At 66.8% G+C, this 55,145-nt stretch carries 55 protein-coding genes; 26 read left to right on the forward strand and 29 right to left on the reverse strand.

The genetic code is table 11. The features are described from left to right. Both Q0Q02_RS14500 and tesB read right to left on the reverse strand, forming a co-directional pair. Positions 1-307, reverse strand: a 307-nt coding sequence (locus tag Q0Q02_RS14500) for a P-II family nitrogen regulator (RefSeq protein ID WP_293810453.1), incomplete at its 3' end; no start/stop codon positions are given. A gap of 239 nt (positions 308-546) precedes the next feature. Then, the gene (gene tesB / locus Q0Q02_RS14505) at positions 547-1,413 is read right to left on the reverse strand and encodes an acyl-CoA thioesterase II (RefSeq protein WP_293810454.1); all 867 of its coding nucleotides are present in this window, start codon (positions 1,411-1,413) and stop codon (positions 547-549) included. A gap of 123 nt (positions 1,414-1,536) precedes the next feature. Here tesB and Q0Q02_RS14510 point away from each other — a divergent pair, with 123 nt between their 5' ends. Continuing rightward, the gene (locus Q0Q02_RS14510) at positions 1,537-2,787 is read left to right on the forward strand and encodes a ubiquinone biosynthesis hydroxylase (protein ID WP_293810455.1); all 1,251 of its coding nucleotides are present in this window, start codon (positions 1,537-1,539) and stop codon (positions 2,785-2,787) included. 114 nt (positions 2,788-2,901) lie between these two features. Here Q0Q02_RS14510 and Q0Q02_RS14515 read toward each other — a convergent pair whose 3' ends face one another. After that, a complete protein-coding gene (locus Q0Q02_RS14515; protein WP_293810456.1) occupies positions 2,902-3,099 on the reverse strand; it encodes a Trm112 family protein in 198 nt (65 codons plus the stop codon). Between the two features lie 180 nt (positions 3,100-3,279). After that, positions 3,280-8,034: an NAD-glutamate dehydrogenase gene (locus Q0Q02_RS14520; protein WP_367275037.1), complete on the reverse strand. Its 4,755-nt coding sequence runs from the start codon at positions 8,032-8,034 to the stop codon at positions 3,280-3,282. 260 nt (positions 8,035-8,294) lie between these two features. Between Q0Q02_RS14520 and Q0Q02_RS14525 the strand changes: the two genes are divergently transcribed. After that, positions 8,295-8,843 (forward strand): peroxidase-related enzyme, encoded by a 549-nt coding sequence (locus tag Q0Q02_RS14525; RefSeq protein WP_293810500.1) that lies wholly within the window; start codon positions 8,295-8,297, stop codon positions 8,841-8,843. A gap of 493 nt (positions 8,844-9,336) precedes the next feature. Then, on the forward strand, positions 9,337-9,705 hold the full coding sequence (locus tag Q0Q02_RS14530) for a DUF2794 domain-containing protein (RefSeq protein WP_293810458.1): 369 nt from the start codon (positions 9,337-9,339) through the stop codon (positions 9,703-9,705). Between the two features lie 22 nt (positions 9,706-9,727). On the opposite strand, the gene Q0Q02_RS14535 is transcribed toward Q0Q02_RS14530, so the two are convergent. The 4 genes from Q0Q02_RS14535 to Q0Q02_RS14550 all read right to left on the reverse strand — a co-directional run bounded on the left by Q0Q02_RS14535 (position 9,728) and on the right by Q0Q02_RS14550 (position 14,640). Beyond that, positions 9,728-10,264 carry an N-acetyltransferase family protein gene (locus Q0Q02_RS14535; RefSeq protein ID WP_293810459.1) on the reverse strand — a complete coding sequence of 179 codons (537 nt, stop codon included), beginning with the start codon at positions 10,262-10,264 and terminating at the stop codon, positions 9,728-9,730. Positions 10,265-10,355: 91 nt separating this feature from the next. Continuing rightward, positions 10,356-11,129: a Bax inhibitor-1/YccA family protein gene (locus Q0Q02_RS14540; RefSeq protein WP_293810460.1), complete on the reverse strand. Its 774-nt coding sequence runs from the start codon at positions 11,127-11,129 to the stop codon at positions 10,356-10,358. A 221-nt stretch (positions 11,130-11,350) separates the two neighbouring features. After that, positions 11,351-13,909 carry an FtsX-like permease family protein gene (locus Q0Q02_RS14545; RefSeq protein ID WP_293810461.1) on the reverse strand — a complete coding sequence of 853 codons (2,559 nt, stop codon included), beginning with the start codon at positions 13,907-13,909 and terminating at the stop codon, positions 11,351-11,353. A 29-nt stretch (positions 13,910-13,938) separates the two neighbouring features. After that, positions 13,939-14,640 (reverse strand): ABC transporter ATP-binding protein, encoded by a 702-nt coding sequence (locus Q0Q02_RS14550; protein ID WP_293810462.1) that lies wholly within the window; start codon positions 14,638-14,640, stop codon positions 13,939-13,941. 180 nt (positions 14,641-14,820) lie between these two features. Here Q0Q02_RS14550 and Q0Q02_RS14555 point away from each other — a divergent pair, with 180 nt between their 5' ends. The 4 genes from Q0Q02_RS14555 (at position 14,821) to Q0Q02_RS14570 (ending at position 17,754) form a co-directional block, all read left to right on the forward strand. After that, the gene (locus Q0Q02_RS14555) at positions 14,821-15,429 is read left to right on the forward strand and encodes an arylesterase (RefSeq protein ID WP_293810501.1); all 609 of its coding nucleotides are present in this window, start codon (positions 14,821-14,823) and stop codon (positions 15,427-15,429) included. An 82-nt stretch (positions 15,430-15,511) separates the two neighbouring features. Then, the gene (locus Q0Q02_RS14560) at positions 15,512-16,567 is read left to right on the forward strand and encodes an NADP(H)-dependent aldo-keto reductase (RefSeq protein ID WP_293810463.1); all 1,056 of its coding nucleotides are present in this window, start codon (positions 15,512-15,514) and stop codon (positions 16,565-16,567) included. Between the two features lie 321 nt (positions 16,568-16,888). Beyond that, the gene (gene thpR, locus Q0Q02_RS14565; RefSeq protein ID WP_293810464.1) at positions 16,889-17,461 is read left to right on the forward strand and encodes an RNA 2',3'-cyclic phosphodiesterase; all 573 of its coding nucleotides are present in this window, start codon (positions 16,889-16,891) and stop codon (positions 17,459-17,461) included. After that, entirely contained in the window at positions 17,458-17,754 is a 297-nt protein-coding gene (locus Q0Q02_RS14570) for a 4a-hydroxytetrahydrobiopterin dehydratase (RefSeq protein ID WP_293810465.1), read from the forward strand. Before thpR ends, Q0Q02_RS14570 begins: the two co-directional genes overlap by 4 nt. Positions 17,755-17,902: 148 nt before the next feature. Here Q0Q02_RS14570 and Q0Q02_RS14575 read toward each other — a convergent pair whose 3' ends face one another. Then, the gene (locus Q0Q02_RS14575) at positions 17,903-18,562 is read right to left on the reverse strand and encodes an RNA pseudouridine synthase (protein WP_293810502.1); all 660 of its coding nucleotides are present in this window, start codon (positions 18,560-18,562) and stop codon (positions 17,903-17,905) included. A gap of 274 nt (positions 18,563-18,836) precedes the next feature. Here Q0Q02_RS14575 and ftsY point away from each other — a divergent pair, with 274 nt between their 5' ends. From ftsY to Q0Q02_RS14595, 4 genes are all read left to right on the forward strand, one after another. Beyond that, positions 18,837-20,105, forward strand: a complete 1,269-nt coding sequence (gene ftsY, locus Q0Q02_RS14580; RefSeq protein ID WP_293810466.1) for a signal recognition particle-docking protein FtsY — start codon at positions 18,837-18,839, stop codon at positions 20,103-20,105. A gap of 8 nt (positions 20,106-20,113) precedes the next feature. Next, entirely contained in the window at positions 20,114-20,737 is a 624-nt protein-coding gene (locus Q0Q02_RS14585) for a septation protein A (RefSeq protein ID WP_293810503.1), read from the forward strand. Between the two features lie 203 nt (positions 20,738-20,940). Further along, complete coding sequence (locus Q0Q02_RS14590) at positions 20,941-21,354, forward strand: MbcA/ParS/Xre antitoxin family protein (RefSeq protein WP_293810467.1); 414 nt, start codon at positions 20,941-20,943, stop codon at positions 21,352-21,354. Beyond that, positions 21,351-22,064, forward strand: a complete 714-nt coding sequence (locus Q0Q02_RS14595; RefSeq protein ID WP_293810468.1) for an RES family NAD+ phosphorylase — start codon at positions 21,351-21,353, stop codon at positions 22,062-22,064. Before Q0Q02_RS14590 ends, Q0Q02_RS14595 begins: the two co-directional genes overlap by 4 nt. A 95-nt stretch (positions 22,065-22,159) precedes the next feature. On the opposite strand, the gene Q0Q02_RS14600 is transcribed toward Q0Q02_RS14595, so the two are convergent. After that, a complete protein-coding gene (locus Q0Q02_RS14600) occupies positions 22,160-22,945 on the reverse strand; it encodes an SDR family NAD(P)-dependent oxidoreductase (RefSeq protein WP_293810469.1) in 786 nt (261 codons plus the stop codon). 218 nt (positions 22,946-23,163) lie between these two features. Here Q0Q02_RS14600 and Q0Q02_RS14605 point away from each other — a divergent pair, with 218 nt between their 5' ends. Then, the gene (locus Q0Q02_RS14605) at positions 23,164-23,499 is read left to right on the forward strand and encodes a YkvA family protein (RefSeq protein WP_293810504.1); all 336 of its coding nucleotides are present in this window, start codon (positions 23,164-23,166) and stop codon (positions 23,497-23,499) included. Between the two features lie 167 nt (positions 23,500-23,666). Here Q0Q02_RS14605 and Q0Q02_RS14610 read toward each other — a convergent pair whose 3' ends face one another. After that, positions 23,667-24,641: an NADPH:quinone oxidoreductase family protein gene (locus tag Q0Q02_RS14610; RefSeq protein WP_293810470.1), complete on the reverse strand. Its 975-nt coding sequence runs from the start codon at positions 24,639-24,641 to the stop codon at positions 23,667-23,669. A 185-nt stretch (positions 24,642-24,826) separates the two neighbouring features. On the opposite strand from Q0Q02_RS14610, the gene Q0Q02_RS14615 reads away from it, so the two are divergent. The 3 genes from Q0Q02_RS14615 to Q0Q02_RS14625 all read left to right on the forward strand — a co-directional run bounded on the left by Q0Q02_RS14615 (position 24,827) and on the right by Q0Q02_RS14625 (position 27,377). After that, entirely contained in the window at positions 24,827-25,438 is a 612-nt protein-coding gene (locus Q0Q02_RS14615) for a hypothetical protein (protein ID WP_293810471.1), read from the forward strand. Between the two features lie 229 nt (positions 25,439-25,667). Next, a complete protein-coding gene (gene rlmN, locus Q0Q02_RS14620; RefSeq protein WP_293810472.1) occupies positions 25,668-26,894 on the forward strand; it encodes a 23S rRNA (adenine(2503)-C(2))-methyltransferase RlmN in 1,227 nt (408 codons plus the stop codon). Between the two features lie 3 nt (positions 26,895-26,897). Further along, a complete protein-coding gene (locus tag Q0Q02_RS14625) occupies positions 26,898-27,377 on the forward strand; it encodes a hypothetical protein (protein WP_293810473.1) in 480 nt (159 codons plus the stop codon). A 133-nt stretch (positions 27,378-27,510) separates the two neighbouring features. Here the strand turns inward: Q0Q02_RS14625 and ggt are convergent, their stop codons facing one another. After that, a complete protein-coding gene (gene ggt, locus Q0Q02_RS14630; protein WP_293810474.1) occupies positions 27,511-29,247 on the reverse strand; it encodes a gamma-glutamyltransferase in 1,737 nt (578 codons plus the stop codon). Between the two features lie 174 nt (positions 29,248-29,421). Between ggt and Q0Q02_RS14635 the strand changes: the two genes are divergently transcribed. The 3 genes from Q0Q02_RS14635 (at position 29,422) to Q0Q02_RS14645 (ending at position 31,560) form a co-directional block, all read left to right on the forward strand. Beyond that, positions 29,422-29,973 (forward strand): LemA family protein, encoded by a 552-nt coding sequence (locus tag Q0Q02_RS14635; RefSeq protein WP_293798575.1) that lies wholly within the window; start codon positions 29,422-29,424, stop codon positions 29,971-29,973. Between the two features lie 214 nt (positions 29,974-30,187). Next, on the forward strand, positions 30,188-30,955 hold the full coding sequence (locus Q0Q02_RS14640; protein WP_293810475.1) for a TPM domain-containing protein: 768 nt from the start codon (positions 30,188-30,190) through the stop codon (positions 30,953-30,955). Continuing rightward, positions 30,955-31,560 carry a TPM domain-containing protein gene (locus Q0Q02_RS14645; protein WP_293810476.1) on the forward strand — a complete coding sequence of 202 codons (606 nt, stop codon included), beginning with the start codon at positions 30,955-30,957 and terminating at the stop codon, positions 31,558-31,560. Before Q0Q02_RS14640 ends, Q0Q02_RS14645 begins: the two co-directional genes overlap by 1 nt. A gap of 207 nt (positions 31,561-31,767) precedes the next feature. On the opposite strand, the gene Q0Q02_RS14650 is transcribed toward Q0Q02_RS14645, so the two are convergent. The 10 genes from Q0Q02_RS14650 to acnA all read right to left on the reverse strand — a co-directional run bounded on the left by Q0Q02_RS14650 (position 31,768) and on the right by acnA (position 42,425). Then, entirely contained in the window at positions 31,768-32,535 is a 768-nt protein-coding gene (locus Q0Q02_RS14650) for a DUF1223 domain-containing protein (protein WP_293810477.1), read from the reverse strand. Positions 32,536-32,603: 68 nt separating this feature from the next. Further along, complete coding sequence (locus Q0Q02_RS14655; RefSeq protein ID WP_293810478.1) at positions 32,604-33,584, reverse strand: lipid A biosynthesis lauroyl acyltransferase; 981 nt, start codon at positions 33,582-33,584, stop codon at positions 32,604-32,606. A 212-nt stretch (positions 33,585-33,796) separates the two neighbouring features. Further along, entirely contained in the window at positions 33,797-34,819 is a 1,023-nt protein-coding gene (locus Q0Q02_RS14660; RefSeq protein ID WP_293810479.1) for a zinc-binding dehydrogenase, read from the reverse strand. A 95-nt stretch (positions 34,820-34,914) separates the two neighbouring features. After that, entirely contained in the window at positions 34,915-35,160 is a 246-nt protein-coding gene (locus tag Q0Q02_RS14665; RefSeq protein ID WP_293810480.1) for a hypothetical protein, read from the reverse strand. A 104-nt stretch (positions 35,161-35,264) separates the two neighbouring features. Beyond that, on the reverse strand, positions 35,265-36,011 hold the full coding sequence (locus tag Q0Q02_RS14670) for an SDR family oxidoreductase (RefSeq protein ID WP_293810481.1): 747 nt from the start codon (positions 36,009-36,011) through the stop codon (positions 35,265-35,267). Next, a complete protein-coding gene (locus Q0Q02_RS14675) occupies positions 36,008-37,288 on the reverse strand; it encodes a beta-ketoacyl-ACP synthase (RefSeq protein ID WP_293810482.1) in 1,281 nt (426 codons plus the stop codon). The genes Q0Q02_RS14670 and Q0Q02_RS14675 overlap by 4 nt, the downstream gene beginning before the upstream one ends. 11 nt (positions 37,289-37,299) lie before the next feature. Beyond that, on the reverse strand, positions 37,300-38,433 hold the full coding sequence (locus Q0Q02_RS14680) for a beta-ketoacyl-ACP synthase (RefSeq protein WP_293810483.1): 1,134 nt from the start codon (positions 38,431-38,433) through the stop codon (positions 37,300-37,302). Further along, positions 38,430-38,894, reverse strand: coding sequence for a 3-hydroxyacyl-ACP dehydratase FabZ family protein (locus tag Q0Q02_RS14685; RefSeq protein ID WP_293810484.1), 465 nt, complete (start codon positions 38,892-38,894; stop codon positions 38,430-38,432). Before Q0Q02_RS14685 ends, Q0Q02_RS14680 begins: the two co-directional genes overlap by 4 nt. Positions 38,895-39,138: 244 nt before the next feature. Next, entirely contained in the window at positions 39,139-39,420 is a 282-nt protein-coding gene (locus Q0Q02_RS14690; RefSeq protein ID WP_047580420.1) for an acyl carrier protein, read from the reverse strand. Between the two features lie 305 nt (positions 39,421-39,725). Then, positions 39,726-42,425 (reverse strand): aconitate hydratase AcnA, encoded by a 2,700-nt coding sequence (acnA, locus tag Q0Q02_RS14695; protein WP_293810485.1) that lies wholly within the window; start codon positions 42,423-42,425, stop codon positions 39,726-39,728. Positions 42,426-42,660: 235 nt separating this feature from the next. On the opposite strand from acnA, the gene ccmA reads away from it, so the two are divergent. From ccmA to Q0Q02_RS14720, 5 genes are all read left to right on the forward strand, one after another. Then, the gene (gene ccmA / locus Q0Q02_RS14700; RefSeq protein WP_293810486.1) at positions 42,661-43,284 is read left to right on the forward strand and encodes a heme ABC exporter ATP-binding protein CcmA; all 624 of its coding nucleotides are present in this window, start codon (positions 42,661-42,663) and stop codon (positions 43,282-43,284) included. Next, entirely contained in the window at positions 43,281-43,949 is a 669-nt protein-coding gene (gene ccmB / locus Q0Q02_RS14705) for a heme exporter protein CcmB (protein WP_293810487.1), read from the forward strand. Before ccmA ends, ccmB begins: the two co-directional genes overlap by 4 nt. 119 nt (positions 43,950-44,068) lie before the next feature. Further along, entirely contained in the window at positions 44,069-44,830 is a 762-nt protein-coding gene (locus Q0Q02_RS14710; protein ID WP_293810488.1) for a heme ABC transporter permease, read from the forward strand. After that, on the forward strand, positions 44,827-45,012 hold the full coding sequence (gene ccmD, locus Q0Q02_RS14715; RefSeq protein WP_293810489.1) for a heme exporter protein CcmD: 186 nt from the start codon (positions 44,827-44,829) through the stop codon (positions 45,010-45,012). The genes Q0Q02_RS14710 and ccmD overlap by 4 nt, the downstream gene beginning before the upstream one ends. After that, positions 45,009-45,602, forward strand: a complete 594-nt coding sequence (locus tag Q0Q02_RS14720; protein ID WP_293810490.1) for a DsbE family thiol:disulfide interchange protein — start codon at positions 45,009-45,011, stop codon at positions 45,600-45,602. The genes ccmD and Q0Q02_RS14720 overlap by 4 nt, the downstream gene beginning before the upstream one ends. 154 nt (positions 45,603-45,756) lie before the next feature. Here the strand turns inward: Q0Q02_RS14720 and purQ are convergent, their stop codons facing one another. From purQ to purC, 4 genes are all read right to left on the reverse strand, one after another. After that, the gene (purQ, locus tag Q0Q02_RS14725; RefSeq protein ID WP_293810491.1) at positions 45,757-46,452 is read right to left on the reverse strand and encodes a phosphoribosylformylglycinamidine synthase subunit PurQ; all 696 of its coding nucleotides are present in this window, start codon (positions 46,450-46,452) and stop codon (positions 45,757-45,759) included. 3 nt (positions 46,453-46,455) lie between these two features. Next, positions 46,456-46,698, reverse strand: a complete 243-nt coding sequence (purS, locus tag Q0Q02_RS14730) for a phosphoribosylformylglycinamidine synthase subunit PurS (RefSeq protein WP_061966532.1) — start codon at positions 46,696-46,698, stop codon at positions 46,456-46,458. A gap of 84 nt (positions 46,699-46,782) precedes the next feature. Continuing rightward, entirely contained in the window at positions 46,783-47,370 is a 588-nt protein-coding gene (locus Q0Q02_RS14735) for a hypothetical protein (RefSeq protein WP_293810492.1), read from the reverse strand. 41 nt (positions 47,371-47,411) lie between these two features. After that, positions 47,412-48,206: a phosphoribosylaminoimidazolesuccinocarboxamide synthase gene (purC, locus tag Q0Q02_RS14740; RefSeq protein ID WP_293810493.1), complete on the reverse strand. Its 795-nt coding sequence runs from the start codon at positions 48,204-48,206 to the stop codon at positions 47,412-47,414. Positions 48,207-48,521: 315 nt separating this feature from the next. Between purC and Q0Q02_RS14745 the strand changes: the two genes are divergently transcribed. Further along, positions 48,522-48,845, forward strand: coding sequence for a DUF1476 domain-containing protein (locus Q0Q02_RS14745; RefSeq protein ID WP_293810494.1), 324 nt, complete (start codon positions 48,522-48,524; stop codon positions 48,843-48,845). A 146-nt stretch (positions 48,846-48,991) separates the two neighbouring features. Next, positions 48,992-49,771: an aldolase/citrate lyase family protein gene (locus Q0Q02_RS14750; RefSeq protein WP_293810495.1), complete on the forward strand. Its 780-nt coding sequence runs from the start codon at positions 48,992-48,994 to the stop codon at positions 49,769-49,771. 183 nt (positions 49,772-49,954) lie between these two features. Here Q0Q02_RS14750 and Q0Q02_RS14755 read toward each other — a convergent pair whose 3' ends face one another. Next, entirely contained in the window at positions 49,955-50,599 is a 645-nt protein-coding gene (locus tag Q0Q02_RS14755; RefSeq protein WP_293810496.1) for a DNA-3-methyladenine glycosylase, read from the reverse strand. Between the two features lie 85 nt (positions 50,600-50,684). Between Q0Q02_RS14755 and gluQRS the strand changes: the two genes are divergently transcribed. Further along, positions 50,685-51,581 (forward strand): tRNA glutamyl-Q(34) synthetase GluQRS, encoded by an 897-nt coding sequence (gene gluQRS, locus Q0Q02_RS14760; RefSeq protein ID WP_293810497.1) that lies wholly within the window; start codon positions 50,685-50,687, stop codon positions 51,579-51,581. 5 nt (positions 51,582-51,586) lie between these two features. Here gluQRS and Q0Q02_RS14765 read toward each other — a convergent pair whose 3' ends face one another. Together Q0Q02_RS14765 and Q0Q02_RS14770 are read right to left on the reverse strand one after the other, a co-directional pair. Beyond that, entirely contained in the window at positions 51,587-52,504 is a 918-nt protein-coding gene (locus Q0Q02_RS14765) for an AEC family transporter (RefSeq protein WP_293810498.1), read from the reverse strand. Positions 52,505-52,614: 110 nt separating this feature from the next. Beyond that, a complete protein-coding gene (locus Q0Q02_RS14770) occupies positions 52,615-54,639 on the reverse strand; it encodes a M23 family metallopeptidase (RefSeq protein WP_293810499.1) in 2,025 nt (674 codons plus the stop codon). Positions 54,640-55,145: the final 506 nt, after the last annotated feature.

Genomic DNA, 55,145 nt, shown 5'->3' on the forward strand with positions numbered 1-55,145 from the left:
GGATGCGCACGGCCTTCTCGATCGACGAGACGAAGATCTTGCCGTCGCCGATCTGCCCGGTGCGGGCGGCGGCGGTGATCGTCTCGATCACCCGGTCGACGAGTTCGTCGGAGACCGCGACCTCGATCTTGATCTTCGGCAGGAAGCTCACGGCGTATTCGGCGCCGCGATAGATTTCCGTATGACCCTTCTGACGGCCGTAGCCTTTCACCTCGGTCACGGTCAGGCCGTGCACGCCGACGGCGGTGAGCCCGTCGCGCACCTCCTCCAGCTTGAACGGCTTGATGATCGCCATCACGATTTTCATGTGCTGGGTTTCCCCGTCTGCGCCGCCCGGTCGTCAGCCCCGGCGATCTCGTTGCACCTCTCGCGCCTGCGGGACCGCAGTTGCGTCGCAACATGCAATTCAAGGGACGTGCCAACCCGTTCCGGGCGCGGCCAAGCCGCATCCGGAGACGAATCAAAGGGGGAGAAACGAACAGGGCAGGCTGATTTGCCTAAGAATCAGGCAAGTGGCTGGATTCTATGCAACTGCCCGTAATTCGATCAGTTGTGATCGGAGCGCGGCCGAATCAGTCCTTCCTGCGCGACGGAGGCGACGAGGTGCCCACTCCGATCGAAGATCAGTCCGCGTGAAAACCCCCGCGCGCCGGAGGTCGAGGGGCTGTCCTGCGAATAGAGCAGCCATTCGTCCGCCCGGAACGGGCGATGGAACCACAGGGCATGGTCGAGGCTCGCGGCCTGGATCTTTTGGTCGAAGACCGTAGCGCCATGGGCGATCAGGCTGGAATCGAGCAGCAGCAGGTCGGAGGCGTAGGCGAGCACGCTCTGGTGGAAGGCCGGCTCGTCCGGCAGCGGCTCCATCGCCCGGATCCAGACATTGAATTTCGGCTCCAGGCTGCCGCCGCCGCGATAGCGTTCGAGCTCGACGGGGCGGATCTCGATCGGCCGCTTGCGCTGATAGAAGGTCTGGAGCGGATCGGGGAGATGGGAGAGGAAGGTCCTGGCCATCTCCTCGCGGTCCGGCAGCTCTTCCGGCATCGGCACCTTCGGCATCGGCATCTGGTGCTCATAGCCGGGCTCGTCGACATGGAACGAGGCCGACATCGCGAAGATCGCCTCGCCCTTCTGGATAGCCAGAACGCGGCGCGTGGTGAAGGAGCGGCCGTCGCGCAAGCGGTCGACCTCGTAGACGATCGGGATCTCGGGGTCGCCCGGCAGCAGGAAATAGGCATGCAGCGAATGCGGCTGCCGGCCCTCGACGGTCTTGCAGGCGGCATAGAGCGATTGCGCGATCACCTGCCCGCCGAAGACGCGGGGCCAGGTCGATTTCGGGCTGCGACCGCGGAACAGGTTGCGCTCGAGCGGTTCGAGGTCGAGAATCGCCGTCAGGGAGGCGCTGATCTGGGACATGGTCGGCGGCATCACGGTCAGGTTGACGGAGCGGCCGGCGGCCCGCACAGGGACAGCCGGATCCGCCTGGCATCAGCACCGAGGCATCCCGTGGCGTCAAGTCGACGCGGAGAGAAGGACGATATGGCTATCGAAGAGGGCAGCGGCGCCATGCGCATCGTCATCGCCGGCGGCGGCATTGCCGGGCTGGCGCTCGCGCTCGCGCTGAAGCAGGGGCTGGGCGAGGATTTCGCGGTCATCCTGGCCGACCCTGCGCTGGCGGCCGCGCCCCGCGCCGACAACCGCGCCTATGCGGTCGCGGCCGGCGGCCGGGCGATGCTGAAGACGCTCGGGATCTGGGAGGCAATCGCCCATACCGCCCAGCCGATGCTGGAGATGGTCGTCTCGGACAGCCGCATCGAGGATGCGGTCCGCCCGGTCTTCCTGACTTTCGACGGCGAGGTCGAGCCCGGCGAGCCCTTCGCCCATATGGTCGAAAATGGGGCCCTGATTGCGGCCTTGAAGACCGCCTGCGAGACTGCCGGCGTCGAATTGCACAAAGCCGGCGTGCGGCGCTTCACGGCAGAGGATACCTCGGTCGAGGTCGTTTTCAGCGATGGAGCGCGCTGCGAGGCGGCGTTGCTGGTTGCCGCCGACGGCGCGCGCTCGAAACTGCGAGAACAGGCCGGGATTGGCTGGGTCGGCTGGGATTACGGGCAGTCGGGCATCGTCGCGACGATCGGGCATGAGCGGCCGCATGACGGTCGCGCGGTCGAGCATTTCCTGCCGTCGGGGCCTTTCGCGATCCTGCCGCTGGCCGATGGCGGGGCGCTGCGGCACCGCTCCTCGATCGTCTGGACGGAGCGGGCGGAGAATGTCGAGCCGCTGCTCTCGCTCGATGCCCAGGACATGCTGGCCGAGATCGAGCGGCGCTTCGGGCTCGAACTCGGCGAGATCGCGTTGGAAAGCGCGGTGAGCGCGCATCCGCTCGGCTTCGGCGTGGCGCGTCGCTTCGTCGGCGAGCGGCTGGCCCTGCTGGGCGATGCCGCGCATCTGATCCACCCCATCGCCGGGCAGGGGCTCAATCTGGGCCTCAAGGACGTCGCGGCTTTGGCCGAAGCGATCGTCGATGCGGCGCGGCTGGGGCTCGATCCCGGCTCTGCCGATGTTCTGGAGGATTACGAGAAGGCGCGGCGCTTCGATACGGTGGCGATGGGCGCGGTGACCGATGGGCTGAACCGGTTGTTCTCGAACGACGCGACGCCGCTCAGGCTGGCACGCGATCTCGGCCTCGGCCTCGTCGACCGGCTGCCCGGCCTGAAGCGCTTCTTCATCCGCGAGGCTGCGGGTGTCGCCGGCGCACCGCCGCGGTTGTTGAGGGGTGAGGCACTGTAGCGTCACGCGTCATGCTCGGACCTGACCCGAGCATCTCTCGAAGGAGATGGCGCCTCTGTCGGCACGAGATACTCGGGTCGCCGCTACGCGCCGCCCGAGAATGACGGTTTAGTCTCAGTCTTCCAGCGGGCGTGCCTCTTCCGGCAGCATGATCGGGATGCCGTCGCGGATCGGATAGGCCAGCTTGGCCGGTCGGCTGATCAATTCCTGTTTTGCCGCATCATATTCCAGCGTCGCCTTGGTCAGCGGGCAGACCAGGATTTCAAGCAGCTTGGGGTCGATGCGGGTGGTCGTGTCGGTTTCGCCGGTCATCGGTTTTTCCGTTCCAGAGTAGCAAGCGGGGCTGGTTGGCGTGCTGAAACTCCGTCGTCATTCCGGACAAGCCGCGTTAGCGGCGCCGATCCGGAATCCATCATAGGGCAGGTGCTCTCCGATGGATTCCGGGTCAAGCCCGGAATGACGGTGTGTTTCAGCGCCGGAACACCAAGCTTTCTAATGCTTGCGCGGCAGGTCGGCCAGCATGCCGGCCGCGACCATCAGCTTCGGCAGGGTCAGGCCGGAGCTTGCGATCGCGTTGACGGTGCTGCGGGTTCGCTCCGCGTCCTCGCCGCGCTCGGCGAGCCAGCTCTCCAGCGTGCCCTGCCCCTTGGCGGAGGCCGAGACCTCCTGCGTCAGGTTGGACTGGGCGTCGTCAAGGGTCTCGATTGCCCGTTCGCGGGCGAGGCGCTCGTAATCGTCCGTTGCCGGCACGGCCGCGGCCGCGGCCTTCAGGCTCGACAGGCCGAACAGCGCGTCGACGCCGAAATGGATGCGGGCGACCTCGCCGATCTTACGCTTGCTGCGCTCGGCGATGTCGACGATGTCCGTTGCTTCGGCGAGTGCCGGCAAGCTGGCAATGCGGGCAGCCAGCGCCTCCGGCACGCCTTCCGAGGTCAGCACGGCGATGCGCGCCAACCTCGCTTGGGAGGCAGCTTCGGGCAGCAGGTTGCCGAGCTCGCCGGCCAGTTCCGTCACGCCCTTGGCGTAGCGGGCGATGGTCTGCTCGATCGTGCCGGGCTCGGCGACGCGGCGCCGCAGGAACCAGCCCATGCGGTTGGTGACGAGCTCCTGCGCGGCGCCGTAGAGGCCGAGCTGGGTCTTGCCGGGAATCTTCGCATCGAGCGCGTCGATCTCGCCGTTGAGGGCAATGAGATCGAAGGAATCGCGGGCGATGGCGTAAGCCGCGGCGATGGCCGGCGCGTCCGAACGGGTCAGCGCCGCCAGGACCGGCACCAGCGCCGGGCCGCCGCGGTTGACGATGGCGTTGGCGAGCTGCGTCGCCACGATCTCGCGGCGCAGCTTGTGGCTGGCGATCGCGTCCGGATAGGCCTCGCGCAGCGCCTTCGGGAAATAGCGGACGAGTTCGGTGGCGAGGTAGGGATCGTCCGGCACCGAGGATTCGAGCAGGGCGTCGTGCAGCGAGAGCTTGGCATAGGCCAGCAACACCGCGAGTTCCGGCCGGGTCAGGCCTTCGCTGCGCTTCTCGCGCTCGGCGAGCTGGGCGTCGCTCGGCAGATACTCGACCGAGCGGTCGAGCCTTCCGTCCTGCTCCAGCGTCTGCATCAGGAAGCGCAGGCCGGGCGTCGCGGCCGATCCTTGCGCCTCGGTCAGCGAGAGCGCCAGTGTCTGCAGGTAGTTGTTGCGCAGCACGAGATCGCCGACCTCGTCGGTCATCGCGGCGAGCAGTTCGTTGCGCTTGTCTTCCTTCAGGCGCCCGTCCTTCACCGGGTCTGCGAGCGCGATCTTGATGTTGACCTCGACGTCGGAGGTGTTGACGCCGGCCGAGTTGTCGATTGCGTCGGTGTTGAGCTTGACGCCCTTGCGCGCCGCCTCGATGCGGCCGCGCTGGGTCATGCCGAGATTGGCGCCTTCGCCGATGACGCGGGCCCGGACGTCGTTGCCGGTGATGCGGATCGCGTCATTGGCGCGGTCGCCGACCTGCGCGTCGGTCTCTTCGGAGGCACGGATATAGGTGCCGATGCCGCCGAACCAGAGCAGGTCGATACGCGCCTTCAGGATGGCCGTCATCAGTTCGGGCGGCGAGACCTCCTTCTTGTCGAGGTCGAGCAAGGCGCGGACCTCGGCCGAGAGCGGGATGCTCTTGGCCGAACGCGAGAAGATGCCGCCGCCCTTCGAGATCAGGCTCTTGTCATAGTCAGCCCAGGACGAGCGCGGCAGGGCAAAAAGGCGCTGGCGTTCGGCCAGGGACTTCGCCGTGTCCGGATCGGGATCGAGGAAGATGTCGCGGTGGTCGAAGGCCGCGACCAGCTTGATCGCCGGCGAGAGCAGCATGCCGTTGCCGAAGACGTCGCCCGACATGTCGCCGACGCCGGCGACGGTGAAGGGCGTCGTCTGGATGTCGATATCGACCTCGCGGAAATGGCGCTTCACCGCTTCCCAGGCGCCGCGCGCCGTGATGCCCATGCCCTTGTGGTCATACCCTTGAGAGCCGCCGGAGGCGAAGGCGTCGCCGAGCCAGTGATGCTTCTCCAGCGAGATCGCGTTGGCGGTGTCGGAGAAGGTCGCGGTGCCCTTGTCGGCGGCGACGACGAGATAAGGATCGTCGCCGTCATGGCGCACCGTGTCCGGCGGCGGCACGATGGTCTCGCCGTCGAGATTGTCGGTGAGCTCGAGCAGGTTGCGGATGAAGATGCGATAGCTCTCGGTGCCCTCGGCCAGCCAGGCGGCGCGGTCGGAGGCCGGCGGGAGCTGCTTCGGGAAGAAGCCGCCCTTGGCGCCGACCGGCACGATCACCGCGTTCTTGACCTGCTGCGCCTTGACGAGACCCAGCACCTCGGTGCGGAAATCCTGCGGCCGGTCGGACCAGCGCAGGCCGCCGCGGGCGACCTTGCCGAAGCGCATATGCACGCCTTCGACGCGCGGCGAATAGACGAAGATCTCGTAGAGCGGTCGCGGCAGCGGCAGCCCGTCGACCCTGGCGCAGTCGAACTTGAAGGTGATGGTCTGGCGCGGCTGGCCGTCCGGGCCGATCTGGAAGAAGTTCGTGCGGAGCGCAGCATCGACCAGATTGACGAGGCGGCGCAGGATGCGGTCGTCGTCGAGGCTGGTGACGGCGTCGAGCGCTTCCTCGATCTCGGCGTGCTTCTGGGCCATGCGCTGCTCGCGCTCACCGGCGGGGATGCGCGGGTCGAACTTCGCGGCGAAATAGGCGACGAGCCCGGCGGCGATGTCGGAATGGCGGGTCAGGGCGTCGGCGATATAGCCCTGGGCATAGGGCGCGCCGGCCTGGCGCAGATAGCGACCGAAGGCGCGCAGCAGCGCAGCTTCCCGCCAGGCGAGGCCGGCGACCAGCACGAGTTGGTCGAAGCGATCGGATTCCGCGAGGCCGCGGAATTGCGCCATCAGCGCCGCCTCGATGGTCGGATCGAGATGTTCGATGTCGATCTCGCCGTCGTCGGCGCGCTCCAGCGTCATGTCGTGCAGCCAGATGCGGACCGCGTCGCCATTGCCTTGCGGCATGACATTGTAGGTCCGCTCGTTGACGACGCGGAAGCCCATGTTCTCCAGCACCGGGACGCGGGCCGAGAGCGAGATCGGCGTACCGCGCGAGAACACCTTGAGATTGGCGCGCTTGGCGTCGTCGCCCTCGCGCCGGTAGAGATTGACGGCGCGGCTCCGCTCCGGCGTGAGCTGCTGGAGCATCTCGATATCGACGAGCGCATCGGCGGCCGAGAAGCGCTCGCGATAGGCGGCGCCGAAGGCCTCGGCATAGCGCTCGGCCAGCGCGCGGGCGGCGGGGCCAGCCTTCTCCTGGTCGAGTACGTCCTTCAATCCATCGCCCCAGGTGCGGACGATGGCGCTGATGCCGGCTTCCAGCGTCGAGCGCTCGACGCGCGGGGTTTTGCCCTCGTCGCGGCCGATGATGTAGTGGGTGCGCGAGAGCGGCCCCTCGGGATAGGCGGGATAGGCGGCCGAGAGGCGCCCGCCATAGACCCGCGCCAGGAAATCGCCGACGCGCAGGCGCACGGTGGTGTCGTAGCGGTCCTTCGGGATGAAGACGAGGATCGAGACGAAGCGGTCGAACTCGTCGACGCGGGCGAGCGCGCGGATGCGCGGTCGCTCGGTGAGCTGGAGGATGTCGAGCGCGAACTGCTCCAGCGTCGGGGTGTCGATCTGGAAGAGCTCGTCGCGCGGATAGGCGTCGAGCACGTTCATCAGGGCGCGGCCGGAATAGCTCGCAGGGTCGAAGCCGATATTCTTGGCGACGCGCGCGACCTTGAGTCTGAGATAGGGGATGGCACGGGCCGAGCCGGTATAGGCGTTCGAGGTCAGGAGGCCGACGATACGCAATTCGCCGTCGAGCCTTCCGTCCGGCGTGAACAGCTTGACGCCGACATAGTCGAGATGGACGCGGCGATGGACCAGGCTCTTGACGTTGGCCTTGGTGATGATGAGCGCCTGGGGCTTGGCCAGGAAGGAGCGCAGCTCCGGCGTGACCGTGACCAGTTCCCGGCCCTTGCGCAGGACCTTCACCGTCGGGTCGCGCAGGATGCCGAGGCCGGAGCCCTCGATCGGGTCGGCCGCGACGTCACCGCCGGGGAAGCGATAGGCGCGGATGCCGAGCAGGGTAAAATTGTCGCCGGCGATCCATTCGAGGAATTGCAGCGCTTCGTTGATCTCGTCTTCCGGCAGTGGCGGCGGGTTGGCGCGATAGGCCTGGATCACCTCGGTGATTCGGCCACGCATCGCGGCCCAATCGTCCACGGCAAGCGCGACATCGTTATAGACGCGCTCCAGCCCGGCCCGCAGCTTCTCGCGCGCTTCCGGCGTATCGATGCGCGGGACATGGATATGGAGCAGGCTCTCGCGGCGCGTGCCCTCGGGCGCGCGGCCGGTCGCCTCGCCGGCGAGCGAGGCGAACTTGCCCTTGGCGTCGCGGGCGACCGCCAGGATCGGATGAGCGACGAGGCGCGGCTCGTGGCCCTGCTCCTGCAATTCGGCCAGCGTCGAATCGAGCAGGAACGGCTTGTTGTCGTTGACGACCTCAAGGACGGTGAGCTGGTTCTTGCGCTCGCCCTCGCCGAATTCCTCGTCACGGAAGCGCAGGTTGATCGTGTCGGGCTTGCGCGGCTGGGCGAGGTGCTCGAAGGCAGCGGCGGCGGTGCGGGCCAGCATCTCGGCCGGAAGGGCCTCGAGATCCTCGGCAACGGAACGGCCAAAAAGCAGGCGGGGGAATTCGGCGGGCATCGAACTCTTCAGTCCGGTGGCTGCGGCCTCGATCGCTGCGATTGCACCCGCAGTCGCGTTCGTCACCCGTTTGCCCATGTCTCAACCCCAGTTGTTTTGCCGCAGCGATGACATAGGCTGCGTAGCCTTTCAACTTGCCGTGCCTGAAAAAGCGGCAAACTGACGCGCCCCCCGACTCGACAGGACACACCATGGCAACAAAGCATGACAAACCCAAGGTCGGAGAAGAGCCCGCGCGCCAGGATTCGCCCCCGGCCGTGATGGCGCTGGACTTGAAGCCGGGTGCGCTCTCAGCCGGAAACCAGGCCTATTTCGCGAAATGCGAGGAGAAGCTCGGCTTCGTGCCGAACGTCCTGACCTCCTGTGCGCATGACGATGCCAAGCTTTCGGCCTTCGCCGCCTTCTACAACGACCTGATGCTGGCGCCGTCAGGCCTGTCGAAGCTGGAGCGGGAGATGATCGCGGTCGCGGTCTCCAGCGTGAATCGCTGCTATTACTGCCTCACCGCCCATGGCGCGGCCGTGCGCCAGCTCTCGGGCGATCCCGTGCTGGGCGAGCTCCTGGTGATGAACTATCGGGCAGCAGAGCTTTCGGTCCGGCATCGCACCATGCTCGACTTCTCGGTCAAGCTGACCGAAACGCCGCATCTGATCGGCGAGGAGGATCGGCAGGCCCTGCGCAAGGCCGGCTTTGGCGAGCGCGACATCTGGGATATCGGCGCGGTGGCGTCCTTCTACAACATGTCGAACCGGATGGCCTCGGCCGTCGATATGCGGCCCAATGCCGAGTATCATGGGCAGGCGCGATAGAAGCGCGGTTCGCTTCCGTCATTTCGGGGCTTCGCGCAGCGATGAGCCCCGGGGTCCGTGAAACGGCGTTCGTCGTCATGGTCGGGCTTGTCCCGACCATCCATGTCTTTGCTGGTCGAGTCCGGTGTTCAAGACGTGGATGCTCGCCACAAGGGCGAGCATGACGGGACCGGAACGAGGGCGGTGGTTCGGAAACCCCAAAAGAAAAACGGCCGGCGCAATGCCAGCCGCTAGTTGGCCCCGACTCGGTGGCCCGGCTCCGCCCGAACTCCGGGGGGCTGGGGGGCTGACAAACCGGCGATCAGCGAAACCGGGCCGTCGAGGCAACAAGGAGAGTTGACCGCCGCAACTTGGCGCTCGCTTGGCGTGTTAGCGGCAAAAATGGGGCATTTGCGGAGAGGCCGATCGGAGCGCGTGGGGGTCCCTTGCCAGCACAGGATCGCGGGCGCATCATCTCCGGAATGATTTGGTGAGACCCGGACAGGGAGGCGCCATGAGCGAAAGCGAAACGCCGCAATCGCAAGCCGCCGGAGCGGTCGTCCATTTTCCGGCGCCCGCCCGGCCGGTCGCCGTGACCTTCGACCGCCGCGAACTGAGCGAATTGCTGAACCTCTATGGCCGCATGGTCGCGGCCGGCGAATGGCGCGACTACGCCATCGATTTCCTGAAGGACAAGGCGCAGTTCTCGGTGTTCCGGCGCTCGTCGGAAATGCCGCTCTACCGCATCGTCAAGGATCCGGCGCTGGCACGCCGGCAGGGGGCCTACTCGGTCGTGGCGGCGACGGGGCTGATCCTGAAGCGCGGCTCGGAGCTCTCGCGCGTCCTCAAGGTGCTCGACAACAAGCTCAGCGTGGTGAGCTAGCGCATCAGCCCGGTATCGGATTTCAGACGCCCGGCGGCGTGCGGTCACCTTCGCCCAGTTCCTTCTGCATCAGCATCTGGTCGAGCCAGCGGCCGTGCTTGAAGCCGACCTTTTCGGCGACCCCGATCAGGCGGAACCCGGCGCGCTCATGCAGGCGGCGCGAGCCGACCGAGGCGCCGGTGCCATCCCCGATCACCGCGATCATCTGACGGAAACCCCGTTCGGTGCAGGCGCTCATCAGGGCGTCGAGCAGCAGGCTGCCGATGCCGAGCCCCTGCGCGGCAGGCGCGATATAGATCGAGTTCTCGACGGTGGCGCGGTAGGCCGGGCGCGGCCGGTAGGCGCCGGCATAGGCATAGCCGAGGATGGCCCCGTCCCGCTCCGCGACGAGATAGGGGTAGCCGCCGGCCAGGATCGCCTCGTAGCGCCGTTGCATCTCCGCTTCGCCCGGCGGCTCCAGCTCCCAGGAGGCGGTGCCGTGCAGCACCGCATGGGCATAGATCGCGGCGATGGCGGGAATGTCGGCCGGAAGGCCCAGGCGGATCGATGGCGTCGTCATGCTCGCAGAATGAGCAACGGTCGTGCCAAAAGAAAAGCCCCGGCCGCAGGGCCGGGGCTCGCTTGGGGCATCATGCCCGCTATCGGTTGGCTCAGCGGCGGTCGCCGAGCAGGCTGATCAGCATCTGGAACATGTTGATGAAGTTCAGGTAGAGCGACAGCGCGCCGTTCACCGAGAGCTTCGCAGCCGATTCCGGATCCAGGTTCGAATAGAGATACATCTCCTTCAGACGCTGGGTATCCCAGGCGGTCAGGCCCGCGAAGATCAGCACGCCCAGCACCGAGATGCCGAAGGAGAGCGCGCTCGACGCCAGGAACAGGTTGACCACCGAGGCGATGATCAGGCCGATCAGGCCCATGATCAGGAAGGAGCCCATGCCCGAGAGCGACTTCTTCGTGGTATAGCCGACGAGGCTCAGCGCGCCGAAGGCGGCGGCCGTGATGAAGAAGACGCGCACGACCGAGGCGCCGGTGAAGACCACGAGGATCGACGACATCGAGACGCCCATCACCGCCGCGAAGACGAAGAACATGGTGCGCGCCGAAGCGGCGCTCATGTTCTCGGCTTTGAACGAGAACAGCATGATGAAGGCGAGCGGAGCCAGCATCACGACCCATTTCAGCGGGCTGAGATAGATCGCCTGGCCGAGCGCGGTCAGTCCGGCGATCTTGCCGTCGGGCGTGTAGCCGGCGATTGCCAGCATCGAAATGGCGAGCGCGGCGAGGCCGGTGATGCCGAGGCCGATCGTCATGTTGTTGTAGACGCCGAGCATGAACGAGCGCAGGCCCTGATCCATCTCGACGGCGCTGGTCTGCTGTGCGCGGCCGGCACCCCAGACTGGAGCATTGCGGTCGAAGTTGCTCATTAAGAGACTTTCCCCTGACGTAGTTTCGGACGACGGCCAAGCGCGCAGGCGCCAGCCATCCTCGCGCACGAAAAGTCGCGATGGAGGGAATATGAGGGGCTTTGCCGGTTCTTACAAGGGCCGGCCATGGTTAGGCCCGGGCCGGCGATAGAAGTTCGGCACTGCACACATGCAGAATTACAGGATTTTAATGTTTACCGAGAGTCGTTCGTAGACAGTCATCACAAATTTCTGAGATGAGAAGCCGGCGCTTTCGTCAGTATTTTTATCGTACCGACGAGCCCAAACAGGACGGTAACCCCTATGGCGGCAGTCGCAGCCAGTACTGCCCCGGTGGGATCACTGACGAACTCGATCCGCATCACTTGCGTGACGATCCCCCAGCCTGCCGCTGTACCCGCGACAACGCCGAACACGGCGGCGACGAAGCCGATGGCGGCGTATTCAAGGGCGTACGACGAAAGTATGAAGCGACGGGTCGCGCCGAGGGTTTTCAGGATCATCGCGTCATAGAGCCGCGCCCGCTGCCCGGCGGCGAGCGCTCCTCCCAGCACCAGAAGGCTCGCGGCGATCGCGAGGCCCGACGCGCCGCGGATCGCCATGGCGAGCTGGGCGACGATGGTGTTAACCGCTTCGAGCGCATCCTTGACCCGCACCGCCGTGACGGCCGGGAAGTCGAGCGCGAGGCGACGCATCAGGGCGGCGTCGGTCGCGCCCTTGCCGTCGGGGCTCGCCGTGATGGTGGCGAGATTGGTGTGTGGGGCGCCGGCGAAGGTGTTGGGCGAGAACACCATGACGAAATTGATGCCGAAGGAGCGCCAGTCGACCGTGCGGAAATTGGCGACGCGGGCGGTGATGTTGCGGCCGAGCACGTTGACGGTGAGTCGGTCGCCGATCTTCAGGCCGATACCGGCAGCGTTCTGGGCGTCGAAGGAGACCAGCGGCTCGCCGCGATAATCGGCTGGCCACCACTCGCCAGTGGCGATGCGCGAGCCTTCCGGCAATGTGGCGGCGTAGGTGATGCCGCGGTCGCCGTCGAGCACCCAGGCGGATTGCTCGCTCGCCTTGATGTCCTCGGCGCGGGTCTCGTTCACCGAGACGATGCGGCCGCGCATCATCGGTACGCGCTCGGTCTTCGCGCCCGGTCGTTCCGTCGCGAGGAAGGCGTCGAAGCGCTCGGAATCGCGGCTGGGCACGTCGAGGAAGAAGAAGCTCGGCGCCTTGTCGGGTAGGGCGCCGGTGAGCTGCCGGGTCAGGCTGACATCGATGAAGGAGAGCGCCGAGAGCAGGGCGACGCCCAGGCCGAGCGACAGCACGAGCGCAGGCGTCAGCGCGCCCGGCCGGTGGCTGTTGGCCAGCGCCATGCGCAGCGCCGGGCGGCGCGGGCGCGGGATGCGGCGGGCCAGCGCCATCAGGCCGAGCGAGACGGCGCGCAGCAGCAGGAAGACGCCGAACATCACGCCGATATAGATCAGCGCAATCCGGCGATCATAGGCGAAGCCGATGGCGACGCCGGCAAGACCTGCCAAAGCCAGCACGCAGAGGACGAGATAGATCGCGCGGGGGCGGCGCGGATCGGGCTCGACCTTGTCGCGGAACAGGGCGGAGACCGGGATATCATGGGCGCGCCCGAGCGGGATGATCGCGAAGACGAACGCGGTCAGCAGGCCGTAGAGCGCGGCGATCGCGAGCTCGCCCGGCGCCAAGGTCGGCTCGAACGGGACCGGCAGGATGCTCTGGACGACGGCGCCGAGACCGAAGGGGGCGGCGGCGCCAAGCACGAGGCCGATGGCAGTGCCGATCGCGGCAACGAGCATCACTTCGGTCAGGTGAATCGCGACGACGCGTCCGCCGGTGGCGCCGACCGCCTTCATCGTGGCGAAATCGAGCTTCTTGGCTTCGACGAAGCGGCGCACCGCGTTGGCGACGCCGACGCCGCCGACGAGCAGGGCGGTGAGCCCGACCAGCGTCAGGAACTGGGTGAAGCGTTCGAGATTGCGCTGGAAGCTCGGCGCGGCATTGGCGCGGGAGCGGATTTCCCAACCGGCTTCGCGCTGCTGCGCGCCGGCATCCGCGATCAGCCTGTCGAGGTCGGCATCGCTCGTCGCGGCCGGCGGGAGCTGGAGGCGATAGGTCCAGCGGATCAGGCTGCCCGGCTGGATCAGGCCGGTCGCCCTCAGCGCCTCCTGCGACATCAGGAGACGCGGACCGAAGCCGACGCCGGCCGCGATCTTGTCGGGCTCGGAGACCAGATTGGCGCGCAACTGGATTTTTGCGCCGCCGACGGTGACGATATCGCCAGGCTTGAGGTCGAGCCGACCGAACAGGACGGGATCGGCGACCGCGCCATAGACGCCGTCGCGCTGGCCGAGGAGGCCGGGCAGCGGCGCCTGCGGATCGGTCTCGACCGTGCCGATGCTCGGATAGGCCGCGTCGACCGCCTTGATCTCGACCAGAGCCGCGCCTTTCTCGCCGGCATTGGCCATGCCGCGCATGGTGGCGATGCTGGAGACCGTGCCGCGCGCGGTCAGGAAGGCGCGTTCGGGCGGGGTCGCCTCGCGGTGGATCAGGCTGAAGGCGGCATCGCCGCCGAGGATGCGCCGGCCTTCACGCGCGAGGCCCTCGGTCAGGCCGCGCGAGGCCGAGGCGACGGCGGCGATGGTCATGACGCCGAGCGCGAGGCAGGCGATGAAGATGCCGAAGCCGCGTAAGCCCGCGCGCAGATCGCGAATGGCGAGGCGTAAGGTGAGGCCGATGCCTGGAGGGCGGTAGGCCGGCATTTGCGGCGGTTTGACGGGGGCGTGCATCGTCAGGCGACCGCCGTCTCGGGTTCGGCCTCGATCACGCCGGAGCGCAGGCGGACCGTGCGCTCGCAGAGCGCGGCCAGCGAGAGATCATGGGTGACGAGCACCAGCGTCGCGCCACGTTCGCGCTTGAGGGCGAAGATCAGGTCGACGATGGCGCGGCCGGTCGATTCGTCGAGATTGCCGGTGGGCTCGTCGGCGACGAGGATCGCGGGGTCCGGCGCGACGGCGCGCGCGATGGCGACGCGCTGCTGCTCGCCGCCGGAAAGCTGGGCGGGATAATGGTCCATGCGATGACCGAGGCCGACATTGCGCAGTTCGGCTTCGGCGCGGGTGAAGGCGTCGGGATGGCCGGCGAGCTCCAGCGGCAGCGCCACGTTCTCGCGGGCCGTCATGGTCGGGACGAGGTGGAAAGACTGGAAGACGATGCCGATATGCCGGCCGCGGAAAATTGCGAGCCCGTCTTCGTCGAGGGCGCCAAGATCCTGGCCGGCGACCTTCACCAGCCCTGAATCGGGGCGCTCCAGCCCGGCCATGGTCATCAGCAGGGTCGACTTGCCGGAGCCGGAGGGGCCGACGAGCCCGGTCGCCTCGCCGTCGGCCAGCGACGCCGAGACGCCCTTGAGGATATGGACGCGGGCAGCGCCACGCCCCAAACTCAGGTGGACATCCTGCAACTCGATTGCCGAAGCGGCCTTCTCGCTCATCACGCCATGATCCCGATTTACGCTTCCATCGCCATCTCCGCTCGCACCGAATCGCGCCTTGAGCGGGGCGGAACCACGGCGCGGCGCGGTCTGCGGCCATATGGGCTCGGGTTTGCGCTTGTCCAATCGGCTGCGACGTTTTTCGTTGCCTTCCTGCTGCTTTTCATCGGGGCCCCTGACATGGCCGGTGCCCAGACTGCTCCTTCCGATCCGCGGGCAGGACGGTCGCTGAAGCTCGTCGCCCTCGGCGATTCGCTGTCCGCCGGGTACAACCTGCCCGGCAGCGCCGCTTTCCCGACCGTGCTGGGGCAGGCCTTGCGCCAGAAGGGCCTCGCTGTCGAAATCGTGAACGCGGGCGTTTCCGGCGACACCACGCAGGGCGGGTTGGAGCGGCTCGACTGGTCGGTGCCCGACGGCACCGACGGCGTCATCCTCGAACTCGGCGCCAACGATGCCTTGCGCGGCGTCGACCCGGCCCTGACGCGGAAAAATCTCGAAGCGATCATTGCCCGTCTGAGCGAGCGGAAGATCCCGGTGCTGCTGGCGGGCATGTATGCGCCGCGCAATCTCGGCGAGGATTTCGCGAAACGCTTCGATGCGATCTATCCCGAGCTTGCGAAAAAGCACGGGCTGGTGCTTTACCCGTTCTTCCTGGAAGGCATCGCGGGCGACCGCGCCCTGAACCAGGCGGATGGGCTTCATCCCACGGCCGAAGGCGTCGCCGTCATCGTCCGGACCATCCTGCCGACGGTCGAGCGCTTCATCGCCACCTTGCAGCCCAGGTCCTGATCCGCCAGCGGGTTCTCCGCGCGGCGTGTCCCCGTTTCTTGCATTGCCGCCTGCCGGCCCCTGCTTCCGGAGTTGCTTCGCCATGGAATACCGCCGCCTCGGACGCACCGATCTCAAGGTCTCGGTGATCTGCCTGGGAACCATGACCTGGGGAGAGCAGAACACCGAAGCCGAAGGCCATGCCCAGATGGATTACGCCGTCGAGCAGGGCATCAATTTCTTCGACACGGCCGAGCTCTATTCGATTCCGCCGAAGCCGGAGACGCAGGGCTCGACCGAACGGATCATCGGCAGCTGGTTCAAGGCGCGGAAGAACCGCGACAAGATCATCCTGGCCTCGAAGGTCTGCGGGCGCGGCGGCAACACCTGGTTCCGCGACGACAAGAGCCCGACGCGGGTGACGCGCAAGCAAATCTTCGAGGCCGTCGACAAGAGCCTGCAGCGTTTGCAGACCGACTATATCGATCTCTACCAGCTGCATTTCCCCGAGCGGCCGATGCCCTGGGGCTCGAATCCGACGCGCTTCGCCAAGGAAGCCTATGCCTCGGCCGCCGACGAGACTCCGATCGCAGAGCAGCTCGATGCCTTTGCCGAGGTGATCAAGGCCGGCAAGATCCGCCATCTCGGCCTCTCCAACGAGAGCGCCTGGGGCACGATGCGCTTCGTGACCGATTCGGAAGCGCGCGGCACGCCGCGGGTGCAGTCGATCCAGAACGCCTACAGCCTGCTCAACCGCACCTTCGAGACGGCCTTGGCCGAGGTCGCTGTTCATGAGGATGTCGGCCTGCTCGCCTATTCGCCGCTGGCGCAGGGCTACCTCACCGGTAAATATCTCGACGGCGCCCGCCCGGCCGGAGCGCGCACGACGCTGTTCGATCGCGGCCAGCGTTACCAGACGGCCGGCGCCGAGGAGGCGATCAAGCGCTATATCGGGCTTGCCCGTGAATCCGGGCTCGATCCGGCGCAGATGGCGCTCGCCTTCGTCAACAGCCGCCCCTTCGTCACCGCCAACATCATCGGCGCGACCTCGATGGAACAGCTCAGGACCGACATCGCCTCGATCGATGTGAAGCTTTCGGCCGAGGTCGAGGCGGGAATCGACGCGATCCATCAGCTCGTCGGCAATCCCTGTCCGTGATCTCCAGAGTCTCGAGTCATTCCGGGCGAAGCGTGGGGCTTCCCTTCTCCCCTTGAGGGAGAAGGTGGATCGGCGAAGCCGAGACGGATGAGGGGTCGCGCCACCTTTCCAATGAAAGCACCCCGCAACGCGAACGATTCCGGATCGCGCGACCCCTCACCCCAACCCTCTCCCGCAGGGGGAGAGGGCGCGCGGGCCGGTTCCGGCGCTGGAGCATGACGGGCCTGTCGCTGGCGAGATCCGCGCAAAAACAATTCCCTTCAGCCGGCTTCCTGCTCTACCGTCTCGCCAGAGTCACAATCGCTTGGCAGGGATTCGCTCATGCCGAGGCTGTTCATCGCTCTGGAAATTCCCGCCGAGGTCGCGACCGGGCTGACATTGCATCGCGGCGGATTGTCGGGCGCGCGCTGGATCGAGCCGGCCGACTATCACATCACCCTGCGCTTCCTGGGCGATGTCGACCGCCGCATGGCGAACGATGTCGACCACATGCTCTCCGACCTCACGGCCTATCCGTTCGAGGTGACGCTCGATGCGCTCGGTAGCTTTGGCGGCGACAAGCCGCGGGCCCTGTTCGCGCGGGTGCAGCCGGGCAAGGCCCTGACCGATCTCCAGGCCGATATCGAGCGGCAGATGCGCCGCCTCGGCCTGCCGGCGGAGGGGCGGAAATTCGTACCGCATGTCACGCTGGCGCGTTTGCGGGACACGACCCCTGTCGAGCTTGCCCATTTCCTCAGCCTGCATCCGATCATCAGGCCGTTCACCTTCACCGCGCGCCGGGTGGCCTTGATGTCCTCGCGCGATTCGGTCGGCGGCGGCCCCTATGTGCTGGAGGCGGCCTATCCGCTTGGCCCCTCCTATCCGAATCGCCTGTCGCGGGAGATGCGCCGATGACCCGGCCGAAGCGATTGAGCCAAGAGGCACAAGCCGAAGCGCTGGCCACCCTGACCGGCTGGAAGCTGGTGCAGGGGCGCGAGGCCATCGCCAAGCGCTTCGTCTTCCGCGATTTTAGCGAGGCCTTCGGCTGGATGACGCGCGTCGCACTGTTGGCCGAGGCGATGAACCATCATCCGGAATGGTCGAATGTCTACCGCACTGTCGATATCACGCTCGCCACCCATGATGCGGGCGGCCTGACCGAACTCGACGTCAAGCTGGCCAAGGCAATCGACGCGCTCGGGCATTGAACCTGTGCCTCTCCGCGAGTGATCCCGGACAAGCAGCGAAGCTGCGCCGAGCCGGGATCCGTTCCGGAGCGCTTCCGATCAAGGTTCAGGCATGGATTCCGGGTCTCCCTTCGGTCGCCAGGGATGACACGCGCGGAGTGGTCACCCTCTACGCGCTCCACCCGCAAGCCCGCAGCGCCGCCAGCATGTGAGCCGGAGGCGGCGCCTCGACCGTGATCGGATCGCGCTTCTTGTAGAGCGGCACGGTGATCGCCCTTGCATGAAGCTGGAGGCCGGGGCCGCCCTCGCGCGGGGCGTCGCCATAGATCTCATCGCCGAGCATCGGCCAGCCCGAGGCCTGGCAGTGGACGCGCAATTGATGCGTGCGCCCGGTCAGCGGTTCCAGCGCGAGCCAGGCGAGCGGGCCATGCTCGCTCTCGCCGCGGCCCAGAACGCGATAGCGGGTCTGCGAGGGCAGGCCGGCGGGATCGACCTTCATCCACCAGCCGCGCTCCGGCGAGCGTTTGGCGAGGGGAAGGTCGATCAATCCTTCGTCCTGCGCGGGGTGGCCCAGCACGATCGCCCAATAGGTCTTGTCGATGCGCCCGTCGCGAAACATCTGGTTGAGCTCGGCCATGGCGCGGGGATGACGGCCGAGCACGAGACAGCCGGAGGTGTCCTTGTCGAGCCGGTGAGCGGCTTCCGGCTTGCGCGGCAGGCCGAAGCGCAGTGCGTCGAGATAATCGGTCAGCACCGGGATGATGCGACGCTTGGCCTGGGGACCGCGATGCGAGGGCAGGCCGGCGGGCTTGTCGATGACGAGCATCATGGCGTCGCGATAGAGCAGCGGCACCGGCAGTTCGGCGTCGCCCTGCTCGTGGGATTGCGAATTTTCTGGTCGGTCCGGCTGCGCCATGGCATTGCGATAGCGCGCTTTCCGTTCGACCGAAACGGTCGAACGATCAGAATTCGCGCAGAGTCAAAAAAGACGCTGGAGCACGTTCTTATCGCAAAGGTGGTACCCACCTTTGCGGAACGGGCTCCGACGAAGCCGGCACGGCGGCGCAACCTGATATGCCCGCCGAACCGAAGACAGGACGACGATGAGCGAGACCGAACCGAAAAAGCGCGGCTTCTTTTCGAGGCTGTTCGGACGCGACGAGGAACCGGCCAAGCCGGTGCCCGCCCCGGAGACGGTGACCGAGCAGGTTGTGGAGCCGGTCGAGGAATCGAAGCCGGAACCCGAAGAGGTTGCTTCTCCGCCAGCTGCGGAGGCGGAAGCGCTTGTCGTCCAGGCGCCGGTCCCTGAGCCCGTCTCACCGCCTGTTCCGGTTGAAGACGTTGCGCCTCCGGCCGAGCCGGAACCGGAATCCGAGGTTACCGTTGCCTCGTTGCCAGCTCCCGAGCCCGCTCCTGCCCCTACGCCGCAGCCGAAGCGGAGCTGGTGGCGGCGGCTGACCGAGGGACTGTCGCGGACCTCATCGGCGCTGACGACGGGGATCACCGACCTCTTCACCAAGCGCAAGCTCGATGCCGGCACGCTCGAGGATCTCGAAGACATCCTGATCCAGGCCGATCTCGGCCTTGCGACCTCGGCGAAGATCGCCAAGGCGGTCGGTGACGGCCGCTACGACAAGCAGATCGAGCCGGCCGAGGTGAAGGCGATCCTGGCGCGGGAGGTCGAGACGATCCTTCTGCCCGTCGCCCAGCCGCTGGCGATCGACGCCACGAAAAAGCCGTTCGTGCTGCTGATGGTCGGGGTCAATGGCTCCGGCAAGACCACGACGATCGGCAAGCTCGCGGCGAAATTCCGCGCCGAGGGCAAATCCGTGATGCTCGCGGCCGGCGACACCTTCCGCGCCGCGGCGATCGAGCAATTGCGGGTCTGGGGCGAGCGCACCGGGGCCGAGGTCGTCTACGGTCAGCAGGGCGCCGATGCGGCGGGCCTCGCCTTCGAGGCGCTGCAGAAGGCCAAGGCAGACAATACCGACGTGCTGCTGGTCGACACGGCCGGTCGCTTGCAGAACAAGCAGGGGCTCATGGACGAGCTTGCGAAGGTCGTGCGCGTCATCCGCAAGCAGGACCCGAGCGCCCCGCATGCGGCCCTGCTCGTGCTCGACGCCACCGTCGGCCAGAACGCGATTTCGCAGGTCGAGGCCTTCCGCGAGACGGCGGGCGTAACCGGGCTCGTCATGACCAAGCTCGACGGCACGGCGCGCGGCGGCATCCTGGTGGCGCTGGCGGCGCAATTCGGCCTGCCCGTGCATTTCATCGGCGTCGGCGAGAGCGTCGACGATCTGGAGCCGTTCTCGGCGCGCGATTTCGCGCGGGCCGTGGCGGGCATGGAATCAGCTTCAGGAGAGGCCGCGTGAGCGAGACGATGCAGCAACCGGCCGAGGTGGCGGGCAAGGGCAAGGCGGTCAATCCGCTCCTGAAGCTCGCGCTGGAATTCGGGCCGCTGGCGATCTTCTTCTTCGCCAATTCCTATGGCGACCGGCTGTTCCATGTTGCCGAGGACCGGCGCATCTTCGTCGCGACCGGCATCTTCATCGCGGCATCGCTGATCGCACTGGCGCTGTCGCGGGCGCTGATGGGCTATCTGCCGCGCATGGCGATCGTGAACGCGATCGTCGTTACCGTCTTCGGCGGTTTGACGCTGGCGCTGGACGACGCCTTCTTCATCAAGGTCAAGCCGACCATCGTGAATTCGCTGTTCGGCTGCGTTCTGCTCGGCGGTTTGTTCTTCGGGCGCTCGCTGCTCTCGCTGGTGCTGGAGACGGTGCTGCAGCTCGACGAGGAGGGCTGGCGCAAGCTGACCTTCCGCTGGGGCCTGTTCTTCTTCGTGCTGGCGGCGCTGAACGAGGTGGTCTGGCGCACGCAGACCCAGGATTTCTGGGTCGCCTTCAAGGTCTGGGGCGTGATGCCGCTGACCATGGCCTTCGCGCTGGCGCAGACGCCGTTGATCCTGAAGCACGAGATCAAGCCGGCAAAAACCGAAGAGTAAGGCCCAGCAATCTCTACGCTGTCATCCCGGGCGGAGCGAAGCGCAGACCCGGGATCCATGCCTGAACCTAGATCGGAAACGCTCCGGCATGGATCCCGGATCGGCGCGACTTCGTCGCTTGTCCGGGATGACGACGGTGCTTTGGGCGTCTCTTGCCATTTGGCAGGATTATCTCCATTTTATGCCAAATGGAGAGCGATGCCATGACGGCCCTGCTGCGCATCGAGACGGCCCAGCGCGATTTCGTCCCTGACCCCATCACGGATGACGAGGCGGCGGCGATGTTCCGCGCCGCCGTCAACCTGTTCCGGCTCTGGCGGATCACCGACGAGGACGCGGCGGTGCTGATCGACCTGCCGGTCAGGAGCTATCGGCGCTGGAAGGCCGGCGAGATCGGCCGCATCTCGCGCGACGGCAAGGCGCGGCTCTCGAATCTGATGGGTATTCACAAGGCGTTGCGCCTGATCTTTACCGAGCCGCAGCGCGGCTATGACTGGATCAAGCTGGCCAATGCCGATTTCGGCGGGAAATCGGCGCTGGATGTCATGCTCGGCGGCGAGCTCACGGATTTGATGCGGGTGCGGCGCCTGCTCGATGCCGAGCGAGGCGCCTGGTGATCGATCCGGCGAGCCTGCCGGTCGCGGAACTTGAGTGGCGCGGCGCGGTCCGGATCATCCGCAGCATCTTTCCGCCGATCGACCTGTTCGAGGACATCGCCGATCCTGCCGACTGGCCGCTTCTGATCGCGGCCGAGCAGAAGACCAATCCGCGCCTGATGGAGACGATCGGCAATCTCGATCTGGTGCCGGCGGAGCGGCGCGTCTCGGGGCCGGGCGCGAGCTGGCTGATGGCGCCCTTCACTCATGTCAGCCCGGACCGGCCGAGCCGCTTCAGCGATGGCAGCTTCGGCGCGCTCTATGTCGGCGACCGCTTCGAGGTGGCGCTGCTGGAGACGATCCACCATCACGCCCGCTTCATGCTGGCGACGTCCCAGCCTCCGGGCTGGACCTCGCAATTCCGCGAGATCGTGCTGGACGTCGATGCGCAGCTTCACGATATCCGGCCGCTCGGGGCCGAAGCTGCGCCGGTGCTCGATCCCGTGGACTATGCTGCGAGCCAGGCGCTTGGCATCGGCTTGCGGGGGCTCGGCTCGGCCGGAATCGCCTATCCCAGCGTGCGCTGCCCCGGCGGCGAATGCGTCGGGCTGTTCTATCCCGACGGCGCCGGCCACCCCGTGCAGGGGCGGCATCTCGACTATCACTGGAATGGCGAGCGCGTGGACCTCTACCGGGACCGCAGCGCCGGCGAGGTTTTTCGGATCGTCTGAGGTCGTCATTGCGAGAAGCGCAGCGACGAAGCAATCCAGGGGCGGCAGAGCTCTACGTCCCCCTGGATTGCTTCGCTACGCTCGCAATGACGGTACTATTTCGGCGCCAAGCGAATCGCGCCGTCGAGGCGGATCGCAGTGCCGTTCAGCATGTCGTTCTCGATGATGCTGCGGGCGAGCGCGGCATATTCCGCTGGGCGGCCGAGGCGCGAGGGATGCGGCACCGAGACCGCGAGCGAGGCCTTGGCCTCGTCGGGGAGGCCGGCGAACATCGGCGTTTCGAACAGGCCGGGCATGATCGTGACGATGCGGATGCCGACACCGGCCAGATCGCGCGCAATCGGCAGGGTCATGCCGACGACGCCGGCCTTGGAGGCGGCATAGGCAGCCTGACCGATCTGGCCGTCCTCGGCCGCGACCGAGGCCGTGCAGATGATGACGCCACGGCTGCCATCCTCGGTGACGGGATCGAGTCCGGCGAGCGCGACCGCCGATTTGGCGATGACGCGGAATGTGCCGTTCAGGTTGATCGCGACCGCCTTCTCGAAGGTGGCGAGGTCATGCGCGACAAGCTCGCCAGTATCGCGCTTCCTCGAGACGACACGGCGGCCGGGCGCGATGCCGGCACAGTTGACGATGACGCGGGCGACGCCATGGGCGGCACGCGCCTTGGCCAGCGCCTCGTCGACGGAAGCTTCGCTGGTGACGTCGCAGAGGGCGAAGACGCCGCCAATGTCCCTGGCGATGGCCTCGCCGCGCTCGGCATTGAGATCGAGCAGCGCGACCTTGACGCCCTGGCCCGCCAGCATGCGCGCGGTCGCCTCGCCGAGGCCGGAGGCGCCACCGGTGACGATGGCGGCGAAGGAGGAATCGAGTTTCATGGCGCGTTTCCCGTCAATCTTGTTCTGACAGCCGGTTTAGAGGGCGCCTCGCGCTGTTCCAAGCGGGTTTTCGGAACCGCCTCTTGTGCAGGATTGCGCCGGGGCCATCTTTCGACATGGCGCGCCAATGACGGCTGCGCGATCATCGGCATCACCGGATGCCAAGGAGTGAGACAGGGATGAGCGAGGGGTTCAGCGCAAGCTTCAGCCGCGAGGAGATGGAGGCGATCCGCAAGAGCCTGCGCGACGAAGCGAAGTTCGGCGCCGATTTCATGGCCCGGCTCAAGCGCGTCGCGAAGCGTATTCCGTTTGCCGAGGATCTGCTGGCGGCGTGGTTCTGCGCGCGCGATCCGGCGACGCCACGGCGGGTGCGGCTGACGCTGCTCGCCGCGCTCGGCTATTTCGTGCTGCCGGTGGATGCCATCCCCGACATCATGCCGCTGATCGGCTTCACCGACGATGCCGCGGTGATCGCAGCGGCCATCGCGGCCGTCGCCGGCTCGATCACGATCGAGCATCGCGAGCGGGCGAAGAAGGCGATGGCGGAGCTTTAGTCAGCTTTCACCGAAACACGCCGTCATCCCGGACAAGCGGCGCAGCCGCGCCGATCCGGGATCCATCGGAGGGTGCCGGTGCTTTACGATGGATCCCGGATCTCCGCTTCGCTACGTCCGGGATGACGGCGGTGGTTTTCATCCGGGCATGAGACAAGCTGGAATCGTCACAGCGTCAGCACGATCTTGCCCTTGGCCTTGCGGTCGGCGATCAGCGCATAGGCCTCGGTCCAGCGCTCCAGCGGTATCGTGGCATGGACATGGGCGCGGATATGGCCGCCCGCCGCCCAGTCCAGCAGGCGTTCCATGTTGCGGCGATGGCTGGCCGGATCGCGCGCGACGAACTGGCCCCAGAAGACGCCGCGCAGGTCGCAGCCCTTCAGCAGCAAGAGGTTGATCGGGATTTTCGGGATCTCGCCGCCAGCGAAGCCGACCACGAGATAGCGCCCCTCCCAGGCCATCGAGCGCAGGGCGGGTTCGGCCAACTCCCCGCCGACCGTATCGTAGAGCACGTCGACGCCGCGGCCCTCGGTGATTTTCCTCAGTTCTGCGCGGATATCGTCGCGCGCATAGTCGATCTCCTCCTGCGCGCCATGCTCGCGGGCGAGCGCGAGCTTGTCGGCCGAAGAGGCGCAGGCGATGACATGGGCGCCGAGAAGAGCGCCGATCTCGACCGCCGCGAGCCCGGCTCCGCCTGAAGCGCCGAGAACCGCGAGCGTCTCGCCGGCCTTGAGTCCGGCGCGCTGGATCAGTCCGTGCATGGCGGTGCCATAGGTGACGAAGAGGCCGGCGGCCTGGGCATCGTCGAGCCGGTCGGGAATGCGGATGATTTGATCGGCGGAGACGGCCACCTTTTCGCGAGCTGCGCCATAGCCCAGCCAGGCCGCGACGCGCTCGCCGACTTGCCAGCCGCTCACGCCCTCGCCGATGGCGGCGATGGTGCCGGCGCATTCGGCCGAGGGCGAGAAGGGGAAGGCCGGCTTGGTCTGGTAGCGGCCCTGGATGATCAGCGTATCGAAGAAATTGAGGGCGGCGGCCTTCACCGCGACGACGACCTCGCCGGGGCCGGGCTCAGGATCGGGCAGGTCGCGGATCACCAGTTCCTCGGCCGGTCCGTGATGGTCGCAGAGCAGGGCCTTCATCGTCGATCCGCCTTCGTCGTCATCGCTTTCGATTCTGGCATGGCTGGAGGCGGCACGAAACCGCCCCGCCGCCATTCGCATTTTCGCCAGGATCGTGACACTCTATGCCGCCGTCCCCGCGTGAGCGCGCCTGATCAACAGGTGGTAAACGCGGTATTAAGATTTTTAGTGACTGATGGCGGTCCATGATCAGCTCGTTCCTCCGCACCCGCGACGCCGCTCTTTCCCGCTCCGCCATCGCGCTCGGCCTGATGGCCGGCGTTCTCGGCGTGGCCACCCTGCCGGCCGAGGCGGCTCCCGCCAAGCCGAAGCCCGCCGCGGCGACCGCGACCGCCGCCGCTCCGGCTCCCGGCCAAGGCCAGGCCATGCTGCTGGAAAGCGCCGGCAAGTGGCAGGCCTTCTCGTCGCAGCAGGGCCGCTCCAAGGTCTGCTATGCCCTGTCCAAGGCCGAGACCCGCATCCCCGCGAATCTCAAGGATGTCGAAGGTCTGCTCTTCGTCTCCAGCCGCCCGGGCGAGGGCGTGCGCAACGAGATCAGCTTCGTGATGAATTTCGACCTCAAGGAAGGGGTCGAGCATCAGGCGATCATCGGCAACGAGCGCTTTGCGCTGGTCGCCAAGGGCCAGAACATGTGGCTGAAGAACCCGGCCGAGGAGCCGCGCATGCTCGACGCGTTGCGCCGCGGCTCCGGGCTGGAGATCAAGGGCACCTCCAAGCGTGGCAACCCGACCAGCGACAAGTACTCGCTCGCGGGCATCAGCCAGATCGTGAAGCGGGCCGAGGACGCCTGCAAGTAAGGCGATCGGCGGCGCTGTGAGGCCGAGTGGGAAGGCTCGTCATGCTCGGGCCTGATCCGAGCATGACGAGCCAAAAGAAACTCACAGCGCCTTCTCGTCCGGAGATTCTCGGGTCTGCGCTGCGCTCCGCCCGAGAATGACGGCGAGGGTCGATTTCCGATTTTCTCTGAATTGTGCTAGGGAGCCGCGAAATCCCGCGCCTTCCCCGATGGGCGACGACAGAGCTCCGATGACCGCATCCGTTCCCGCTACCGCCGCTCCGGCGGCCGAACCCGTTTTGCGACGCCCCTCGCTGGTCGGGCGCACCCGCGCCGGCCTGCTTGAGGCGCTGGCCGAGATCGGCGTGCCCGAGAAGGAGCGGCGCATGCGCGTCGGCCAGCTCTGGAACTGGATCTACCATTACGGCGTGCGCGAATTCGACGCGATGACGACGATCGGCAAGGGCTTGCGCGGACAGCTCGCCGAGCGCTTCTCGCTCGACCTGCCGACCGTGACCGCCGAGCAGGTCTCGACCGACGGCACCCGCAAATGGCTGATGCGCATGCCCTCGACCGGCCCGCATGATCGCGGCGCCGAGATCGAATGCGTCTATATCCCCGAGGTCGACCGCGGCACGCTCTGCGTCTCCAGCCAGGTTGGCTGCACGCTGACCTGCACCTTCTGCCATACCGGCACGCAGCGCCTGGTGCGTAATCTCAAGACCGAGGAGATCGTCGCCCAGGTGATGGTGGCGCGCGACCGGCTCGGCGATTTCCCGAACCGCAAGGCGCCTGACGGCGCGTTCGTGCCGAATGATGGCGGGCGCTTCGTCTCGAACATCGTCTTCATGGGCATGGGCGAGCCGCTTTACAATTTCGACGGCGTGCGCGACGCGATCGGCGTGATCACCGACGATCAGGGTCTGTCGCTCGGGCGCCGGCGGATCACCGTCTCGACCTCGGGCGTGGTGCCGCAGATCGGCCCGCTCGGCGAGGAGATGGGCACGATGCTGGCGATCTCGCTGCATGCGGTGCGCGACGACCTGCGCAACGAGCTGGTGCCGCTCAACAAGAAATACCCGATCAAGGACTTGCTCGACGCCTGCCGGAACTATCCGGGGCTCTCGAATGCGAAACGGATAACGTTTGAGTACGTCATGCTGAAGGGCGTGAACGATTCCGATGCCGAGGCGCGCGAGCTCGTCCGCCTGCTCAAGGGCATTCCGGCCAAGATCAACCTGATCCCGTTCAATCCCTGGCCCGGCACCAAATACGAGTGCTCGGACTGGGATCGGATCGAGCGCTTCTCCGAGATCGTCTTCCGCGCGGGCTATGCCTCGCCGGTGCGCACGCCGCGCGGGCGCGACATTCTCGCCGCCTGCGGCCAGCTCAAGAGTGAAACGGAAAAGCTTTCCGCCCGTGCCCGCCTGATGCTGGATGAGGCGCAGGCTGCTGCCCCTGCTGTCGCGGCGGAATAAGCCTTGCTGCGCTGGATCCTGTTGATCCCCTTCGCCTGCCTCGTCGCGATGGGGGCTGGCGTGTTCTTCCTGGGAATGGCGAGTTTTGCTTCGCCCGCCGTGGCCATGCTGATCGGCGGCGGCATCGAGCGATTGATCGATATCCTGTTTGGGCTCGCCGAGAGCGGCGTCGATCCGGCACCTGCCGCGCAGGCGGCCTTCGCCCTGATCGGCAAGCTCGGGATGGCGATCATCGTCGCGCCGGTCGTGCTGGTCGCGGTCGGCTCGGAGCTGTTCCGCTTGCGCAGCGGCCTGCTCCAGAGTGGCTTCACCGGGCTGCTGGCTGCGCTATTGCCGCTCGCCATGCTGAGATTGTCGCGGGCGCCGAGCACGGCCGAGATCCAGATCATCTCGGGGCTCTTCCTGGTCGGAGCGGCGACGGGCTTCGTCTACTGGCTGATCGCCGGGCGCGGAGCCGGCGGCGAGCGTCCGGCGCAGCCGTGATCCTCACGCGTCATTCTCGGGCGAAGCGAAGCGCAGAGCCCCAAGAATCTCTCGCAGGATAGGGCTCGGCGAAGCGCCTCCTTCGGCATGAGATGCTCGGGCCAAGCCCGAGCATGACGGAGCTTCATGCCGCTCAATCCCCGATCGCGACGCCCTCGCGGCGGCCGTCGGCGCCACCCAGAAAGCCTTCCGGCGTCTTGACGATGGCCTGCGTGCCCGAGGTCATCTCCAGCAGGCGGACCTCGTGTCCCTTCGCTTCGAGCGCGGCCTTCCAGGCCTCGGCCTCGGTGCCCTTTTCCAGTTCGGTCGGGCCGTTGCGGCTGCCGAAATTGCCGAAATCGACGGCCTGTTGCGGGTCCATCTTCCAGTCGAGCAGAGCGATGAGCGTCTTGCCGACATAGCCGATGATCTGGCTGCCGCCGGGCGAGCCGACCACGGCATGGAGCCGGCCGAAAGCATCGAAGACCAATGTCGGCGCCATCGAGGAGCGCGGGCGCTTGCCCGCTTCGACGCGGTTGGCGACGGGCTTGCCGTCCTCCTCCGGCGCGAAATTGAAATCGGTCAGCTCGTTGTTGAGCAGGAAGCCACCCTTGGTCATCAGGCGCGAGCCGAACCCGTCCTCGATCGTCGTGGTCATGGCGACGGCGTTGCCGTCGGCGTCGACGACGGAGATATGGCTGGTGCCGTTCTCGACGCCGTCGGAGGGCGCCAGCAGTTGCGCCCGCTTGTTCGGGGGATTGCCTGCCTTTGCGCGGCCCATCGAGCGTTCGGGGCTGATCAGGCCGGCCCGCGAGCGGACATAGTCGCGGTCGATCAGGCCGCTGACGGGCACGCTGATGAAGGTGGGGTCGGCGAGATAGAGCGCGCGATCGGCGAAGGCGAGCCGGCCGGTCTCGCTGAACCAGTGCGCAGCCTCGGCGCCCGGCCCCATGCGGCGCAGATCCTGGCCTTCGAGCATGCCGAGCATCTGCTGGAGCGCGACGGCGCCCGAGCTTGGCGGGCCCATGCCGCACAGGCGCCAGATGCGATAGGCGCCACAGACCGCCTCGCGCTCCTCGACCTTGTAGGCGGCGAGATCGGCAAGCGTGATGTCGCCGGGATTGGTCGGATGGCCGGTGACCGTCGCGACGATGTCCTCGGCGATCGGGCCCTTGTAGAAGGCTTCCGAGCGCTGTGCCGCCACGGCGCGCAGCGTCGCAGCGAAGGCCGGGTTTTTCAGGACGGTGCCGACCGCCTTGGGCTTGCCGTCAGGCTCGTAGAAATAGGCGGCGGCCAGCGCGTTTTTCGGCAGGTCCTTCTCACCAGCGAGCAAGCCGTTGAGACGCGGCGAGATTGCGAAGCCTTCCTCCGCCAGTTTTAGCGCAGGCGCCACGACATCGGCCCAGGGCAGCTTGCCCCAGCGGCGATGCGCCTCTTCCAGCAGCTTCAGCGTGCCGGGCACGCCGACTGAGCGGCCGCCGACCACGGCCTCCTTGAACGGCATCGGCTTGCCATCCTTCATGAAGCGATCGGGCTTGGCGGCGGCCGGCGCGGTCTCGCGGCCGTCGAGCGTCGTCACCTTGCGGCTGGCCTCGTCCCAATGGACGAAGAAGGCGCCGCCGCCGATGCCGGAGCTCTGCGGCTCGACGAGATTGAGGACGAACTGGATGGCGATGGCGGCGTCCGTCGCGCTGCCGCCCGCGCGCAGGATGTCGCGGCCCGCCGTCGCGGCCAGCGGATTGGCGGCGGCGGCCATGAAGTGCTGGGCCGTGCCGAGCGTCTTGGCGGTGCGCCCGGTCGCGGCCTCGGGAGCGGGTGCTTGCGGCTGGGCGACGGCGATCTGGGTGGCCAGCAAGGCTGGCGACAAGGCGAGTAGGAGAGACAGGCGCATGGCGGAACTCCGATGAGAAACGCAGGATAGGCCATTCGTCGCGGCGTGACAGCTTGGAGGGGCGGGCGCTGGCGAGTAAGGTCCGAATCGATTGTTCTGACGTTGCCAAAAGGGGTTTTCGGCATGTCGTTTTCGACCCATCTTCGCCGGCCGCTCACCTGGCTTGTCCTCGGCATGCTCGGCGTCGTGCTCGCCGGCTGCGGCTACAACAACGTTCCCACGCTGGAGGAAAAGGCGAAAGCCGCCTGGTCCGAGGTGCAGAACCAGTATCAGCGCCGCGCCGACCTGATCCCCAATCTCGTCGAGACGGTGAAGGGCTATGCCGCGCAGGAGCGCGAGGTCCTGACCGCCGTGGTCGAGGCCCGCGCCAAGGCGAGCCAGGTCAAGGTCGATGCCTCCACGATCAACGACCCCGCGAAGTTCAAGGAGTACCAGGACGCGCAGAATCAGCTCACCGGCGCTCTCGGGCGTCTGCTCGTCACGGTCGAGCGCTATCCTGAGCTGAAGTCCAACCAGAATTTCCTCGCCCTGCAGTCGCAGCTCGAGGGCACCGAGAACCGCGTCGCGGTGGCCCGGCGCGACTACATCCAGGCCGTGCAGGCCTTCAACACCGAGATCCGCACCTTCCCGGGCGTGATCTGGGCGAAGCTGTTCTGGGGCGCCAAGCCGATGGAGACGTTCGCGGCGACGGCTGGCGCCGAGCGACCGCCGGCGGTGAAGTTCTGAAGGGCCTATGGTCTCGCCAAAAGAGGCACGGGGAACCCCTCTCCCGAGCGTGAGAGGGGCAGGGGTGAGGGCAGGACGGGAAACGTCTTGGCCGAGCCCTTGCCGCGGCAGCGGTTGGCTCGGAACTCTAATGGTCCAACGGCCTACACCTCACCCCTGCCCCTCTCCTTACAGGAGAGGGATTCTGCGTTGCGTTTCCGTATTCTTCCTTTTTTTGCTTTGCACTTTCTTCGCCCTCGCAGCCGAGCTTTCCTATCCCGCGCTGACCGGGCGGGTCGTCGACGGCGCCAATCTGCTGGCGCCTGATGTCCGGCAGCGGATCGCGGACAAGCTCAAGGCGCATGAGGACAAGACCTCGGATCAGGTCGTCGTCGCGACCGTGCCCTCGCTGCAGGACGTCACGATCGAGGATTTCGCCAACGGGCTCTTTCGGCACTGGAAGCTCGGCGAGAAGGCGAAGAACAACGGCGCCCTGCTGATCGTCGCGCCGAAGGAGCGCAAGGTCCGCATCGAGGTCGGCTATGGCCTGGAAGGGGCGCTGACCGATGCGCTCTCCAAGGTCATCATCACCACGGCGATCGCGCCCAAATTCAAGACCGGTGATTTCGCCGGGGGAATCGAGGCCGGCGTCGATGCGATCCTGACCATCCTCGCCGGCGATGCCGAGGAATGGCAGCGCAAGGCCGAAGTGCGCTCGGACGAAAGCACGCTGGGCGAGGATATCGCGGTCATCATCGCGATGATCTTCATCTTCCTGTTCATCGTCGCCTTCCTGCGCGGCTTGAGCCAGCAGGGCGGGGTGCGCCGACATCGCCTGCGCAACGGCCAATGGGTGACCCTGCCGCAGAGTACGGGCTGGAGCACCGGCTCGGGCTCCAGCTCGGGCTGGAGCGGCGGCGGGGGCGGCTGGAGCTCGGGCGGCGGCGGATTTTCAGGTGGCGGCGGCTCCTCGGGCGGCGGCGGGGCTTCGGGAGACTGGTGATGGATGCAGCCGACAGGGACGCGATCGCGGAAGCCGTGCGCCGGGCCGAGATGCAGACGGCGGGCGAGATCGTCGTGGTGGTTGACCGGGCGGCGTCGAGCTATCGCAACGTGCCGGCGATGATGGCGCTGACGCTCGCGCTGTTCGTGCCCTGGCCGCTGTTGTGGCTGACGGTGATGAGTGCGCCGCGCATCTTCCTGATCCAGTTGATCTGCGCAGCCGGCCTGCTGGCGGCCTTGCTCTGGTACGGCCGCGGCGGGCGCTTCGTGCCGGGCTTCGTCAAGCGCCGGCGCGCGCATGACGCGGCCTTGCGCGAGTTCACGGCACGCGGGCTGACGCGAACGAAGGGGCGCACCGGCGTGCTGCTCTATATCGCCCTGCAGGAGCGCTATGCCGAGATCCTGGCCGATACCGGCATCGACGGGCTGGTCGAGAAGGATACCTGGCGCGGCATCATCGAGCCGCTGCTCGCTGCCGCACGGGAGGATCGCCTGACCGAAGGATTGATCGCCGCCGTCGGTTCGGTCGGGGCGGTGCTGGGACAGCATGTGCCGCCAGTGCCCGGCGATGTCGACGAGCTCTCGAACAAGGTGATCCTGCTGTAGTACAGCTCTCTATCTCTTTGATCTCGCATCGGCTTTTCTCGAAAACCGCGTTCCACTTTTCGGGCCGATGCTCTATCCGGCGGGCCGTCATTGCGAGGAGCGTCAGCGACGAAGCAATCCAGGGGGACTGGGCTGAAGCGTTTGGCCCAGTCCCCCTGGATTGCTTCGCTGCGCTCGCAATGACGGTTCAGGGAGAACGGAAGAAGCTCAGCGCTTAGCCAACCCCTTGGCGGCGCCGAGGATCGCGCCGGGCATCATCAGGCCGTGCTTGCCGGGCCATTCGGCCTGGACGATCACGACATAGCCGTCGGCCTCCGGTGCCTGGGTGGCCGAGAGCGGTGCGGTGACGGTCGTCTCCTTGCCGGTCCAGTCGCCGACGCGGACCATGCCGCGCACGACATTGGCGTAGGTCAGCGTGCGGCCCTGGTTCTCGCCACGCGTCACTGGTACCGCCGCCTGACGCGTGGTCGGCAACACCCAGATGCCGGCCGTGGCCTCGCTTTCGTCGCTCGCCGGAGCGACGTGAATCTGGAGGGAGCCGTTCTCCTCCTTCAGGGCGATCCGGGCGGTGAATCCGGTCGCGGCGACCTGGTTCACTGCCTTCTCGATCTCGGCCCGTTCCGAGCCGATCGCATGGGCGGCGCCGTTGATGACGACCTGAGGGGTGTAGACCTGCCCATCGCCGCGGGCCTTGGCGTAGAATTTCTGGCGCTTGGCGAAGGAATCCTTTCCGAGCGTGTCCTTCCAGCCGAGATAGTCCCAATAGGTCACCGGCAGGGTGAGCGCGATCAGCGTGGGGTCCTTGGCCAGCTCGACGACCAGCGCGTCGGCCGGCGGGCAAGAGGAGCAACCCTGGCTGGTGAAGAGTTCGATTACCGCCTTGGGCGCTTTTGCCGGCGTCTGCGCCTGCGCTGCCGCCATGCCGAGGGCAAAAGCTGCAACGGTCGCTGCGAGGAGGCGCGGGCGCGGGGACATGATCGGGACTCTGCGGATAACTTCTTTTCCGGAGGTTACCAAAGCCCGCAATCGGCTTGCGAGGGAAATCACGTTGCCTTGAAAACCGGCACGGTCGCGCGGGCGTGATCGAATTCGGTCTGCGCCGCGGCCGAGATCATGTTGGGCCGCCAGCGGCGATGCATCCAGAGCCATTGCTCGGGATATTCGCGCACCCAGCCCTCGACGACGGCCGTCATCATCGCCATCGCGCCCTGGACATCGATCTCGCCATTGGTGTCGCGCGGCAGGTCGAGCGGCGGCGTCAGTTCCAGCCGGAAGCGGTGGTTCGGCAGGCGGATGACGCGCACGCCATGGACCGGGCATTCGAAGCGCCTGGCGAATTTGCCCATGATCGGATTGGTCAGCGCCGGGCGGCCGAAGAACGGCACCACGACGCCGCGGGTGAAATGCTGGTCGATCAGCATGCCGAGATGGCCGCCATTCTCCAGCACGCCCTGCATGGCGAAGGCCGCGCCTTGCTTCGCGGCGGCAAGCCCGCCCATCGCGCCGGAGCGGATCTCGTGGACGACGGCGGCGATCGCCGGGTCGTTGGGGGCGCGGAAGACGGCTGTGGTTTCGAGATCGTAGGCCTCGGCGCAGATCGCCGGCAGTTCCCAATTCGCGAGATGGGTCGAGAAGATCAGGCCGGGCTTCTCGTCGTCCTTGAGCGCGATGAAATGCTCGATCCCCCTGACCTCGACGCGCGAGGGCTTGTCGGGGTTGTGGTAATCATAGTCGAACAGCGCCTTGAGGTTGGCGTATTCACCGGCGACGCGGCCGAGATTCTCCCAGGCGCCGCGCGCGATGCGCTTCACCTCGGCCTCGCCCTTCTCGGGGAAGGCGGCGCGGATATTGGCGAGGGCGACGCGGTTGACCGGGATGAGCGGGCTTGCCGTGCGCAACAGCCAGCCGCCGAGATCGCTGGCGCGCTCGGGGCCGAGCAGGCGCAGGAACGCGAACAGGGTGCGGATCACACCGATCATCGCCGCCGCGCCGATGCGCGCGGCGATAGCCTTCAATCGTCTCAAGGTCGGTCCTGCCTCAGAGCAAGTCCGCGTTGCTGCGCAACGCACACCTGCTCTGCCATTTGTTTGGTCGCATTTTCTTCACGCGAACCGGTGCCCACTTCGCTTGAAAATGCTCTAGCTCGCCCGTGCCGAGAGCAAGACCGGGCCTCAAAAAGGCGATCTGGGGCAGGAAGCCGCTTGCGTCAAGCCCGGGCGGGGCAGGCCGCCTCTGCTCAGAAGGCGATGACGACCTTGCCGAAGACCTGGCGGCCCTCGATCCGGGCGAGGCCCTTCTCGAATTCGGCGAGCGGGAAGACCGAATCGATCACCGGCTTCATGCCGCCGGCCATCTTCTCCAGCGATTGCGCGATGTTCTCGATGCGGCAGCCGAAGGAGCCGGTGATGCGGTATTGCTGCTGGAAGAGCTGCATCAGGTTGATCGTCGCCGAGGGGCCGGAGGTCGCGCCGCAGGTGACGAGCCGGCCACCGCGCTTCAGGCAGAGCAGCGAGCCGTTCCAGGTGTCGGCGCCGACATGCTCGAACACGACATCGACGCCCTTACGGCCGGTGAGCTTGCGCACCACGCCCTCGAAGCGATCCTCGCGGTAGTTGATGACGTGGTCGGCGCCGAGCGCTTTGGCCTTGGCACCCTTCTCGTCGTCGCCGACGGTGGTGTAGACGGTGCAGCCGATCGCCTTGGCCATCAGGATCGCGGCGGTGCCGATGCCGGAGCCGCCGGCATGGACGAGCACGGATTCGCCGGGTTCCAGCTTCGCATTGTCGAAGAGCATGTGCTGGACCGTGCCGAAGCCGATCGGCGCGCAGGCTGCATCCTCGAAGGAGACGCCCTTCGGCGCCTTGATGGTGAGGCGGGCCGGGCGGTTGAGCAATTCGCGGGCGAAGCCGTCGATATGGAAGCCCATGATGCCGGCGACGTTCTCGCAGAGATTGTCGCGGCCCTCGCGGCAGGCCTTGCACTGGCCGCAAGTATCGGCGCCATAGGCGGTGACGACATCGCCCGGCGCGAAGCCAGTCACACCTTCGCCGACACAGACGATCTCGCCGGCCGCCTCGACGCCGGCCGCCTGCGGCATCTTGCGCTTGGCGAAGGCCATGCCGCGGAAGCCCCAGAGGTCGAGATAGTTCAGCCCGACCGCCTTGATGCGGATCTGAACCTCGCCCGGAGCGGGCGGCGGCGGCGGCTCGATCTCCTCGAGACGGAGATCACGGTCGCCATGGAGCTGGAGGGAACGCATGAGGGTATCAGGTCTTCCGAGACTGCCCGGTCATGGCCGGGGCGTAAAAGGTAAGGCGCGGGGCCGACGCGGCATCGCGGAATTCATCGTCGGCGTCAACTTTGCCGATCGCGATCGTGCTGCTTTCGGAAAACGGCCTCGACCTCTTCATCCGTTGCAAACTCGCCGCGATCTGCTGCTGCGATGCCTTCGCGAATCCTCGCAACGTCCGAGGCGTTTAGCTGAATGTAGCTCTCGATGGCTCTCGCGATGATCCATTCGGGCGAATGCCGCATATCCGCTGCCAACTTGGTCACCTGGCCCGCAAGGGCGGCTTCAACCTCGATTGTGACATCCACCATCGAACCCCCCGTCATTGCGAGCGTAGCGAAGCAATCCAGGCTCGTAGAACTCTACGCCCTCCTGGATTGCTTCGCTACGCTCGCAATGACGAAGAACAATGAACTCAGCGATGCACGCCGAGCTGCGCCGTCAGCCCGCCGTCGATCGGCAGCACGGTGCCGCTGATATAGGCGGCGGGCTCGCTCATCAGGAAGGCGGCAAGGCCTGCGACCTCCTCGGGCTTGGCGAAGCGGCCGGCCGGGATCTGACCCTGCATCTTGTCGCGGTAGGCGGCGTAGGGCGCCATCATGTCGGTGTCGACGAAGCCGGGCGCGATCACGTTGACGGTGACGCCGCGCTTGCCGGTCTCGACCGCGAGCGTCTTGGCATAGGAAATCAGCGCGCCCTTGGAGGCCGCATAGGCGGCGTTGCCGGGATTGCCGCGCAAGGCCGCGACCGAGCCGATCGCGACGATGCGGCCGGCGCGGGCGCGGATCATGGTGCGCATCAGGCTCTTGGCGAGGCGGGTGAAGGCCCAGAAATTGACCTGCATGGCCGCTTCGGCCTTGTCCTGCGCCATCATCGCGGCGAGCGAATCATAGGGCTGGCCGGCATTGTGGACGAGGCCGAAATAGGTCTCGCCTTCGCGCGCCTCGCAGAAGGCGTCGAGCGCTTCCTTGTCGGAAAGGTCGAGCGGCAGGGCCGTGATCGCCCGGCCGGGATGGCTCGCCGCGATTTCCTCGGCCAGCGCCTTCGCCGGGTCGGCAGAGGAGCGGAAGGTGAAATCGACGTCGTGGCCGGCCGCGGCGAGCGCGCGCACGATCGCGGCGCCGACGCCTTTGGCGCCGCCGGTGACGAGAATCTTGGTCATGCAGCCTCCGGAGGCGCCATCAGCACGAGGCAGGTGTTCTGGCCGCCGAAGCCGAAGGAATTGGAGATCACCGTGCGCACCTTCGCCTTGCGGGCCGTGTTCGGCACGACGTCGAGCGCGATGGCGGGGTCCGGGTTCACGTAGTTGATCGTCGGCGGGATCGTGCCGTTGGCGATGGTCATGAAGGAGATCACCGCCTCGACCGCGCCGGCGGCCGTCAGCGTGTGGCCGATCATCGACTTGTTCGAGGAGATCGGCAGGCTCGCCATGCGTTCGCCGAAGACGGCGGCGCAGCTCATCGCCTCCATCTTGTCGTTCTCGGGCGTCGAGGTGCCGTGGGCGTTGATGTAGTCGACATCGTCGGGCGTCAGCCCGGCATCTGCGAGCGCATCCTGCATGGCGAGAATGGCGGGCTTGCCGTCCGGGCTCGAGCGGGTGCGGTGGAAGCCGTCGCCGCGCTCGCCGCAGCCGGCGACGATGCCCAGAATGGTCGCGCCGCGCGCCAACGCGTGGTCGTAATCCTCCAGCACCAGGGCGCCCGCGCCTTCGCCCATGACGAAACCGTCGCGGTTCTTCGAGAAGGGTTTCGCGGCGCTTTCCGGCAAGTCGTTCTGGGTGGAGAGAGCCGAGAGCAGCGAGAAGCGGATCAGGGCCTCGGCATGGATCGAGCCGTCGGTGCCGATGCAGAGGGCGGCCTGGGTGTCGCCGCGACGGATCGCCTCGACGCCCATCTGGATCGCGGTCGCGCCGGAGGAGCAGGCGGTCGAGAGCGAGATCGGCGAGCCCTTGGTGCCGAAGCGGTCAGCGATATGGTCGGCGACACCGCCGAAGACGAAGAGCTCGTGCATCGCACGGTACTTGCCGGTCGCGGCGGCGCGCAGCAGGCCGTCATAATCGACCTCGCCGGAGACGGCCTGGGCCATCTCCTGCTTCTGCGGCCATTCCATTTCCACCGGGGGCACCGCCATGAAGAGTTCGCCGGGGAAATCGCCAGCCGAGCCGATGCCGCTCTGGCCGACGGCCTCCTCGGCTGCGAGCGTCGCGAGCTTCTCGGAGAGCTGGGGGGCCGTGAACGGGCCGTCGAACAGGAAATCGACGGTGCCGCCGATGCTGGTCTTCAGGCCCTCGGTCGGGAAGCGATCGATGCGGTGGATACCCGACTTGCCGGCCGTCAGCGCCTGCCAGTTGGTCTCCTTGCCCTGGCCGAGCGAGGTGACGACGCCGAGCCCGGTGACGGCGACGAGCGGACGGCCCTTGGTGTCGCGATGCGTGGTCATGGCTTCAACCCTCACGCTTGAACGAGATGCGCGGCGCCCTCGCCACGCCAGTGGCCGGCGCCGGTGACGATCGCTTCCTTCGCCTGTCCGGCTGACAGGGCGATTGCCGCCAAAGCCACCGAAACCGGGAAGGCGGCCTCGACGCCATGGCCGACAAGATCGCCGGTCGCGATGCGCTTGGCCGAAGGGGCGGCTGCGGCGATGGCCGCCGCTTCCTCACCGGTGATACCAGCGCAACCGGTCGCAGCGGAGATGGCGAGCGCTTCAGTGGCGACCGGACCGAAGCTGCCGAGCAGCTGCGTCAGGGCCGATTGGACGGTGCCGGCCGCGCGGCGGCTGCGGGTGGCACCCATATGGCTCAGCTTCGCATAGGCTTTGGCGCCGCGGGCGGCGGCGCGCTCGGCCGATTCCAGCACGAGGAAGGCGCCGGCGCTGCCGGTGATCAGGCCCGGCGCGTTCTCGCGCGCGAAGACCGGCTTGAAATCGTCGCGGTGCAGATAGCCGCCGAGTTCGAAGAGCAGCAGCATGTCGCGGCGCTCGGCGTTATAGGCGCCGCCGACCAGCATCAGGTCGGACTGGCCCGAAGCGATACGGGCATGGGCCGTGCGGATCGCGTCGACGCCGGCCTGCTCCTCGCCCATGAAAGTGCGCGAGGGGCCGGTGACGCCATGGACGATGGCGATATTGCCGGCGAGCAGGTTGGAGAGCTGCGCGAGGAAGAGCGTCGGCCGGAGATCGCTCATCAGGCGCTCGTTGAGGAAAGTGCCGGGCTCGTTGGCGCCACGCAACCCCTCCAGGATCGCCGCGTCGACGGCGTGATCGCGTTCACCGCCGCCTGCGGCGACGATGACCTGCAGGGCATTCTTCGCCTCTGCATCGTCCTTTAAGCCCGCGGAATCGAGGGCGAGGCCGGCCGCGTAGACGCCGAGCCGCTGCCAGGGCTCCATCTGACGCTGGTCGGATTTTTTAGGAATCTGCTTGTCGAGCTCCAGCGCTGCCAGCGGGTGGAGCGGGTAGGGTTTGAAGCTTTCGGTGTCGACGACCGGCGGGCCGCCGGCGGCGAGCGCGGCGGCATGAGCCTCGACGCCTTCGCCGAGGCTGGAGGCAATGCCGATGCCGGTGATGACCACGTCGCGGCGGTTCATGGGGCAGGCTCCGGCGTCAGGCCGATAGCTGTGATGCGGCTCTGCATCAGCGCGCGCATATCGGCGGGGAATGGCATCAGGCGGAAACGCAGTTCGGCATCGCAGATCGGCTTGCCGCCGCTCGTCAGCTTCGCCTTGGTCGCGGCGTAGCCGGAGCCCTCGATCACCAGCTCGGCGCTGGCTTCCAGCTCGGTCCGGGGCTCGACGAAAGTGCGGAAGCGCGCCTTGTCGACGGTCATCAGGAACGGCATCTGCGAAAGCCCGTTGAGGCCGAGCAGGAGATAGCCGGAAGCCTGCGCCATGGTCTCGGTCAGCAACACGCCGGGCACCAGCGGGTGGCCGGGGAAGTGACCCTCGAAGACCGGGCTCTCGGTGGGGACGGTGGAGCGCGTCACGATGCGCTTCTGCGACGGATCGAAGGTCACGACCCTATCGATCATGTCGAAATATTCGAGACGCATGCGATCCTTGACTCTGTGGGCTTGGAGCATAACCGCGATTCTTCGAAACGCGGATATGCTCCTACTCTTTGTTGGGTCGCATTTTCTTCACGCGAACCGGTGTCCACTTCGCTCGAAAATGCTCTAGAACGGCGCAGGGCCGCAGCACGGATCGGATGATCCGCGCGACGGCCCCTATGCTCTATCTGGAGCCGCGCGCCGGCTCAAGTCCGGCGGCAGCGGCAGGCGATCGCGCCTGGCTGATTTAGGCCTTCTTGGCAGCGACGAGATCGTCGATGCGCTTGCAGAGATTCTCGAGCACGAAATACTGCTCGGCCGGGGCCTTGCCCTCGTTGACTTCCTGCGTCCACTGCTCGAGCGGCAGCTTGATGCCGAAGGCCTTGTCGATCGCGAAGGCGATGTCAAGGAAGGCCAGGGAATCGATGCCGAGATCTTCGATCGCGTGGCTCTGTGGGGTGATCTTCTCCCGCGGAATATCGCAGGTCTCGGAAATGATGCCGGCGACCGTCTCGAACGTGGCGGACATGCTGCGGGTGCTCCCGTCTGTTGTCGGTGATGGCGGACGACATCCGAGCGCGGGAACTCGCCCTGCGCCTGCCCCTAGTCGCCACCGAGGATGACTGAACCGCCCCCTTACACTGCGGCGGGCGCGAGGACAACCGGCACCGCCTGTCCTTCTCCCCTTGCGGGAGAAGGTGGCTCGGCGGAGCCGAGACGGATGAGGGGTCTCTCAGGCGGGAATCGTCCGTGACGTGAAGAGGTGGACGATTCAGGTCGGCGCGACCCCTCACCCCAACCCTCTCCCGCAAGGGGAGAGGGAGCAGGTCGAGCTTACGCGGCGAGGCCGCGCAGCACGTAATGCAGGATGCCGGCATTCTTGAAGTAGTCGATCTCGTCCAGCGTATCGATGCGGCAGAGGATCGGCACCTTCTTCACCGAGCCGTCGGCATAGGTGATCTCGGCTTCCATCATCTGGCGCGGCTTGACGTTGGCGAGGCCGTGGATGGTGACGCTCTCGTCGCCCTTCAGGTCGAGCGAGGCCCAGCTTGTGCCTTCCTGCAGGGTGAAGGGAACGACGCCCATGCCGACCAGGTTCGAGCGGTGGATGCGCTCGAAGCTCTGGGCGATCACCGCCTTGACGCCGAGGAGGTTGGTGCCCTTCGCCGCCCAGTCGCGGGAGGAGCCGTTGCCGTATTCGACGCCGGCGAAGATCACCAGCGGCACCTTCTCCGCTTGGTACTTCATCGCCGCGTCGTAGATCGGCAGCTCTTCCTTGCTGGGATAGTGGATGGTGTAGCCGCCCTCGCGGCCGTTCGGACCGAGCATGTGGTTGCGGATGCGGATATTGGCGAAGGTGCCCCGCATCATCACCTCATGGTTGCCGCGGCGCGTGCCGTACTGGTTGAAGTCGGCCACCGCGACACCGTTCTCGGTCAGGTAGTGACCGGCCGGAGAGGCGGCCTTGATCGAACCGGCGGGGGAGATGTGGTCGGTGGTGATCTTGTCGCCGAACAGGCCGAGGATCCGTGCGCCCTTGATGTCGCCGATCGCGGCCGGCTTCTTGCCCATGCCCTGGAAATAGGGCGGGTTCTGCACATAGGTCGAATCGTCGTCCCAGGCATAGGTCTCGCTCTTGGGGGCGTCGACCGCCTGCCAGTGCGCATCGCCCTTGAAGACGTCGGCGTACTTCTCCTCGAACATCGCGCGGGTGACGTTCTCACGGATGAAGCTCTGGATCTCCTTGTTGGAGGGCCAGATATCCCTGAGATAGACGTCCTTGCCGTCCGAGCCCGTGCCGATCGGCTGCGTGGTCAGATCCATCTGGACGGAGCCCGCGAGCGCATAGGCGACGACCAGCGGCGGCGACGCCAGGTAGTTCGCCTGCACGTCCGGCGAGACACGGCCTTCGAAGTTGCGGTTGCCGGAGATGACGGCGCCCGCGATCAGGCCCTTCTCGTTGATCGTCTTCGAGATCGGCGCCGGCAGCGGGCCGGAATTGCCGATGCAGGTGGTGCAGCCGAAGCCGACCAGGTTGAAGCCGAGCTTGTCGAGATCGGTCTGGAGGCCGGACTTGGCGAGATATTCGGCGACGACCTGCGAGCCGGGGGCCAGCGAGGTCTTCACCCAGGGCTTGACCTTGAGGCCCTTGGCGATGGCGTTGCGGGCAAGCAGGCCGGCGGCCATCAGCACCGAGGGGTTCGAGGTGTTGGTGCAGGAGGTGATGGCGGCGATGACGACGTCACCATGGCCAAGGTCGAAATCCTCGCCCTCGACCTCAACGCGGCGCGCGATCTCGGCGCCCTTCTTGTAGTCGCTGTCCATGGCGGCGGCGAAGCCGGCCTTGACGCCGGAGAGGTCGACGCGGCCTTCGGGGCGCTTCGGGCCGGCCATCGAAGGCTTGACCGAGGAGAGATCGAGCTCGAGCGTGTCGGTGAAGACCGGATCGGGCGTCTCGCGGGTCGCGAAGAGGCCCTGCGCCTTGCTGTAGGCCTCGACCAGCGCGATGCGATCCGCCTTGCGGCCGGTGGTGGTGAGATAGTCCAGCGTCTCGGCATCGACCGGGAAGAAGCCGCAGGTCGCGCCGTATTCCGGGCCCATGTTGGCGATGGTCGCGCGATCGGCCAGCGTCAGGTTGTAGAGGCCGGGGCCGAAGAACTCGACGAACTTGCCGACGACGCCCTTCTTGCGCAGCATCTGCGTAACGGTGAGCACGAGGTCGGTCGCGGTGATGCCTTCCTTGAGCGAACCGGTCAGCTTGAAGCCGATCACCTCGGGCAGCAGCATCGATTGCGGCTGGCCGAGCATCGCGGCCTCGGCCTCGATGCCGCCGACGCCCCAGCCGAGAACGGCGAGGCCGTTGACCATGGTGGTGTGCGAGTCGGTGCCGACGACCGTGTCGGGATAGGCAACCTCGACCTCGACGCCGTCGATGGTCTCCTTGCGGGTCCAGACGGTCTGGGCGAGGTATTCAAGGTTGACCTGATGGCAGATGCCGGTGCCGGGCGGGACGACGCGGAAATTGTCGAAGGCGCCCTGACCCCACTTCAGGAACTTGTAGCGCTCGGCATTGCGCTCGTATTCGAGCTCGACGTTCTGGGCGAGCGCCTTGGGCGTGCCGAACTCGTCGACGATGACCGAGTGGTCGATGACGAGATCGACGGGAACGAGCGGGTTGATCTTCTGCGGGTCGCCGCCGAGCGCCTTGACGCCGTCGCGCATCGCGGCGAGGTCGACCACGGCCGGAACGCCGGTGAAGTCCTGCATCAGCACGCGCGCCGGGCGGAAGCCGATCTCCTTGCCGGCGGTGCCCTTGTCGTCGAGCCAGGCGACGAAGCCCTCGATGTCGGCCTTGGTGACGGAGCGGCCGTCCTCGAACTGCAGCAGGTTCTCGAGCAGCACCTTCATCGAGAAGGGCAGCTTCGAGATACCGGGCAGGCCGTTCTTCTCGGCATCGGGGAGCGAGTAATAGGTGTAGGTCTTGCCGCCGGCGGTGAGCGTCTTGCGGGCTTTGAAGGAGTCGAGCGAGGCCATTCGGGCTTGATCCTGATCAAGGGGTTGCGGTCGCGACCGACATGTCTTCAAGGGATACTGCCCTTGCGGACGCTGCCGTTCGAAGGCCTAATGCGCATGACGCGCGCGCCGCCTCGGGAGTGCCCGAGCCCCGCGCCGGATCGGCGTGCGGCGTAGCCGCGGGTTCTATAGAGCAATTCCAAGAAGCGCGCTAGATGAACGAAATGAGCTCGAACGCATCCGCGGCAGCGCTGGCTTGAAACCCGCTTCCTTCCCTCCGACCAGCCTTTACGCCGAAGATCTCGCCTGCCGTCGCGGCGGCCGGTTGATCTTCGAAGGGCTGAGCTTCACGCTGCAATCTGGCGAGGCGATCGCACTCACCGGCCGCAACGGCGCCGGCAAGTCGAGCCTGATCGCCATGCTCTGCGGGAGACTTAGGCCCGATGGCGGGAGCATCCGGCTGGAGGGTGCCGAGGACGAGGCCGATCTCGCGGAGATGTCGCATCTGGTCGGCCACCGCGATGGGCTGAAGACGGCGCTGACGGCCCGCGAGAATCTCGCCTTCGCACAGGATGTGCTGGGGAACGCCGCCGCGACGCCGGACGAAGCGTTGGCTGTCGTCGGGCTCGGCCATGCCGCGGAATTGCCGGCCGGCTATCTGTCGGCGGGGCAGCGGCGGCGGGTGGCGTTGGCGCGGCTTCTGGTGTCGCGCCGTCCCTATTGGCTGCTCGACGAGCCGCTTTCGGCACTCGACACGGCCTCGCAGGCGATGGTTGCCGGGTTGATGCGGGATCATCTGGCCCAAGGCGGCGCGATCCTGGCCGCAACCCACGGCCCGCTCGGGATCGAGGGCGCGCGCGAAGTCAGGATCGGGCCGTGAGACGCGCCTTCTTCGCCATCCTGAAGCGCGATCTGGCGGTCGCAGGCCGGGCCGGGGGCGGGGGCGAGCTTGCGCTCGTCTTCTTCCTGACGCTCGTCGTGCTCGTGCCCTTCGCGCTCGGTCCCGATCTCAACCTGCTCTCGCGGATCGGGCCGGCGATCCTCTGGCTTGGCGCGTTGCTTTCGGTGCTGATCGGGCTCGACCGGTTGTTCCAGAGCGACGAGGAGGACGGTTCGCTCGACCTGATCCGTGCCTCGGCCCTGCCGCTGGAGCTCGCCGTTCTGGCCAAGGGGCTGGCGCATTGGCTGACGACAGGGCTGCCGCTGGCACTGGTCTCGCCGCTGCTCGGCCTGCTGGTGGCACTGCCGGGAGAGGGCGTATTGCCGCTGGTCGCGACGCTTCTGGTCGGCACGCCGGCCTTGAGCTTCATCGGGGCGGGCGGGGCGGCGCTGGCCGCAAGCTTGAGGCGCGGCGGATTGATCGTGCCGGTGCTGGTCGCGCCCTTGACGGTACCGGTGCTGATCTTCGGCGTTTCCGCCGCCAACGCGGCCGTCGGAGGCACCGTGCCCTTCCTGACGCCGTTCCTGATCCTCTGCGCGATCTCGCTGGGCGCGATCGTGGTCGGCACGGTCGCGGCTGCTGCGGCGCTGCGATCGGCCGATTGAACGGTGCCCCTCCGGTTCGTGATGTCGCAGCCCCGCAGCATCCATTGCTTGGAACCCGTCGAGATTGCTAAAGCTTCCGCCATGGCGCTCAAGCTCCCGCAACTGACATCGCCGGCATCATGGCCAGCCTGATCGACCTTGCCAATCCGACGCGCTTCATGCGCTTCTCGGCCGCGTTGCTGCCGTGGCTTGCGGCCATTGCGGCGTTGCTCATCGCTGTCGGGCTCTATCTCGCATGGTTCAGCGCGCCCGCCGATTACCAGCAGGGTGAGACCATCCGCATCATGTTCATCCATGTGCCGGCCGCCTGGCTCGCCATGATGTTCTATTCGATGATGGCGCTCTCGGCGCTCGGCACGCTGGTCTGGCGCCATCCCCTGGCCGATGTCGCGCAGAAGGCGGCGGCGCCGATCGGGGCCTGTTTCGCGCTGATCTGCCTGGTCTCCGGCGCGCTCTGGGGCAAGCCGATGTGGGGCACCTATTGGGTCTGGGACGCGCGCCTGACCTCGGTCCTGGTGCTGCTCTTGATCTATCTCGGCATCATCGCGCTTTGGCGGGTGCTCGACGATCCCTCGCGCGCGGCGCGTGCCGTTGCCATCCTGACGCTGGTCGGCTTCGTCAACGTGCCGATCATCAAGTTCTCGGTCGACTGGTGGAACACGCTGCACCAGCCGGCCTCCGTGCTGCGCATGGGCGGGCCGACGATCCACCCCTCGATGCTCTGGCCGCTGCTGATCCTGGCGATCGGCTTCACGCTGTTCGCGCTGGCGCTGCACATGGTCGCGATGCGCGCGGAAATCATGCGCCGGCGCGTGCGGACGCTGACGATCCTCGAGGCCGAACGGCTCGACCGGCTGGCGGCTCAGGGAGTGCCGGCATGAGCGGGCTTCTCGACGGCATCGGGCCGCATGCCGGCTTCATCCTGGCGTCCTATGGTGTCGCAGCGCTCGTTCTCGCCGGTCTGACGCTGGCGATCCTGCGCGATCACGCTGCCCAGAAGCGGGCGCTCGATGCGCTGGAGCGCCGCGGCGCCGGCCGCCGCTCAGGCCGGGAGATGGCATGAGCCAGGTCGAACCCGCGCCGCGGCGGCGTTCGCCGCTGGTCTTCCTCGCGCCGCTGATCATCTTCGGCGGGCTCGCCATCGTTTTCGCCGTCGGGCTGTTTACCGGCGACAAGAGCAAGGTTCCCTCCGCTTTGATCGGTCGTGTCGCCCCGGCGATCACGCTCGCGCCGCTCGAAGGGCTGCAGCGGGACGGCAAGTCCGTGCCCGCTTTCGGCAATGCCGACCTCGCGAGGGGGAAGCCGACGCTGGTCAATGTCTGGGCGAGCTGGTGCGCGCCCTGTCGCGTCGAGCATCCCGTGCTGATGGGGCTCGCCGAGACCGATGCGGTGAAGCAGGGCAAGGTCGCGCTGGTCGGGATGAACTACAAGGACGAGGCCGAGAATGCGCGGCGTTTCCTCGGCGCGCTCGGCAACCCGTTCTCGGCGGTCGGGGTCGATCAGGCGGGGCGCGGCGCGATCGAATGGGGCGTCTACGGCGTGCCCGAGACCTTCGTCATCGGGCCGGACGGCCATATCCTCGACAAGCATGTCGGTCCGCTCGACCAGATGGCGGCGAGCAAGCTGCTGCAGCGGGCGCTGAAGGGGCGTTAAGCCGCCGTCATGCTCGGGCTTGACCCGAGCAGCTCATGACCCGTTTCGTCATTCCGGGCGACCGAAGGGAGACCCGGAATCCATCATAGGGTGTCGTACTCTGCATGGATTCCGGATCGGCGCCGCTTCGCGGCTTGTCCGGAATGACGCTGTCTCAGGCCGCGCGCTTGGAACCGACCAGGCTCTGGAACAACCCGCGCCCATCCGTGCCGCCGACCAGCGAATCGATCAGGTTTTCCGGGTGCGGCATCAGGCCGAGCACGTTGAATCCGGGCGAATAGATGCCGGCGATATTGTTGAGCGAGCCGTTCGGGTTCGCCGCCGGGGTGACGTTGCCCTCGGCATCCGCATAGCGGAAGGCGACGAGGCCTTCGCCTTCGAGACGGGCGAGCGTCTCGGCATCGGCGATGTAGTTGCCCTCGCCATGAGCGATGCAGACATCGATGGCCTGGCCCTTGGCGTAGGCGCGGGTAAAGGCCGTGTCGTTGCGCTCGACCTTGAGGTGCTGGCGCTTGCAGACGAATTTCAGATGAGCGTTGCGCACGAGGATGCCGGGCAGCAGTCCCGCCTCGCAGGCGATCTGGAAGCCGTTGCAGATCCCCAGCACATAGCCGCCGCGGGCGGCATGGGCGCGGGTCGCGTCCATGATATGGGCGCGGCCGGCGATGGCGCCAGTGCGCAGATAGTCGCCATAGGAGAAGCCGCCCGGCAGCACGACGAGATCGGTCCCATCAGGCAATTCGGTATCGCCGTGCCAGACATGGAGGACCTCGGCGCCGGCCTGCTTCAGCGCCTTGGCGACGTCGCCGTCACGGTTGGAGCCGGGAAAGGTGATGACGGCGGCTTTCATCGCTCAGGCTCCGATCTCGACGCGATAGTTCTCGATCACGGTGTTGGCGAGGAGTTTTTCGCAGGCGGCCTTGAGGGCGGCCTCTGCGGCGGCCTTGTCCGAGCCCGAGAGCTCGATGTCGAAGACCTTGCCCTGGCGCACCGACTCGACGCCGGCGATGTCGAGCGACTTCAGCGCGCCTTCGATCGCCTTGCCCTGCGGGTCGAGCACGCCGTTCTTCAGGGTGACGGTGACGCGGGCTTTCATGGGGATCTCCGGACGCGGATTGTTACGGGGTGCTTTAGAGGCGAATCGGGCCGGGCTCAACCGTTTCCCGCCGTTTCACGTGAATCAGCGACTGCGCCAGGCGGCTTCGGCGTCGCGGCGAGCGGCTTCGGCGGTTTCGCTCACGCCGAGTGCGACGACGAGACGATCGGCCTCGCGCCCGTAGAGGATCGCGGTGACCGCCTCGCGACTCGCGGTGTCGAGCGAGCGGATCGTGACGAGCACGCCTTTGGCCTCGGCTGAATCGATGCGAGCGACATCCGTCATGCTGCGGCCTTCCGGTTTCGCTTCCGGCTTCTTCTTCAGCTTGCGCTGGGCCTTGCGGCGTTCGGCAGCCTTTGCCGCTGCAAGCTGAGCGAAAGCTCGCCCGAGGCTTGCTGGACTTTCCGACAGGGCCTTTTCCATGTCGCGGGCCTGCGCGCCTTCAAGGGCGATCACGGCAGCAAAGCCTTGGCGCGCGCAGCTTTCACGCGGGCAGAACACCATCGAGCGGGCTTCCAGCCCCTCATTCAGCACCCAGGAGCCGATCGGCAGGGGTTGCCAGCCCTGCGAGGCCGGCAGGTCGGCGATGCCCGGCCCGAAATGATGCGAGCAGGCGCCAAGCAGGAGGCTGCCGATGAGAGCCAAGGTCGCGACATGAAAACGGGAGCGCATGCGCTCCCGTCTCATGGGCAACAATGGCACGGCGATGGCGCTCACTTCACGAGGCGCGGGCCGGTCGGGCCAGGGTTCTCGTTCTCGCCGAGAATGCCGAGGCGGCGGGCGACTTCCGAATAGGCTTCGATCAGGCCGCCCATGTCGCGACGGAAGCGGTCCTTGTCCAGCTTGTCCTTGGACTTGATGTCCCAGAGACGGCAGGAATCCGGGCTGATCTCGTCGGCGACGACGATGCGCATCATCTCGCCTTCCCAGAGGCGACCCGTCTCCATCTTGAAGTCGACGAGGCGGATGCCGGCGCCGAGGAAGAGGCCGGAGAGGAAATCGTTGACGCGGATGGCCAGCGCCATGATGTCGTCGATCTCCTGCGGCGTCGCCCAGCCGAAGGCGGTGATGTGCTCTTCCGAGACCATCGGGTCGTTCAGCGCGTCGTTCTTGTAATAGAACTCGATGATCGAGCGCGGCAGCTGCGTGCCTTCCTCGAGGCCGAGGCGGGTTGCCAGCGAGCCGGCGGCGATGTTGCGCACGACGACTTCGAGCGGGATGATCTCGACCTCGCGGATGAGCTGCTCGCGCATGTTCAGCCGGCGGATGAAATGCGTGGGCACGCCGATATCATTGAGATTCGAGAAGATGTGCTCGGAGATGCGGTTGTTGAGCACGCCCTTGCCGTCGATCACTTCATGCTTCTTGGCATTGAAGGCGGTGGCGTCATCCTTGAAATGCTGGATCAGCGTACCGGGCTCGGGTCCTTCATAGAGGACCTTCGCCTTGCCTTCGTAAATGCGACGGCGGCGATTCATGGGTATGTACCGTGGCTTGAGGAAATCCAAAGGTCGGCCCTTCTCTGGACGCGATGGGGTCGCGGCGGGATCTGGCCCCTGATCTGTTCTTGTCCGGTGCCGCCGGCCTGCCGGACTCGCCTCGCACGAATCCAGTGGCGACAACGGTGCCAACTGCATGCGCGGGAACCGGAGGCGCCCTCGCGCCTGCTATATGGAGTGTCTGCGCCGTAAACGCAACAAATCGGCGTTTGGAGGCTTGCGGACGCTTAAAGACCACTGAAGACGGCGATCGAGGCTGGCCCTCGCCCTGCCGGCAACCTATATGGTTGGGTGGTACACTCTCTGAAAGGACATGGACGCCGCATGACGACTTTCGACCAGCGCAAGGACGCCTACGAGAACAAGTTCGCCCATGATGAGGAGCTGCGCTTCAAGGCGACCGCCCGGCGCAACAAGCTGCTCGGGCTCTGGGCTGCCGAGAAGCTCGGCAAGAGCGGCGCCGAGGCGGAGGCCTATGCCAAGTCGGTGGTCGTGGCCGATTTCGAGGAAGCCGGCGACGAGGACGTGGTGCGCAAGGTCAAGAACGACTTCGCGCTCGCCGGCATCGTCGTCGCGGATACCGAAATCCGGACCGTGATGAGCGAGCTGCTGATCAAGGCCGCCGACGAGATCCAGGCAGGCCGGTAAGACTCTGCGGCCGGGCGCATCCCGGCTGACGCAGGACGTCTCTGAAACGGGCGCATGGGCGCCCGTTTGCATTTCAGGGCGGGCGCGGGGCAACCTGCGTCGGCCGCCGCCCCTGTCCGAAGCGCGGCCCGAAACGGATACACATCATGGCCAAGTCCACCGTCCTGTCCTCCCTCGCCGATCGCTTCGCCAAGGGGGACAGCATCGTCTCGGCCTGGTGCGGCTTGCCCGATCCTTCCGTCTCGGCGACGCTGGCGCAGGAGGATTTCGACGCGATCACGCTCGACATGCAGCATGGGCCGATCACTCTGGCCGAGGTCATCCGCGCCATTCCCTTGATCAACGCCGCCGGCAAGCCCGTGATCGGGCGCATTCCGGTGGGCGAGTTCCAGAATGTCTCGAAGCTGTTCGACAGCGGCGTCTCCGGTGTCATCGCGCCGATGATCAACACGATGGAGGACGCGCGCCGCTTCGCTGCCTACGCCAAGTATCCGCCGATGGGCGAGCGGAGCTGGGGCAGCTATGGCGGCCTCGGCGCTTCCGGTCTCGACCAGAACAGCTATCTCAAGGCCGCCAACAGCTTCTCGATGACCTTCGCGATGATCGAGACGCGCGAGGCGATGGCGATCGTCGACGACATCCTGGCGCTGGACGGGATCGATGCGCTGTTCGTCGGGCCGTCCGACCTGTCGATTGCGCTCTCCGGCGGAGCGAAGGTCGATGCCACCGCGCGCGAGGTCGACGAAGCGCTCAAGCATGTCGTCGCCCGCGCCTCGGCGGTGAACAAGCCGGTGGCCTTCTATTGCGCGACGGCGGAGCGCGCCAAGCAGGGCCTCGCCATGGGTGCGCGCATGGTCACGGTGATGAGCGATTCCGGGATGCTGAAGGCGGCCGCGCAGGCGGCGCTGAAGATCACGCGGAGCTGATCCAAGATCGCGTCCCCTCGCCTCTCGCTTTTACGAGGAAACACGCCGTCATCCCGGGCTTGACCCGGGATCCATTCCGGAGCGTCGCCGATCAAAGTTTCGGCATGGATCCCGGATCTCCGCTTCGCTGCGTCCGGGATGACCCGCGGTTCCACGCAGAGACAGCGTGCCATCGCCGGCGCCTCAGGCGTTGATGCCCTCGCGGCGCTTCAGGAGGGCGTAATCGGCCCAGAGCAGCCGCGCGGCGACGCCGCGCCAGGGCCGCCAGGCCTCCGCCATGGCCTGGAGCTCGGCCGGCTTCGGGCGAGCCGTGAGGCCGAAGGCGTGGCGGGCAGCTTCCTGGATGGCGAGATCGCCGGCGGCGAAACCGTCGCGATGTCCGAGGCAGAACAGCAGATAGACATCGGCCGTCCAGGGACCGATGCCGGAGATCGACGTCATCTGCGCATGAACCTCCTCGGGCGAGGCGTGATCGAGCGTCTCGAAGGCGAAGCGGCCTTCGACCAGCGCGGTCGCGAGCGCGAGCAAGGTGCGCTGCTTCGGCCGCGACAGGCCGGACAGGCGCATATCGTCATCCGTCGCGGCCAGCACGCGCTCGGGCGTCAGCGGCACGAAGACGCCGGCGAAGCGGTTCCAGACGGCCCGCGCGCTGGCGACCGACAATTGCTGCGAGACGATGATCGCGGCGAGGCCGGGAAAGCCGCCCTCCCGCAACCTGAGCGGCGGCAAGCCGGTGCGCGCGACGATGGGCTGCCAATCCGGGTGAAGGGCGACCAGCGCGGCCATCCCTTCCTCGAGATCGGCGTTTGATGTGATTCTCTCGATCATGATCCCGATATCGATGGCAGAGGCGACGGCTTTCGTCAGCAGGGAGCCGCTTGGCGTAGATGCGCGCAATCCCTAGACAGAAGAGATGGCGTCCGCTCCCCCCGATACCAGCAGGCCGGTTTTCCGCTTCGCTCCGAGCCCGAACGGCCGCCTCCATCTCGGTCATGCGTTGTCGGCCCTGACCAACGAGGCGCTCGCGCGGCGTTTCGGCGGGCGCCTGCTGCTGCGGATCGAGGATATCGACCTGACGCGCTGCCGGCCGGAATTCGTCGAGGGTATTGAGGAAGACCTCGCTTGGCTCAGTATCCGGTTCGAGCCGGGCCTTCGCCGGCAATCCACCCATTTCGAGGATTATGCGGCGGCGCTTGCGAGCCTGCGCCGGCGCGGGCTGATCTATCCGTGTTTCTGCTCGCGGCAGGAGATCCGCAACGTGGTCGCTGTGCGCGAGGCGGAGACCGGGCGGCTCTGGCCGGTCGATCCGGATGGCGCGCCGCTCTATCCCGGCCTGTGCAAGGGGCTCGATCCGCGTGAGGCGGCGCGTCGCGTCGGGGCCGGGGAGCCGCATGTGCTGCGGCTCGACATGGCAGCGGCGATCACCGCATCCGGGCAGCCGTTGAGCTACACGGTCTTCGATCTGGAGGGCGGCGAGCATCCCGTTCCCGTCGCGCCGGAGCGCTGGGGCGATGTCGTGCTCGCCCGCAAGGATGTGCCGACGAGCTATCATCTTGCCGTCACCGTCGACGATGCACTGCAGGGCGTGACCCATGTCGTGCGCGGCCGCGACCTGGAAGCCGCGACGGATGTCCATGTCCTGCTGCAGAGCCTGCTCGGGTTACCGACGCCGCTCTATCATTTCCATCGCCTGTTGCTCGACGACGAAGGGCAGAAGCTCGCCAAGAGCCGGGATTCGCAAAGCCTCGCGGCCTTGCGGGAAAGCGGCATCACCGCGGCGGATATTCGCCAGCGGCTCGGCTTCGTCTGACCTATTCAGCCGACGCCGAGGAAAGTCAGCCAGGCCGCGGTCGAGAACAATGAAAGCAGGGTCGAGAGCGTGATCGCGCTCGATGCGTCGGCGACGCCCTGCCGATAGCGCTCGGCAAAGAGATAGGCGTTGATCCCGCAAGGGCAGGCGGCGAAGAGCACCGCAACGCCGGACCAGTGCGCCGGCATCTCGAAGACCCGCGTCGCCAGCCAATAGACCAGGAGGGGATGCAGGCCGAGCTTCAGGCCGCTCAGCACCGTCGGCAGGGCGAGCCCGGATTCGAGGCCGTAGCGGCGCATGGCGATGCCCAGGCTGATCAGCGCGCAAGGGACGGCCGCGCCGGAGAGCAGATCGACCAGCGTCCAGGCTGGCTCAGGAATATACGCAATGAAGGGACGTACCGCCGAGCCGAGCAGGATGCCGATGATGATCGGATGGGTGAAGAGGCGCTTGATCAGCAGTGGGATCGAGGCCGAACGCCCTTCCGCCAGCAGGGTCGCGACCGTCATCGTGACCGGCAAGTGGATGGCGAGCAGCAGGCCGAGGGGCACGGCACCGGCATCGCCATAGGCCTTCAGGATCATCGGAACGCCGACGAAGACGGTGTTGGACTGGGCCGCGGCGAAACCGGAAACGACCAGCTCCGGGCCCTTTCGGGCGAAGAATTTGGCGGCGATCACCATCGCCAGCGCCCAGACCACGGCAAGTCCGGCGAAATAGGCGATCCAGTAACCCCAGGGCTGCGTCACCGGGATATCGGCCTTGGCCAGCGTGCGGAACAGCAGGCAGGGCACGGCGAGGACGAAGACGAAATCCGACAGGCCCTCGCCGGTAGTCTCGCGCAGCAGCTTGGTCCAGCGCGCGAGGTAGCCGAGGCCGATCAGCCCGAAAACGGGCAGGACGACGAGGAGGGAAGCGAGCATGGCTTCTGAACTCGCGCGAGAGAAACACCTGCTTCCGCGGTGTCCGCTTGCGCGCGCCCTGTCAAGCCGCGGGGGCGTGACGAGCGGCCGAACGCTCCGCGGTCATGCGCTCAGCGCAATTGCGCGAGCGTGCCGCCGGCTTTCTCGATCAAGCCACGGATCTCGTCGCGCTGGCGCTTGAACTCGGCCAGTGTCGGGCCTTGCAGCTCGCGCCCGCGCGGCACGCGGATTTTCATCGGATTGACGAAATTGCCGTTGACCTTGACCTCGTAATGCAGGTGCGGACCGGTCGAGAGGCCGGTCGAGCCGAGATAGCCGATAACCTGGCCCTGCCGCACCTTGGCGCCTTTCACAATGCCGTTGGCGAAATTCGACTGGTGCGAATAGGTGGTGACGTAGCCGTTGGCATGTTCGATCACCGTGTGCTTGCCATAGCCGGACGACCAGCCGGCTTCCAGGACGGTCCCGTTGCCGGCGGCCAGGATCGGCGTGCCGATCCGGTTCGACCAATCGACGCCGGTATGCATCTTCGAATAGCGCATGATCGGGTGGTAGCGCATGCCGAAGCCGGAGCGCAGCTCGCCATCGGCGATCGGCTTGCGCAGCAGGAACTTCTTCAGCGATTTGCCCTCTTCGTCGAAATATTCGATCAGCCCGTCGTCCGGGGCCTGATAGCGGAAGACGCGACGCGTCTCGCCATTGACCGTGAGGGTTGCGGACAGGATCTCGGCCCGCTCGCTCTCGTCCTCTTCGGTGAAGATCACCTCCAGATTGTCGCCGCCATGGACCCGCTGCTGGAAATCGAGATCGTAGGAGAAGATGCGGACCAGCTCGTCGATCAGCGGGCGCGGCAGGTCGTGCCGCGCGCCGGTCTCGTAGAGGCTCTCATAGAGACGGGCGCCGCCGGAGTCCTCATCCTCGTCGCCATCCTCGGTGTTGCGCCGCTGCGGCTTCTGCGGGCCGGCCACATCCTGGCGCGGCAGGTCGACGGGAACGAAGGCGCCCTTGTCGTTCATCGCGATGGTGCCGTCGGGTTGGCCGTTGCTGAGCAGCGAGACGCGCATGATCTGCCGGGGATCGACGGGGCGAGGGCCCGGTGCATAGAGCACCTGCAGCACCTGGCCGTCGGGCAGAGCCGAGGTGCGGATCTTGCCGCCGAAGGCTGCGATCATCGTCCGGATCTGCTCGGGCGCGACGCCGGCGCCGCGCATGACCTGCTCGAAATTCTCGCCGCGCTTGGCCATCAGCAGCTTGTCCTCGACGAGCGGCTCGCGCGAGGCGGGGATCGGCGTCTTCGGCGCGTTGGTGACGTTCTCCGGGACGACGCGAACCTCGATGCCGGAGAAGCGGGTGTCCGTCGCGGGCGCATAGGCGAGGATGTCGGTGCCCGGCGTCGCCGTGCCGGTCAGCGTGCGGCTCAGCATCAATTGCGGCGGGATCGGCAGGGCGCGCTGGCGGCCTGAATTCGCCAGGTTGGCGCGCTCTTCCTCGACCTGCGAAATCACCTCGGCGTCGCTGAGCTGGGGCTTGCCGGAGGGTAGGGTCAGGTCGCTGAGATCGCGCTTGACGATGGTGACGTCGGCATCCGGCATGTCCTGGGCCGGCTCGGCATAGCGCTCCTCGGGCTGCCCGCCCTCGGCGAAGAGGCGCAGCGGATTGAAGGGCGGTATGTTGGTGGCATAGACGCCGGTGGTCAGCGACAAGTTGGAGGCGAGACGTACGAAGGGGCGGACGCGAATGACCTCGCGGTTGCCGGCGCGCTGCGACATCGGCGCCTTCAGCGTATGGCGCGCCGACATGACCGGCTGGTCGGCTACCAGCTTGTCGGCCTTGCGCGCTCCGCCGCCATCGCCTGCGGCCGAGGAGGCGCGGATGGCGACAGTCTCGGGCTGCTCGGGATAACTGGTATCGCCGCGCATCGCGACCAGGATCGCCGCGCCGAGCAGGGCGGCACCACAGGAGCCGACGAGGGCGCAGGCGAAGAGCCAGCGCAGCGAGACGCCGCGGCGGTCCAATGGTTGCTGGCGCGAATCCCCGGGCTGGATCGGCGGCTCGATGCCGAGGTCGACCAGCAGGGCCGCCGCCTCGGGGGCAAGCGGCTCGACCGGCTGTGCGAACTCGGGATGGGCGTTCATGGGGTGGCGGCTGCTTCTTGCGGGCTGTCTCGAAACCTCGATGGCAACCTCCGCTGCGGCGAAGGCGCCTTGAGCGCATCCTGACGAAAGTGCGCCAGGACCATGCCCGTGCCGGAAGCCGGAATCAATCCGTTCAGCCGTGGACGATCTCTTGTGCTGGGAGATTGCGGCTGTTTTGGGAAATGGCCGGCGCCCGGAGCGCGCACGCGCAAGCGCGTACCCTAAGCCGCCGGATACCGCCGGCCTTTCGTCTGCCGAAGGCCGCGGCTCGGGAGGCTGGGCGTTCGAAGGCGCGGTGGAGCCATTTCGACGAAAAACTTTGCATCGCAACAGGACCGATTGCGCGGAATGATCCTTGGCGCCCAGTCAGGCCAATCCGGGACCCCGTCAGAAACGTGAGAAAAGCGGTCTCCGAGCGGGCTTTGCGGGGTTGGGAAAAGAGAAATCCGGTCCGTCAAAAAAACTTCATCGAGCGTGTTGACTTGTGCTCTGGGCGTGTCCTATAA

Origin of the sequence: uncultured Allobosea sp. (assembly GCF_945956895.1) — a bacterium.
Lineage (GTDB): Bacteria > Pseudomonadota > Alphaproteobacteria > Rhizobiales > Beijerinckiaceae > Allobosea.

Coding starts and splice junctions, on each gene's coding strand:
- tesB (WP_293810454.1), bottom strand. CDS start 1,413: ATGTCCCAGATCAGCGCCTCCCTGACGGCGATTCTCGACCTCGAACCG.
- Q0Q02_RS14510 (WP_293810455.1), top strand. CDS start 1,537: ATGGCTATCGAAGAGGGCAGCGGCGCCATGCGCATCGTCATCGCCGGC.
- Q0Q02_RS14515 (WP_293810456.1), bottom strand. CDS start 3,099: ATGACCGGCGAAACCGACACGACCACCCGCATCGACCCCAAGCTGCTT.
- Q0Q02_RS14520 (WP_367275037.1), bottom strand. CDS start 8,034: ATGCCCGCCGAATTCCCCCGCCTGCTTTTTGGCCGTTCCGTTGCCGAG.
- Q0Q02_RS14525 (WP_293810500.1), top strand. CDS start 8,295: ATGGCGCTGGACTTGAAGCCGGGTGCGCTCTCAGCCGGAAACCAGGCC.
- Q0Q02_RS14530 (WP_293810458.1), top strand. CDS start 9,337: ATGAGCGAAAGCGAAACGCCGCAATCGCAAGCCGCCGGAGCGGTCGTC.
- Q0Q02_RS14535 (WP_293810459.1), bottom strand. CDS start 10,264: ATGACGACGCCATCGATCCGCCTGGGCCTTCCGGCCGACATTCCCGCC.
- Q0Q02_RS14540 (WP_293810460.1), bottom strand. CDS start 11,129: ATGAGCAACTTCGACCGCAATGCTCCAGTCTGGGGTGCCGGCCGCGCA.
- Q0Q02_RS14545 (WP_293810461.1), bottom strand. CDS start 13,909: ATGCCGGCCTACCGCCCTCCAGGCATCGGCCTCACCTTACGCCTCGCC.
- Q0Q02_RS14550 (WP_293810462.1), bottom strand. CDS start 14,640: ATGAGCGAGAAGGCCGCTTCGGCAATCGAGTTGCAGGATGTCCACCTG.
- Q0Q02_RS14555 (WP_293810501.1), top strand. CDS start 14,821: ATGGCCGGTGCCCAGACTGCTCCTTCCGATCCGCGGGCAGGACGGTCG.
- Q0Q02_RS14560 (WP_293810463.1), top strand. CDS start 15,512: ATGGAATACCGCCGCCTCGGACGCACCGATCTCAAGGTCTCGGTGATC.
- thpR (WP_293810464.1), top strand. CDS start 16,889: ATGCCGAGGCTGTTCATCGCTCTGGAAATTCCCGCCGAGGTCGCGACC.
- Q0Q02_RS14570 (WP_293810465.1), top strand. CDS start 17,458: ATGACCCGGCCGAAGCGATTGAGCCAAGAGGCACAAGCCGAAGCGCTG.
- Q0Q02_RS14575 (WP_293810502.1), bottom strand. CDS start 18,562: ATGATGCTCGTCATCGACAAGCCCGCCGGCCTGCCCTCGCATCGCGGT.
- ftsY (WP_293810466.1), top strand. CDS start 18,837: ATGAGCGAGACCGAACCGAAAAAGCGCGGCTTCTTTTCGAGGCTGTTC.
- Q0Q02_RS14585 (WP_293810503.1), top strand. CDS start 20,114: ATGCAGCAACCGGCCGAGGTGGCGGGCAAGGGCAAGGCGGTCAATCCG.
- Q0Q02_RS14590 (WP_293810467.1), top strand. CDS start 20,941: ATGACGGCCCTGCTGCGCATCGAGACGGCCCAGCGCGATTTCGTCCCT.
- Q0Q02_RS14600 (WP_293810469.1), bottom strand. CDS start 22,945: ATGAAACTCGATTCCTCCTTCGCCGCCATCGTCACCGGTGGCGCCTCC.
- Q0Q02_RS14605 (WP_293810504.1), top strand. CDS start 23,164: ATGGAGGCGATCCGCAAGAGCCTGCGCGACGAAGCGAAGTTCGGCGCC.
- Q0Q02_RS14610 (WP_293810470.1), bottom strand. CDS start 24,641: ATGAAGGCCCTGCTCTGCGACCATCACGGACCGGCCGAGGAACTGGTG.
- Q0Q02_RS14615 (WP_293810471.1), top strand. CDS start 24,827: ATGATCAGCTCGTTCCTCCGCACCCGCGACGCCGCTCTTTCCCGCTCC.
- rlmN (WP_293810472.1), top strand. CDS start 25,668: ATGACCGCATCCGTTCCCGCTACCGCCGCTCCGGCGGCCGAACCCGTT.
- ggt (WP_293810474.1), bottom strand. CDS start 29,247: ATGCGCCTGTCTCTCCTACTCGCCTTGTCGCCAGCCTTGCTGGCCACC.
- Q0Q02_RS14635 (WP_293798575.1), top strand. CDS start 29,422: ATGCTCGGCGTCGTGCTCGCCGGCTGCGGCTACAACAACGTTCCCACG.
- Q0Q02_RS14645 (WP_293810476.1), top strand. CDS start 30,955: ATGGATGCAGCCGACAGGGACGCGATCGCGGAAGCCGTGCGCCGGGCC.
- Q0Q02_RS14650 (WP_293810477.1), bottom strand. CDS start 32,535: ATGTCCCCGCGCCCGCGCCTCCTCGCAGCGACCGTTGCAGCTTTTGCC.
- Q0Q02_RS14660 (WP_293810479.1), bottom strand. CDS start 34,819: ATGCGTTCCCTCCAGCTCCATGGCGACCGTGATCTCCGTCTCGAGGAG.
- Q0Q02_RS14665 (WP_293810480.1), bottom strand. CDS start 35,160: ATGGTGGATGTCACAATCGAGGTTGAAGCCGCCCTTGCGGGCCAGGTG.
- Q0Q02_RS14670 (WP_293810481.1), bottom strand. CDS start 36,011: ATGACCAAGATTCTCGTCACCGGCGGCGCCAAAGGCGTCGGCGCCGCG.
- Q0Q02_RS14675 (WP_293810482.1), bottom strand. CDS start 37,288: ATGACCACGCATCGCGACACCAAGGGCCGTCCGCTCGTCGCCGTCACC.
- Q0Q02_RS14680 (WP_293810483.1), bottom strand. CDS start 38,433: ATGAACCGCCGCGACGTGGTCATCACCGGCATCGGCATTGCCTCCAGC.
- Q0Q02_RS14685 (WP_293810484.1), bottom strand. CDS start 38,894: ATGCGTCTCGAATATTTCGACATGATCGATAGGGTCGTGACCTTCGAT.
- Q0Q02_RS14690 (WP_047580420.1), bottom strand. CDS start 39,420: ATGTCCGCCACGTTCGAGACGGTCGCCGGCATCATTTCCGAGACCTGC.
- acnA (WP_293810485.1), bottom strand. CDS start 42,425: ATGGCCTCGCTCGACTCCTTCAAAGCCCGCAAGACGCTCACCGCCGGC.
- Q0Q02_RS14710 (WP_293810488.1), top strand. CDS start 44,069: ATGGCCAGCCTGATCGACCTTGCCAATCCGACGCGCTTCATGCGCTTC.
- ccmD (WP_293810489.1), top strand. CDS start 44,827: ATGAGCGGGCTTCTCGACGGCATCGGGCCGCATGCCGGCTTCATCCTG.
- Q0Q02_RS14720 (WP_293810490.1), top strand. CDS start 45,009: ATGAGCCAGGTCGAACCCGCGCCGCGGCGGCGTTCGCCGCTGGTCTTC.
- purQ (WP_293810491.1), bottom strand. CDS start 46,452: ATGAAAGCCGCCGTCATCACCTTTCCCGGCTCCAACCGTGACGGCGAC.
- purS (WP_061966532.1), bottom strand. CDS start 46,698: ATGAAAGCCCGCGTCACCGTCACCCTGAAGAACGGCGTGCTCGACCCG.
- Q0Q02_RS14735 (WP_293810492.1), bottom strand. CDS start 47,370: ATGCGCTCCCGTTTTCATGTCGCGACCTTGGCTCTCATCGGCAGCCTC.
- Q0Q02_RS14745 (WP_293810494.1), top strand. CDS start 48,522: ATGACGACTTTCGACCAGCGCAAGGACGCCTACGAGAACAAGTTCGCC.
- Q0Q02_RS14750 (WP_293810495.1), top strand. CDS start 48,992: ATGGCCAAGTCCACCGTCCTGTCCTCCCTCGCCGATCGCTTCGCCAAG.
- Q0Q02_RS14755 (WP_293810496.1), bottom strand. CDS start 50,599: ATGATCGAGAGAATCACATCAAACGCCGATCTCGAGGAAGGGATGGCC.
- gluQRS (WP_293810497.1), top strand. CDS start 50,685: ATGGCGTCCGCTCCCCCCGATACCAGCAGGCCGGTTTTCCGCTTCGCT.
- Q0Q02_RS14765 (WP_293810498.1), bottom strand. CDS start 52,504: ATGCTCGCTTCCCTCCTCGTCGTCCTGCCCGTTTTCGGGCTGATCGGC.
- Q0Q02_RS14770 (WP_293810499.1), bottom strand. CDS start 54,639: ATGAACGCCCATCCCGAGTTCGCACAGCCGGTCGAGCCGCTTGCCCCC.